Source organism: Nocardia sp. JW2 (genome assembly GCF_051843015.1).
In the GTDB taxonomy this organism is placed as follows: domain Bacteria; phylum Actinomycetota; class Actinomycetes; order Mycobacteriales; family Mycobacteriaceae; genus Nocardia; species Nocardia coubleae.
Window position 1 is genome coordinate 1 of record NZ_JBPXLK010000008.1, and the last position, 57,263, is coordinate 57,263.

The window sequence follows — 57,263 nt, forward strand, 5'->3', positions numbered from 1 at the left end:
CACCGTCATCGGCCCAGATACTCATGAAGGTCTGCTCGTCCTTCTGATCGATACCGTGGCAGTACTTCGCCATCAGCGTCTTGATCTGCTCCAGGTCGACGACCCACTGGAGCTTTTCCGCCGAGCCGTTTTCGAGATTCACCATCGTTGAGCGAACTTTCGATAGTAGGGATTGGAGGTCGAGATATTTCCGACTACTGGTAAGTGATCACGCCACGGATGTTCGTACCGTCGTGCAGATCTTTGTAACCCTGCGCGACATCATCGAGTGTGTAGGTGCGGGTCACCATGTCGTCGAGGTTCAATGAACCGGCCCTGTACAAGTTGAGTAGCCGTTTGATGTCCCAGTTTCCGTTGGTAGCGCCGAAGAGCGAACCCTGCAGCCGTTTCTGCGACAGCGTCAGATCGTGCAAGGAGATCGGGACCCCGACCGCGTCGTGCTGTCCGATCGCGGTCACGACGACAGTGCCCGCCTTGCGGATCGCCGAGAATGCTTGTGCGACATATTCGGACTTCAGGATGCCAACGGTCACGATCGCCGAATCCGCACCCTGACCATTCGTGAATCGGCGGGCGAGTTCGGTTGCCTCCTCCATCGTGGCCACCGCGTGGGTCGCGCCGAACGTCGCCGCCTTCTCCCGCTTGAACGCGACCGGGTCCACCGCGATGATGTTCTCGGCGCCACCGAATCGCGCGCCTTGCACGGCGCTCGCCCCGATGCCACCGACACCCATGACGATGACGGTGTCACCCGGCTGCACGTCGGCGGAGTTGACCGCCGCGCCCCACCCCGTGCTGACCGCACACCCGACCAGGCATGCTTTGTCCAGCGGAATATCCTTGTCCACCTTGATGACCGAGTCCAGCGACGCTGTCGTGGTGTCGACGAACGTCGAGATTCCGCACAGCTGGCCGACCGGTCGGCCGTCGGGCAGGTGCAACCGGTAGGTGCCGTCGGTCCACCGCGGACCGGCGAGGATTCCCGCGGCGAGATCACACAGATTCGACATCCCCGACGCACACCAGCGACAGTGCCCACAGGACGGAATGGCCGAGAAGACGACATGGTCACCTTCTTCGATTCCCTTGCTGTTGGGGCCGACCTTGGTGACGATTCCGGCGCCCTCGTGCCCGAGGGCGAAAGGACAGCCGGTCAGCGGCGAATCACCTGTCACGTGATGGTCGTCGGAGTGGCACATTCCCGAGGCGACCATTTTCACCTGCAGTTCGTCCGGACGTGGGTCGTCCAATTCCATATCGACGACCTCGAGGGGTCCGGGAGATTCCCAAATAACCGCGCCACGTACCTGCATGATCTACTCCTCGCCTATTCCACTGCTCAACGATCCGGCACTGTTGCCGGTGCGGGATCCCAAAAGCGCTGTGCGACAGCGTCTATCGATCGGAAAGTGTCGAATCAGCCGCCAGTCGCGGCCGGGCTCGCATTCATGTCGGCTGCGACTTTCCGTTGTGACGATGCTAAGAGCAGTGGGACCTACATCACAATCCGGCAAGCGAACGCTGTGGTCCCGGATGCGCATCACCACCCCACGGTGGTATCACCTTCCCGGAACGAGAACCGAGGCGGCGGAGAACAACAGCCCGGTGTTCACCGGCGCGCCGGGGTCGACCTGCAGACTGCCGTCATCGCCGACGCTGTAACTGCGTAGCGCCACGAAGGGCGTTGGCGAGGAGCCGATGATGTCGACAGCGTGGAGCTGGCGTCCGTCGGAGGAGATGAGCACCTGACCAGGCACCGTCGCAGGAGGACCGCCGGGAAACGGTGAGCCGGGAAGCTCGCCCAGTGAGCCGTCCGCCCGCACCGCGTAACCGGTGACGTTGTTGGACAAGGCATTCGGCGTGTAGAGGAACCGGCCGTCCGGGCTGATGGTGAGTCCGTGCGGGGTCGTTCCGGCGGCGAATGGCGACCCCGCCACTTCGCGCAGGCCGCCGTTCGCCTCGATCCGGAACGCCGAGATGTTCGCCGTGAATTCGTTCGAGGTGTACAGAAAATTGCCGTCCGGAGAGATCGTGGGACTCACCGGGCCACCGCCGGACCTGATCTTTTCCCTCGCTTCCGACAGTGAACCGTCGGCGTGCAACTCGAACCGGGTGACCGTGCCGCCGAAGTAGTTGGCCAGATACACGTTGCGGCTGTCGGCCGACACCACCGGCATGGGGACCGGGGCCCCGCCGAGATCACCGAGCGGCCCCGCCGGTACCGAGTGCCCGAGCTCGACAGGCACCCCGTCAGGTCGCACAGCGTAGGAGCGCAGGTTCGCGCCGCCGCTGAGACTGGGACCGGTGGTGAGCACCAGATGGCGGCCGTCAGGGGAAAGATTCATACCGAGCGGCGCCTCCGGCACGGCAACGGGTGTACCGGGCACCGGTGTCAACGAGCCACCGGGGCCGATCGAGAAGACGACGATTTCGGCGGACGGACCTGGCGAAACGGTGTAGAGGAATCGCCCGTCGGGCGAGGCCTTGATCGTCAGCGCACCGAAGCCCGTGTGGATCGGAGTTCCGGCTATTTGTCGAGGCGCGGCTCCCGCCGTGACTTCGTAGCCGATGACATTGCCGGTAGCGGCTCCCGACAGGTACAGGTGGTCGACCACCGCGGCCGGTGCGGCTGCGGCCGATCCGACCAGAAGTGGGGCCAGGAGCGCGGCCACCGCGGCGACCGCGCCGACTCCGGCGCCCCGTCGCCGACGCCGCACCTGGGGCCGAGGGGCGGCCATGTTCTTACGCACAGTTCTCATGATCGGTTCCATTCATCAGCCTGGGCGGAGCGATCGCTTGGACGCGCCGCTCGCCGCGGTAGGCAACACCTCCGCCCCACACCTCGAATACGCAGTGTGGGGCAGAGGTATTCGCCTGATTACCCGCTCGGTGTCACGGGGTTTTGACCATGGTCGGCCCGTCACCGAAGAAGACGCCGGTGTCGACGGCGGGCAGGCTGGACTGCGCGAGGCTGCCGTCCGCGCGGACATCGAAGATGTGCATCCGCGAGGTCACGTTGATCGTCAGCGTATCCGCGGCGTAGAGGTGCTTTTCGTCGTCGCTCAGTGCGACGAGTCCCGGGCCCGAGCCGACCGGAAGAGAATAAGGCGAGTTCGGCAGCGGAGTGAGCGCGCCGTCGGCACCGATCGAGTATCCGGCGACCGAGCCCCCCGCGACCTGCGGTACATAGACGCGGGTTCCGTCTGCGGTGACCACCGCGGCATGCGGCATCGCGCCCGCGGCATACGGCGAGCCCGGCGTCGGAGTCAGTTCACCGTTCGCTCCGATGGCGAACCCGGAGACCTTCCCGCCTTGTTCCTGACTGACATAGACGAAACGGCCGTCCGGGGTGTAGCCGGGATTGACCGGGGCAGCGCCTGCCGCGACCGGCTTGCCGACAACGGTCAGACCACCGTTCGCACCGATCCTGAAGGCGGTGACGGTGCCGTCGAGCACGCTCGTCCAATGCAAGAACCTGCCGGTGGGATCCACCGTCACCATGGGGGCGAGTCCGAGACCTTCGACCTGTGTGGAGGTGAGCGGTGACAGCGCCCCGGTATCGGATATCGCGTAGGAGCTGATCTTGCCGGGCAGGCCGCCTTGGCCGACGAACAACAGTCGCCCGTCCGGGGTGACCGTGGAGGTGGCGATCGGGCCGCCGTTCATCGGGACCTCGGTACCGGGGATCGGGACCATCGAGCCGTCATCGGCGATGCGGTATCCGCTGACCCGCTGCGCACCCACCTGCGTGACGTATACGTTCTTGCTGCCCGGCGCGTTCACCACCGAGAAGATGCCCGGCCCCACGGAGAAGGGCGATCCGGCGACCGCACTGAGCCCTCCGTCCGGCGCGATCCGCAAGACGGATACATCGCCGACGAGTGTGCCCGCCAACGTCAGGAACCGGGAGTTCTGGTCCGGGGAGGCCGACGCGCCCGAAGCCGCACCCACACCGCCAACCAAGACCACCGCGAGTACGGCGGCGGCTTTCCTGATCCGGGCCCCGCTCGGGCTTTGCTGTCTACTGCTGAAAGTCGTCACTGACTTGTCCTAACTGGGCCGTCCATTACGGACAGTAGAATTCACTCTTGCCATCTGCGATGACGGGGAATATTTTCGGGCCGAGAAAGTCCTGGAGATTTCTTTCGCAACGGAAGAGTCTGCCTGCGGAACGTATTCTCACGTGACCGAACATGAACACCGTAACGCGCATCACATTTGGACACAACTGGCAATTCGGAAATTCACGATTCGCCGCTATCGAATCGTGACACCTACCCCGTGACGACTGCCGCCGCCGACTGAAATGCAAGCGATTGCGATTACTCCAATATTGGATTGCGTTCTTTGAGACAAGTCATAAACATCCACTGGCGCATTCGATACGGTTTCGCAGGAATCAAGCACGCTTTCGAAATCGCCAATTGGCGGGGGTTGTGATGCGCGTTACAGTGATACCGTTTCTACTGCCCAACTTCAGGAGCGTGTATTCCATGGCAATCCAGGTGAGTATCGATATGACCGCCAAGCCGGGTCGTTTCGACGATTTGCGCGACTGGTTCATCGCACACATTCCCGGGACCCGGAATTTCGCGGGTAATATCACCGTGGAGATCGCACGAAACCAGGACGAGCCGAATCGGATCTTCTTCGTCGAGAAGTGGAATACACGGGCCGACTTCGAGTCCTACCTCGCCTGGCGCGAGGAGTCCGGCGTGATCGCCGAACTCGTCGAGATGCTCGACGGTGACATCACCTTCCGCTACCACGATTTCATCGGCGTCTGACGCGTGAAGGCTGTTCGCTATTACGGTCGGGGTGACGTCCGATTCGACACAGATGTGCCCGAGCCCGAATTGCGTCCTGGCACCGTCATGGTGGCTCCGGCCTGGACCGGGCTGTGCGGGTCGGATCTGCATCTGTATTTCGAGGGCCCGTTGGTCCCGGTGTCGCCGACCGCCGACAACGCGCATCTGCTGACCGGCGAAACCTTGCCGGTCGTGCTCGGCCACGAGTTCTCCGGTGTGGTCGAGCAGGTCGGTGACGGTGTCACCGGGTTCAACTCCGGTGACTCGGTCGTCGTGGAACCAGTCCTGGGCTGCGGGCACTGTCCGGCCTGTGCGTCGGGCCGATATAACGCGTGTGGCGCGATGGCCTGCCTCGGCATCTCCGGTGGCGGTGGCGGCTTGGCCGAGCGGGTGGTCGTCCCGGTCGAGCGGGTGCACCACATCGGCGACATCCCACTGGACGAAGCCGCGCTGATCGAGCCTCTCTGCGTCGGCTATCACGGTGTGAAGCAATCGGGCGCGAAAGCCGGTGACATCGTCATCGTGGCCGGCGCGGGTCCGGTCGGACTCCTGGCCGCCGCCGCGCTCAAAGGCCTCGGCGCGACGACGATCGTCAGCGAGGTGTCACCGATCCGCCGCAGGACCGCGATCGACACGGGCATCGCCGACTACCTCGTCGACCCCCTCACCGAGTCGCTGATCGACAAGGTCGCCGACATCACCGGTGGCCGGGGCGCCGATATCGCCGTCGATTGCGCGGGTGTGCAATCGGTCCTCGACGATCTGCTCACTGCCGTCAAGGTCGGCGGTGTCGTGGAGATCATCGCCATGTACAACGGTAAACCCGAGATTGATATGGCCACTCTGGTCTTCAAGGAGATCACGGTGCAAGGCTCGGTCGGCTACGCCGACGATCACGCCGAAGTCATCGAACTGGTCCGCGCGGGGAAGATCCCCCTCGCCCCGTTCATCACCTCCCGCATCCGAGCGGAGAACTTCGTCGAAGACGGTCTGGAATACCTGCAAGAACAGAAGGATACTCAGGTGAAAATGATCGTCAGTCTGTAGACAATCGGCTCTGGTTCGGCACCTCGGTGCCGAACCAGAGCCGATGACGGCCGTTCGGAGAAACGCCGCGGCTACTTACCCAGATTCTCCCGGAAGAACGGCACCAGCCGGTCCAGTGCCTGCGAAACATACTTGTCGACGTCGTAGAGATCGACGTGCGTGGCGCCGTCGATTTCGTAGAGCTCGGCATTGTCCCCGGCGGCGGCGACCGCGTTGTCACTGAAGGGCTTGGTCACGGCGGCGGTACCGGCAATCATCAGCAGTGGCCGCGGGGCGATCTTGGCGACGTCGGCGTAAGCGTCGAATTGGTCCAGCTGATCGGCGCTGCGCAGCGCGTACTTGCCGATCGACCGCGGATGCTGGCCGCGAGGCGTCCGGTAGTAGTCGAAGAATTCCGCCACCGAATCCGGTGTCGACTCGTCGACCGAATCCGGCAGCACCGGGACCATCGGGACTTCCTCACCCTTGGCTTCCGCGATCCGGGCCGCCCCGGCACGGGCGACCAGTTCCGCGAAACCTTCGGGATCGGGCTGTTTGAAGAACGCGGCGCCATCTGCCGCACTGACGGTGGCGACGGCCTTCATCCGGTGATCCGTCTGCGCCGCGTAGGGCACGTATCCACCGGAAGCGCAGATCCCGAGCACGCCGATCCGCTCCGGATCGACGTCGTCACGAGTACTCAGGTAGGTGACGGCATTGCGGACGTCCTCGGCGCGCTGGAATGGGTTTTCCAGCCCGCGCGGCTCGCCTTCGCTCTCCCCCTGATACGCGGCATCGAACGCGAGCGTGATGAACCCCTGCTCGGCGAGTGCCTTGGCGTAGATGCTCGACGTCTGCTCTTTCACCCCGGTCAGCGGATGACTGACCACAACAGCGGGGGCTTGGCCGTCCACCGAATCCGGGCTGTAGAGGTGACCGGCGAGCTGAAAACCGCTGCTGTTGAAACGAACATCAGACTTGGTAGGCATGTCTCTCCTCGTCCTCGTTGTTCCGATCCGCAGTTCGGACCGCTGCCTTCATGCTGCGCGCGCAGACGCCCTGCCGACAGGGAGGATTTCTTCCCAGGAGTCTCCCCTGTGGAGAATTGCCGGTAACCGCTACAATCCCAGGAAAATCTTGGGGCGGGGTTGCTTCACGAGTTCGCCTGCTGCTGGTAGCCGACCCTCATCACGAGATCAGTCGGCCCGTAGAACATGAAGCTGCGGATACGCTCACTACGCGGCACTTCCCTGCGCACCGACGGGAATCTCGCCAACAGCATCTCGAGCACCACCCGCAGTTCCAGTCGCGTCAGTGCCGCGCCGGGACACAGATGAGGTCCTCCGCCGAACATCACATACTGGCTCGCGGGGTTCGCTCGCTCCATCACCTTGTCGTCCGGTTCGGCGAAGACCGCTGGATCACGATTGGCCGCCGCCAAACTGATCCACACGGTGTCACCGGCTGCCAGTTTCTTCCCACCGAGTTCCACGTCTTTCGTCACGACCCGAAACAGTCCTTGCAGCGGCGATTCGGTGCGCAGCAGTTCCTCGATGAACGGCCCGACGGCCTCCGGATCCGCCCGCAGCCGATTCCATTCCCGCGGCTCGTCGCACAGGAATTCCATCATCCGCGACAGTGCCGTCGACGAGGTGTCGCTTCCGCCGACCATGGCCAACTGCAGAACCATGAGCAGTTCGTCCCGGCCGAGCGGGTCCGCCGAGGTCGCGTTGTACTCGACGATCCGGCTGATCAGGTCGGTGGTTGGCGATTCCTGTCTCGCCTGCATCTGCTCGTCGAAATAGATGTCGAACCCCAGCCGCACCTCGACCAGTTCACGCACCTGCTCGTCGGTGAGCGGATTGCCGATCATCGAGTTGAAGCCGCGCGTCCACGCCATCATCTGCGGAACCATTGTCGACGGCAGTCCGAGGATGTCGGCGATGACGGTCATGGTGTACGGGGCGGCGAACTCGGTGACGAACTCGGCCCTGCCGCGCAGCGCGAGTTCGTCGACGAATCGTTGCGCGGTGGCCCGTATCCGGGGCTCCCACGAGGCGATGGCGGGGGCGCTCAGCGCGCTGGAGATCAGTTTGCGGTGCTTGGTGTGCTCCGGCGGGTCGGCGAACAACAAGGTCTTGCGCGGGCTCGCACCATAATCGGGTCCGAGCAGCTGTTTGCCGTCGTCGGTCGCGGCCGCGAGATCGATCATGCGCTGCCATTCCGCCGCGGTGGCCGGGCCGAGCATCTCTTTCGTGGAAAATGTTCTCGCGTCCCGCAATACGGCGCAGACATGCCGATGGTCGGTCACGATCCACATGCCCAGCCGGTCGTTGAAGCTCACCGGGTCCTCGCGTCTGGCCTCCGCGAAGTGCGTGTACGGGCATTCGAGCGCCTCCGGTCGCAAACCGAACACCTCTTCATAGGCAGCGGTCATCGACTGCTCCTTTCATCGAGCAGAGTTACAACTGATCCGAGAGCAACTCGATGACGCCGAGCTTGGGCCCGGGTTCGCGGGAGACCGAGTACAGGCAGTTCGCGCACTTGACCACCTCGAACCAGCCGTCCTCGGCGAGGACCGGGTACCGCCGCAGCGCGGCGCTCGAGCACTCGGGACAGGTTCCGGCGACGGGCTCGCGTTCGACCACCAGGGTGGCCTGGGTGGGCCGGGGGAAATGGATGGGCATTGCTACTCCTTGTCGGCGTTCGCGGCACGCAGTGTGGTGGTCGCCTCGGGATCCACGCGCAGGCCCTCGGGGTCGTGGTCGGGATCGCCGAGGATCACGACGCCGTACCGGGCGGCGGCGGCCTCGACCGTGACGTAGCCGTCCCGCACATCGGTTTTCACCGCTTCCGGGTCGCGGGCGAACGGGTCGCCCCATCCGCCGCCGCCGTTGGTCAGATAGCGGAAGGTGGCGCCCGGTTGCGTCGACCAGGTGCGCTGACTGGCGTAATAGGCGTACACCCCGGCGGGGTCGAGCTGGTTGGTCTCCGGATCCATCACTCCCGCAACAGGAGTCGCGTCGCGGTAGGCGGCGGCGGTGTCGGAGACGAAGCCGGGCCGCGCACCGTCCTGACCGAAGATCCACACCCCGCCCTGGACCCCGTCGCCCGCGCCGTGCACGCCGATCCCACTGGGTTTACGGAAGCGGAACGGGGCTACTTGGTGACGGGCCGGGCCGGTCCACAGGATGTCCTTCATGATCGCGGCACCGCCGCGGTGCAAACCGGTACCCGAGGTGTCGGCGGCGTATTCCTTGCGCATCACCATCACGGGGAACTGCGCTTCGATGCCCTCGGTCGCCGGGCTGATGATGTTGATGAGGTACGGGCAGACGTGGCCCTCACCGTCGGCGTGCCGGTCGGCTCCCACGGGTCCCGTTTCCGCACCGGCCACCGCCGATGCGGCCCACGGTGTGCCGCCGGCGGTGACCCCGAAGGCGTTGTGCACGTTGTTGGAACCGCAGTCACCTCCGACTGCCCGCTCTCCCAACGCATCTCGTAGCGCATCGATCAGGGCGGTCATCACCGTGTTGGCGACCTCCCAGTAGAAGAAGATCGCGCCGTCCGGCGGCAGCGCGCTGGCGATGGTGCCCGGCGGGATGACGATGTCGATATTGCGGAACGAACCCGAGGTGAAGTGTCCCAGCGGATCCAGCAGCACCTTCAGTCCGACACCGACAGCGGTCTTCGCGTCAAGCGCGCCCGCGTTGATCGCCGTCCTGGCCTGCCGCGAGGAGCCGCTGAAGTCGGCCTCGACGCGGTCGCCGCGCTTCACCACTTTCACCCGCACGAGGTATTCCTCGTCGGCGGCCTCGGCGTCGGCATCGATGCTCGCGGTGCCCTCGTAGTCGCCGTCGGGCAGCGTGGCGATCGCGAGCCGCATCCGTTCCGCCGTTGTGTCACAGAGGTATTCGAGGGTGCCGAGGTAGGCGTCGAGCCCGTAGCGGTCGATGCTCTCGACGATCAGCGACTCACCGAAGCGGCAGCAACTGTGGATCGTCTTGTAATCGGGCAACTGGATCTCGCCGAAGCGGGAATTGTCGAAGATGAGCGTGAACGTCTCGCGCACCGGCTCTTCGGCGTGAAAAAGCAGTCGCGGGCCGATGAGCAGCCCGGTTTCGTAGATATTGCGCTTGTTGGTGTCGAAACCACCCGGGGTGATGCCGCCGATGTCGATGACGTGCGCGCGCAACACCATGAAGCTCACCACGCGCCCGCTGTGAAAGACCGGACGGATGAAGCAGACGTCGTTGGCGTGGTTGCCGACCCGGCTCGGATCGTTGCAGATCAGCAGGTCGCCCGGGGCCAGCCGGTCCACGCCGTACTCCTCGACGGCCGCGCGGACACCGTCCTGGAGGGTACCGAGGAACACGGTGAGACCGTTGGTCGCGGCGACCATCCGGTAGTTCTGCTCCGGTGGGCCGAGCACCGCGCAGACGTAGTCCATCGCCAGCGCGATGATCGGGGAGAACGCCCGGTGCAGCAATCCGGTGGCCACGTGCTGGGCGGCGGCGCGCAGGCGGTTGGACAGCACCGAGGCGGTGAAGGGATCGGTGTCGTAGCGCGCGAGGAACTCCGCGTCGGAAAGGTCTCGCAGCAGCGTCGGTTCGACGGTCGGCGTGGTCATCGGATCACTCCTGATTCTCGGTGCCCGCACGGGTGATGACGATCTCGCCGGCCGCGCCGACGGTCGCCACCTGCCCTCGGTGGACATAAGTGGTACACAGCGGTTCGCGGATCACCGCGGGGCCGGACAGCGAATCGCCCAGCAGGAGATCGGCGCGTTCGTATTCGCCTGCCTCGAGTCCGTCGGCCTCGAGGTAGCGCAACGTGATGGTGCGACGGGGTCGAGGTTCGCCGCCGTCGGTGCGGGCAGGTGGTGCCGGATAGTCGACCTTGTCGGTCGGTACCACCGCGTTGAGCCGGTAGGTCACGCCGAGCACCGGGTTCGCCGGGAACCTGTTGCCCGACTTCTGCTCGTAGTGGTCGTGGAAGTTGGTGATCATCTGCTCGACGGCGGCGGCGGTGATCGGACCGGAGGGCACCGGGACGAACGGGGTGTCCCACACCTGGCCCATCAACTGCCCGTCGAACGTGCGCACGAATTCGGCGCGCTCGGCGTCGGCACCGAGCGTCTCGCGCATCGCGGCTTCCATCCGGGCGTAGATCTCGTCGATCTCCGCCGCCGCGTCCGGGGTGAGCAGCCGGTAGGCGCTGCGTTTGTCCGCGTGCACCTGATCGGTGCTCACCAGCCCGAGCGCGGAGAACAACCCCGGATACGGTGGCACGATCACGCTACGCAGCGGCATCTGATCCAGCAGGGCGGGCAACATCATCGGACCGGCGGCGCCGAAGGCGACCAGCGAGTACTCGCGCGGGTCGACGCCGTTCTTGACGACGACATCGGTGATCCCCTCGGCCACATTGTTCAACGCCATCTGGTAGGCGAAGCGCACCCGGTCCTCGAAAACGAACCGGGAATCCAGGTGTTCGAATGCCTGCCGGGACAACTCCGGATCGAGACGAGACCGCCCGCCCGCGAAACGCTCGCCGTCCAGAATGCCGATGAGCAGGAAGATGTCAGTTGTGGTCGGTTCTGTGCCGCCGCGTCCGTAACAGGCCGGGCCGGGGTCCGCGCCCGCGCTCTCGGGGCCGACTCGCAGTTCACCCAGCGAGGAGACGCGCACCAGGCTGCCCCCACCCGCGCCGACGCTGACTACTTCGTTGGACAGCGTGCTGATCACCAGGTCGTGTTCGAGCTCGAAAGAGGTCTTGACCACGGGCTGGTGACCGGTGACCACACTGATGTCGCACGATGTGCCACCGACATCGGCACACAGCAGGTTGGGCTCGGCGATCGTGCGGCCCAGGTGCGCGCAGGCCATGGTGCCCGCCGCCGGGCCGGAGAACAGGATGCGCGAGGGCTGCGCCATCGCGACATCGACCGGGGCCAGCGTCGCCGCGCAGTCGGCGAAGTTGAGGTCACCACGAAAGCCCAACTCCGCCAGGCCTTTCTGCAAGCGCTCGGAGTAGGTCCCGTAGATGATCTTGCAGAGCACGTCGACTGTGGTGGTCGAGGCACGCGCGTATTCGAGCGCCAGTGGCGATACCTCGCTCGAGATCGAGCACGGGATATCGCCGAGGACCTCGCGCACCAACTCGCGAAGCCGCCGCTCGTGCGCCCCGTCGACATAGGCGTTGAGCAGACAGATCGCCACACCCTCGATGTCGCAGCGGCGCAACACTTCCAGCTCGGTGCGCGCCTGGTCCTCGTTCAGCTCCACGACCACCGCACCGGCCGCGGACAGCCGCTCCTCGATGCCCCGGCGCAGGTAGCGCGGGACGATCGGTCTGCCACTGACGTCACTGAAGCTGCGTCGCCAGCCGGGATCGGTGTTGGCCTCGGCGGGCCGCAGGGCCCGCGCCATGTCGAGCATGTCCCGGTGGCCGAAGGTGGTAAGAAATCCGATCTTCGGGAGTTTTCGGGTGATGATCGCGTTCAGGCCGTGCGTACTGGCGTGATTGAACGCGTCGACATCTGCCACCACCGCTTCCGCCGCACCCTCGAGCACCCCTTTATAGGTGTCGGTCATATTGGTCGGGACTTTGATCGTTTCGATTTTCCCGTCCGTCACCCGAACGATATCGGTGAATGTCCCTCCCACGTCGACGCCGATCATGCTTTTCATCACGAACCTCCTGGAAAATGACATTGTTCGACGCGGGCACGCGAAGGACCTGGAATCGACTGTCGGATGCCTGCGATCGGGCAGATGGCCGGGGGCGAGGGGCGCCTTTCCCGTTGCGACGATCGTAGGAGCAGTGAGACGTGTGACACAATCCAGGAACCGGCCCCCACCATCCCGGAAACGCATGCCACGGTCACGCCGAACGCTCACATGGCTGGATGCGCAGATATATAATGCTGCAACACTCGTTCGCGCTCGAGTCGGACAATGCAGTCCAGCGCGGGCAAGGGAGGTTGACAGTGCCCGATCTTGACACCGAATCGAGGGAAAACCTCGCGGTCAGCTTCAGATCGACCGATCGAGAAGCCGCGCACGACCAGCTGACCAAAACGTTCGCCGAGCACGTCCTGCAGATCGATGGCGAACACGATCTGGATTTCCGGTTGGACGTCGTGCCGTCCCAGCAGTTCCTCATGAGCCGCATCCAGTTCGGCGCCGCGGTCGGTTTCGAGGCGCCACCGATGCAGTCCTGCTATCAGATCAACATCCCGATCGACGGTTCGGCCAACCTCACCCAGGGCAACGAGCGACGAGCCGTCGAGGCCGGGTCGGGTGGGCTGGCCATGCGCCCGGGCGAACCCCTCCTGCTGCGCTGGGACGCGCGGACATCGCAATACGCGATCAAACTCCCACGAGCGTCGATCGAAGCGCACGCGGCGAAGCTCGCGGGCCTGCCCGCCGGTGAGAACATCGAATTCGACCTGTCGTTCGACCTCACCACCGGCGCGGGTCGAGCACTGGTCGCGACCGCCGACTTCACCTACGCCGAACTCGCCAGGCCGGGCGGCGTGGTCGCGCTGCCGTGGGCGAGACGCGAACTCGAATCGGTCTTCATGAGCCAATTGCTGTGGGTGATCCCCAATCAGCTCACCGCCCTGCTCAATCGCACCGACGGCGATTCCCGGCACGCCAGAATTCGCGAGGTGATCGACCACATCGATCGCCACCCCGATCTGCAACTGACCGTCGCCGACCTCACCGAGCTCGCCGGAGTCGGACCCCGTGCGCTGCAAACCGGCTTTCGCCAGGTCGTCGGCGTCTCCCCCACCGCGTATGTGCGTGGTGTCCGACTGGACCGCGTGCACCAGGACCTCGTCAACGGCCGCGGCTCGGTCACCGACATCGCCGCGCGGTGGGGCTTCTACCATCCCGGCCATTTCGCCCGGCACTACCGCACTCGGTTCGGCATGACGCCGTCGGAAACGCTGCGGCGAAGCATGTGACACCGGCCGGACTGGTTCCGAAGAGCCACCGTATGGGCCGAACGCCGCATCCATCTCGCCAGTGCCCGCGGGCGCGAATTCAGCCCGGCCGCAAAGGTTCCCATGGAGCAGTTGCTGACCCGCCCGATCGATGAGGACGAGCTGAGGTCGGGTCGGTGAGTAGGGCAGAAAGGGCTCGCCGGCCCTACTCGCCGTGCAGACGGTTCCGTCAGAGATGTTTGGTGAAGAAGGGCACGAGGCGGTCCAGCGCCTGCGATACCGCTTCGGGCTGGTCGTAGAGGTCGTAGTGCGTCACGCCCTCCAAAACGACAAGTTCCTTGTCCTTGGACGCGGCGCGCTGGTAGAGCTCGAACGCGTCGCGGTAGGCGCCGAACGCGCCGGGCTTGTCGCCGACGACGAGGCACAACGGCTGGGTGAGCAGGACCTCCGCGCGGGTGTAGGCATCCCAACCGACGAGGCGCGCCTGCCGGGAGAACAGAAAGCTGGTGCGGCCATTGGGTTTACGCCCGCGGTCGGTCTTGTAGTACTCGGTCGCCTCTACCAGGTCGACATCGGTCAGACCTGCCTGCGCGGCCGCTTCCGGGGACGGTGGCAGCAGATCGTTGACCTGCTCGTCCTTGCCGCGAGCCTCGGCGGTGCGCTGCGCGGCCATCGCCTCGAGCGCACCCAGTGGGTCGTATTCGGTGAAGCCCTCTAGCATTCGCCGCCCGACATTCGCACCGGTCACCGTGCCGAGGGCTTTGATGCGTCGTTCGGTCATGGTGGCGTTGACGGCGTAGCCACCGCCACCACAGATGGCCAGTACCCCGATCCGGTTCTCATCCACCCAGGGCTGGGTGACCAGATAGTCGATGACGTAGCTGAAATCCTCCGCACGAAACCCGGGGTCCTCGATCAGGCGCGGTTCACCGCCGCTGTCACCTTGAAAGCTCGCGTCGAAGGCGATCGCCACGAACCCCCCGCTCGGCCAGCGCGGTGGCGTAGATATTGCCCGAGGTCTGTTCCTTACAACTGCCGGTCGGGTGGGCACTGATGATCGTGGTGTATTTCCGGCCGGCATCGAATCCCTGCGGATAGTAGATATCTGCCGCGAGGTCCCAAGCCAGGGCCTTGATACGAACGTGTTCGATGTTGTCGGTTGCCATGAGCTTCCTCTCTCGTCAGGTGAATTTCGTGGATCGTCCGCGACGGGCGTCGGTTGTTACGCGACGGACCGCGCGCGGGCGGCCCATCGTGTTCCCAGCCCACCTACCGCGCCCGCCAAGAGCAGGCGGCGCGCAGTGGGATGGGTCGCCAGCCAGGTGTAGGGGCTGAACGGCAGCGCTTGTTTTCCGAAATCCCCTTGGACGCGTGCGTCCCCGCTCGGCACGTAGAGATTGCCGTCGGTGTCGGTCGCCGCGTCCTTGGTTTGCTCCATCGGAATACCGAACTTGGCCAGCACGACGTCGGCCAGTCGGGGGGTGAGGTGCTGCGTCACCTTCATCAGCTTGGCCGCGCCACCGGCGTAAAGATCGCGGACCGGGTGGGTGGCGGCGAACAGGACGCACTCGGCGACCACCGCCGGGTCGTAGAACGGCGGGGCACCCTTCGGCTTCACGTCCATCTTGTTGCGGCCGTTGTCGAAAAACGGCGTATTGATAGCGGCTGGTTTGATACTGGTGACCGAAATCGGTGTACCCGCGGCTTGCAGCTCCCGCCGCAGAGCGTCGAGCATTCCTTCGACGGCGTGCTTGGACGCGGCGTAGGCGCTGTTGAGCGGCATGGAGATCACCGTCTCCCCCGAGCCCACCGACACCAGCGCACCGCCGCCTGCCCGGCGCAGATGCGGCAGCGCCACCTGGAAGCCGTGCACCTGTCCCATGAAGTTGACTTCCATCAACCGACGGAACTCCTCGGGTGTGGTGTGTTCGAAGTCCGCGTAGACCACCACGGCCGCGACGGCGACCCATGTATCGATACGACCGAACTTCGCCACGGCCGCCTCGGCGACGGACTCGACCTGAGCCCGGTCGCTCACATCGCAGACGACATACACCGCCTCCCCACCGGCGTCCTCGATCTCACGTACAAGCGTCGACAGCCCCGCTTCGTTGCGCGCCGCCACCACCACCTTCGTCCCCGCGCCGGCAAGCCGAAGCGCGGTCTCTCGACCGATACCGCTCGACCCGCCGGCAACGACGGCGACCTGCTGCTCGAGTGGTCGGAGCTTGATCCTTGGCATCCGTGATCCCTTCAGTTCGGCTTCCAGCGAGAATTACGCATTATGCTTAGCTGAGGCCACGGTGCGCCTACCCGATTCGGCGACTCCGAATCAGCGGGCCGAGAATTCCCGAAGCGCTCCCGAACGGTGCACGGGAGGCCGCAGCGATCACCTGACGGGCGCGGGGTTGAATCCGGTGAGCAGCCCATGTCCGGCATCGACCGCGATCACGGCGCCGGTCACTACCGAGGCCAGCTCGGAGTTGAGATACAGCGCGGTATCCGCGATGACCTGAGGGTCGAGCAACGACGTCGCCTTGAGAGCGTTGATAATGGTAGGCGCCCTCGTCGAGATCAGCGCGGGTGGCACCGGAGCCACCGGCGAACAGGTCGTAGGCCGACTGGTTGTCGATCATCGGGGTGTCGATGGCACCGGGACAGATTGCATTGCACCGGATGCCGTGCGGTGCCAGCGCTTTGGCCGACCGCCACACTCCGCTGAGGTTGACGCCGATCATCTGCTCCCAGTCGTCGTCGGTGAGCTCTCAGAACGGTTTACGGGTCCAGATGCCCGCGTTGGCGATGAGAATGTCGATCCGGCCGAACTCGGCGATACCTCGCGAGACCGCCCGGTCGAGCGCCGCCTGGTCACGAACATCGGCTTCGACCGCGAGGGCGCGACGGCCCTGCTTCTCGACCAGTTCGACGGTTTCGGCGAGTTCGTCGGCGGTGCCCATCGGGTACGGCACCGTGGATAGTTGACCGGCCAGATCGATGACGATGACGTCGGCGCCTTCGCGGGCGCAGGTCACGGCATGCGCCCGGCCCTGATCTCGGGCCGCGGCGGTGACAAGCGCGATCTTGCCGTCGAGAAGTCCCATCGTGAATTTCCTTCGTGGTGGGGTGGAGGGCTATTCGCCGTGCAGGATCACGCCGCGGATGATCTTCCCGGCCTTCATGTCGGCGTAGCCGTCGTTGATCTGATCCAGCCGGTAGGTGCGGGTCGCCAGTTCGTCGAGTTTCAGATGACCGCTGTCGTAGAGGCGCAGGAGCTTGATGATGTCGTGGTGCGGATTGAGGGTGCCGAACATGGAACCCTTGATCGTCTTCTCCCATTTGGTCATCACCGCGCCGGAGACGTGAATCGTGCGGTCCTCGGGTGCGCCGAGTCCCGTCACGACGACGGTGCCGCCCTTACCGACGATGTCGAAGGCGTCGCTGACAACCTTTTCCTCGACGACTCCCACCGTGACGAGAGCTTGATCGGCGCCCTGCCCCCACGTCAGTTCGTGGACGCGCGCCGCGGCTTCCTCCGCGCTGGCGAAGGCGTGCGTAGCACCGAGTTTCAGCGCTGTCTCTCGTTTGAACTCCACGGGGTCGACCGCGACGACGAACTTGGCCCCGGCGAAGGCGGCACCTTGGATGGCGTTGATGCCGATGCCGCCGATCCCGTAGTCGACGACCGTGTCACCGACATGCACTCCACCCGCCTCGGTCGCCGTCCCCCAGCCGGTCGGCACTCCGCAGCCCACCAGGACGGCCACTTCGAGCGGAATCCACGGATCGATCTTGATCATCGAACGCTCCATCACGGTGGCCCGTTCGGAGAACGTGCCGAGCATGCAGAGGCTGCCGTAATCGCGGCCCTGTGCGTCGTGATATCGGAAGCGGCCGTCGGGAAAAGTGCCGTTCATCGTGTCGGCGGCCATGTCGCACAGACTCGACCGCCCGGTCGCGCAGTATCGGCAGGAACCACAGGTCGGCACGAAGCTGCCGACGACGTGGTCGCCGGGTTGCAGCCGGGTCACGCCCGGTCCGACGGATTCGACGATCCCGGCTCCTTCGTGTCCGAGAACGATCGGGGTGCGACCCGCGAGAATCCCGTCGATGAAGTGGTAGTCGGAATGACAGAGCCCCGAGGCGACGAATTTGACGTGGACCTCGCCGAAACCCGGTTCGTCGACGTCCAGCTCGCGCAACTCGAGTTCGGTGCTGCCTTCATCGATGACAGCTGCCAATGTCTTCATGCGGGTACCGAGTCCGTCGTGCGAGCCCGCAGCGTCGCGGCGCTGGTGATCTCCGAGCCTCCTGCTCGCAGCTCGGCCCAGTCCGTGGGATCGTGGCTGATCCACACGGTGGTTCCGGGTTGAGTGGAGAGCAGTTTGATCTTCTGCAGCGAGTTGTTCTTGCTCGGCCGGTCGACGTCGAACGGCATGCCGATGGTCAGGTCGACGTTGTCCCATTTGTGCGCGGCGTCGCTGGTGAGGACAAGTGTGCTCTCGTCGGGCATGCGCAACTTCAGGCCGAGCGTGCCGGGGGTGTGCCCGTGCAAGGAGAGGAGGGTGACGCTGCCGTCGCCGAACAGGTCGTGATCGTATCCGGCGGGCACCTCGTTCCACGCGATCTTCTGAGCGGCCACGATGTCCTCCTCCCGGAAGAAGGCGGCGTCGAGGTTCGACGGAGTCTTGGCGTACCGCAGTTCGCCCGCGCCGATGAATCCCTGTGCGTGCGGAAAGAGGTCGAGTCCACCGGTGTGGTCGAAGTGCATGTGCGACAACACGATCCGACGGACGTCGCGGGTGGTGTAGCCGATGGCCTCGATCTGCCGGTCGAGTCGGTAGTGTGCGGGGAAATCGATCTGGAACGCTGCGGCCATTTCGCCGTATGCGGCAGCGGGATCGCCGGCGCCGTTGGTCGCCAGGCCCGCGTCGAACACCATCAGCCCTTCGTCGTGCTCGATGAGGAATGTGGGCGCGGGGATCGTCTCCTGCACGCCGCCCGAGCCGAGCATCAAGATGCCGCAGTCGACGGTGAGCTGAGGGGCGTCGAGCGCCCATACACGTCGGATCGTCTTTATTGCTGCCATGGGGACTCCAATGTCTTGCCAGGTGCGGTGCCGAGAATTCAGGAGCTTCCCAGCATTAAATATCATGTGCGGTCAGATGTCGTGGACCAGTGGATCGAAGGAGAGTCGAGTTGCCCTGACCGCCCATTTGTGCCGTGGATCACACGGGTGGCGTGAATACTATCGTCAGTTGCGTTGAGATTCAACAGGTGACTAGATTTACGTCTCCACCTGGATCGACAACCCACAAGGCAGTCCCCTATGCGGGTTTCCCCGAGCGCGGCAGCACGGCGGGGCTAGCAAGTGGCCCTGCGCGCATCCGAAAAGATCCACGCAGGACCGGTTCGACGAAAATGCATTATGTTTCATGCATCTTCTCGTATCCTGCTGCTGGGAAAAGCTCCTGCGGTCCCTCCCCGACGGCCCCCGGTGCCCCCATTCCGCACCGCCACTCCCCCACACCCGTCGCCGGCCCCGACAGCCCGCGACGGCGCCCCGAGGAGCAGCGTTCCTTCGCGCAGAACAAGAGAGATCCGATGAATTCACAGAAGTCCTTGGTAGCCACGATCGGCATGCGCCCCAATCAAATAGCTGTCGTCCTGTTCTGCGCGTTCCTGAACATGCTCGACGGATACGACGTCCTGGTGATGGGCTTCGCGATGCCGTACCTCCCGGAGGGATTCGCGTCGAACGCTCAGAAGGGATACCTGGTCAGCGCCGCCCTGGCAGGCATGGCCGTCGGCGCGATCGGGCTCGCCCGCTTCGCCGACGTCTACGGGCGTCGCAAAGTTCTGTTGATCGGTTTGGCGGTCAACACGATCGGACTGGCGACCTCGGCCCTGTCGACCAACTTCGAGACGTTGTTGCTCACCCGGTTCGTCACCGGTATCGCGATCGGCACGATCAGCGTGGTGATCATCGTGCTCGGCCAGGAGAGCGCGCCGGCGAATCGGCGCAGCATCGCGCTGGGCGTGGTCATGATCGGTTATCCACTCGGCACGATGCTGGCCGGGTTCGCCGGAGCCGGGCTGCTCACCTGGGTCGGTGGCGCATGGCAGGGCATGTTCTGGATCGGCGCGGCATTCGGTGCCGTCTCCCTGGTCGTCACCGCGGTCTTCCTCCGCGAATCCGACGAGTTCCTCCAGCGCAAGGCCACCGGCGAGCCGACACGACACGTGGCAGCCATCGCCGAAACCCGACTGTTGGGTCAGACGCTGCGGACGCGCACGATCCTGCTGGCCGGTGGCTATTCGATGCTGACGGCCGCTTACTACTTCGTCGGCACCTGGACTCCGCAGCTGATCAAGAACGCCAGCGGGGATGCAGGCAGCGGTGCGATGGCAGGCATCATGATCGGCTTGGGCGCGGTCATCGGCGGCACCCTTTTCGGTGCTGTCGGCCTGAAATTCGCCGGCGCGCGGATCGCCGCCGTCACCTCGCTGGTGGCAGCGGTCGCGATCGCCGTATTCGCGGTGACACTGCGCGGCCCCATCGCATTGACCATGGCAGCCGTGCTCGGCGCGGCGATCTTCGCGGCACTCACCGGATACACCGCGACGTCCACCGCCGTCTATCCCGTGCTCGCTCGGGCCAAGGGTTACGGGGTGATGATGGGAGTCGGCCGGGCCGGTGCGATTCTGTCGCCGATCGTCGCAGGCTACGCGTTGAGTGTGCTGACGCCGCGCTCGATGTACCTCGCGGTCATCATTCCACTGACGATCGCCGCGATCGTCGCGCTGGTCCTGATGCGGGTACGTCCGCCGAGTGAACCCGAGCCCGCGACGCAGACATCGCGAGCGGCGGTCGCGGACTAGCGCCAGGCAGGCCGATGGAACCCGCTAGCCGGGATCGGCCACAAACATCCTGATCAGAGTCTGCGACACCTGGTCGGCGAATTCTTCGACCCCGAGATCACTGCCGGGCTTGAACCATTCGCCGATCAGGGCCAGCCCGCCGAGGGCGAGATTCAACGTCACGTGCAGGAGATCGGCCGGGATAGCCTGTGGTGCGGTGACGAGTTCGTCGACCACTTCGCGGAAGATCGCGGTCTGCTCGCGCCGCAGCTCGTCGCGCCGCTGTTCGAGCGCGTCGATCGGCACCTGCACCTTGAGGAAGAGCGGGATGAACTCCGGGTATTCCCGCAGCGTGATGACCGCTTCCTCGCGGAACATCGCGCGGAGCCGGTCCAGCGGCGCCCCTTCCGACTCGGCGATCACCCGCAGCCGGGGAAACACCTCGGCGGCCGCGTGCTCCATACAGCGCAGGAAGAGTTCTTCCTTCGAGGGGAAGTAGTAGTAGAGGCTGGAGCCGCGCATGTCAAGCGCCGCCCCGATGGCCTCGAAATTCGTTGCCTCGTAACCGCATTCGGCGAACAAGCGTGCCGCGGTGTGTTCGATCAGCCGAACGCGATCGGCACGCTTTCGCATCGCCCGCGTCGTGGGTTCGGCACTGTGGACCGAATCGCTATCTGCGCTTGGCGCACCCATCGTCATCCTCCCTGTCGAACTCCGTGCGCCCGAGGCCATGGCCGTCCCGACACCGCGGCGATTCTAACGAACCCGATGCCCCTTCCCGGGAAGCCGCTCATGCAGACGGAACAGCAGTGGCCCCGCCGTGCCCGCGCCGGCCGATCTCGGGTCACCCGGGAGCCCCGGCAACTCATTGCACTTCGACAACATTATATATATTCTATAGTCGAATAGAATTTCTGCCTGGCGCAGGAATAGCCCGGCCGCAGCCTGGACAGAACACAGATCGTCGACTGAAGGTGGAATAGTGAAAATCTCCGGAGTGGAGGTCGCCCATGCCGATGATGTGCTGGTGGGCGGCGCGCTCGGTCCCGCCATGGGCGACAGTTCGACCATCATCGCGCCGGCCACCGGTGAGCCCGTCGCCGTTGTCCGACAGCCCTCCGTAGCCGACGCGATCGCGGCCGTCGACGCCGCCGACGCCGCGCGCGAGACCTGGGCCCGCACTCCCCTGCCCGAACGGATGGCCGCGACGGCTCGCTGGTTCGACCTCGTCGACGCGCGATCGAACGAACTGGACGTGGTGTGGGCCGTCGAGGCGGGGATGCCGCTGCGTCATGGGCGCGCACTGCACCGGTTCGGCACCACTGCGGCATGGCGGTCCGCGCTCGACAAGGCCGAGGAGATGTTGAGCGAACAGCATCGGTCGTCCGAGCTGGGGCAGGTGCTGTTGTGCCGGGAACCGGTGGGCGTGGTGGTGGCGATCCTGCCCTACAACGGGCCCGTCGTCACGATCGCGTCCAAAGTGGTACCGGCGCTGCTGGCCGGCTGTCCCGTCGTCATCAAGGGCGCGCCCGAATCACATCTGACGATGGCTCTGGTCGCCGAGTGCGCGGTGAACGCGGGCTTCCCGGCAGGCGTGGTCAACATCGTCTGTGGTCCGGTGGAGATGGGTAAGGCATTGACTCGTGATCCCCGGGTCGACCTGGTGTCGCTGACCGGCGGGCATGTCGCCGCCCAGGACGTGCTGGCCGCGACCCACGGCCGCTATGCCCGGACCCAGCTCGAACTCGGCGGCAAGTCTCCCGCGCTGATCCTCGACGACGCGCCGCTGGACCGGGCGCTGCGGGCACTGGTTCCCGGCGCGACGAACGGCGCGGGCCAGGTGTGCGCGCTGCTGTCGCGGATCCTGGTGTCCGAGCGCAAACACGACGAACTGACCGACAAACTCCGCGCAGGCTGGGAGCGCTTGACCATCGGCGACCCGCTCGATCCGAAAACCCATCTCGGTCCGTTGATCAACGAGGCCGCGCGGCACCGCACCGAGGACTTCGTCGCCGAAGCCACGGCCGGCGGTGCGCAGCTGGTCACCGGCGGCAAACGGCCACCGCACCGTGATGCCGGATGGTTCTACGAGCCGACCCTGTTCACCCACGTCTCCGAGGACTCCGAACTGGTCCAGCGCGAAGTGTTCGGCCCGGTGACGGCGGTACAGGTGTACCGCGATCTCGACGACGCCGTGCGTCTGGCCAATGCGACCGTCTTCGGATTGTCGGGTGCGGTGTTCACCGCCGACACCGACCTCGGCCTCGAGGTGGCGCGTCGGATCCGGGCCGGCGCGGTCGCCGTCAACACCTTCGGTCCCGCGATGAGCGCGCCGTTCGGCGGTGTCGGCGCGTCCGGGTGGGGCCGGGAATCGGGCCCCGAGGGAATCCTCGGGTTCACCGAGCTCAAACAGATTCTCGTCGGGTCGTGAAGTCATGGACCGACCGACCTCGACCGAAAGGCAGCCCATGGGACCGTTGACCGGACTCAAGATCATCGAACTGGCCGGGCTCGGGCCGGGACCGTGGTGCGGGATGCTGCTCAGCGACCTCGGCGCCGAGGTCCTGCGCATCGACCGGCCAAATGCCGTAGGTGCCCTGCGCACCGATCTGGGCGCGAGCAACGGGCGTCAGCCGGCCTTCGTCAACGATCGCGGACGACGATCGGTGGCCATCGATCTCAAACACCCCGACGGCGTGAAAACCGTTCTGCGCCTGGTCGAACAGGCCGACGCGCTCATCGAGGGCAACAGGCCGGGTGTCACCGAGCGACTGGGCGTGGGGCCGGAGGCATGCTGGGCACGCAATCCCCGCCTGGTCTACGGCTGGGCGACGGGGTGGGGTCAGGACGGGCCGCTCAGTCAGACGGCCGGACACGATCTCAACTATCTCTCCCTGACCGGCCTGCTCGCCGCGATGGGCCCGCGCGGTGGTGCCCCCACGATCCCGCTCAACCTGCTCGGTGACTACGCCGGCGGTGGCCTGATGCTGACCATGGGGTTGCTGTCGGCGCTGTGGGAGGCTCGCGGCAGCGGACGCGGACAGGTGGTCGACGCCGCAATGGTCGATGGCATAGCACTGCTCGGCGGCGTCTTCTACGGCCAACGGCAGGCGGGGATGCTCGAGCTCGAGCGCGGCACGAACATGCTCGACGGCGGCGCACCGTTCTACTGCGTGTACGAAACCGCCGACGGTGGATGGATGGCGGTCGGCGCCATCGAGTCCAAATTCTTCACCGAACTCCTCGACGTCCTCGGACTGGAGCCCGAACTCGCCGATACCCAATGGGATCGCGCGGGCTGGCCGTCGATGCGTGACCGGTTCGCGGAAGTGTTCTTCTCCCGCACCCGCGCGCAATGGGAAACCGCCTTCGCCGGGCGGGAAGCCTGCACCACACCGGTTCTCGACCTCGACGAAGCGCTGAAGCACGAGCATGCCCTGGCACGACACAGTTTCGTCCCGGTCGACGGCGTGCTGCAGCCCGCGCCCGCGCCGCGGTTCAGCCGTACCCCCGGCCGGGTCCAAGGTCCGTCGGTACCGGCGGGGACGAATACCGCTGGCGCACTTCTCGATTGGGGTTTCGATCCATCCGAGCTCGACGCCCTCCGTGCCGCGGGTGCGGTCCACTGAGAGACAAGGAACAACGAATGAGTCACTGCCGCCTCACTCGCCGGAGCATCCGATGGGGATGAGCCTGAACTACATCACCGACGCCATCGCCGCGCAGATGCCCGCCGTCGATCCGAACCGGCCCGCGGTGGCCCTCGGTGACGAGCCCGCGTTGAGCTGGCTCGAACTGCGCGCCGCCGAGCTGCGCTACGCGCGGGCGCTGCAACAGGCAGGGGTGCGCAAAGGTGACCGGGTGGGTCTGCTGCTGCGCAACTGCACCGATTACATCGCCCTCTACCTGGCCATCGGTCGGGTCGGCGCGATCGCAGTACGCCTCAACTGGCGGCTCACCGCACCAGAATTGCTTTTCGCGCTCGATGATTCCGATCCCGGCGTGCTCGTGTTCGATCCCGAATTCGGCGCCACATTGGCCGGTATCCGCGACGACATCGCGGTGACAACCTATGTCGCGCGCGGCGATTCCGGTTCCCTCGATGGAGCTGTTGCCCTTGCCGAATTCGCCGCCGAGGACTCCGATGCCACTGGTTTCCCGGTCGTGAGCGCCGAAGACCCGGTGTCGCTGATGTATTCATCGGGCACCACCGGACGACCCAAGGGTGCGTTGTTCTCCCACGGCAACGCCCTGTGGATCGGATCGATCCAGGCGCAACGCTGGCGCATCGGCAGCGACACCGTGAGCCAGACCAGTGGGCCGCTGTTCCACGCGGGCGGCTTCGAGGTCCTGTTGCTGCCGGCGCTGACCTCCCACGGCACCGCGATCACCTTCCCGTCGGGCAACTTCACGCTCGAGAACTTCCTGGACGTCGCCAACCGGCACGGTGCCACCGATGTGTTGCTCTACCCCTTCATGCTGTTCGATCTGCTGCGTGGCGACGAGAAAATCGTCGAACGCGTACCGCAGTCGCTGCGGCGCATCGTCACCGGCGGTGACATCGTGATGCCGTGGGTCTACGACGAACTCGAAAACCGCCTTCCCGGTGTCGAACTGGTGCAGTCCTACAGTCTCACCGAAACCTCGGCAGCGTCGATGCCGAGGGCTTTCTGACCATCGCCGGACGGGCCAAGGACATGTACCGCAGCGGCGGTGAGAACGTCTACCCCGCCGAGATCGAGATGGTGCTCACCGGACACCGCGATGTCGCCGACGCCGCCGTGATCGGCGTGCCGGATCAGCGTTACGTCGAAGTGGGTGCCGCACTCGTCGTCGCGACCGAAGGCAGCTGCATCGATATCGAGGAGCTGCGCGGCTGGCTCGGTGAACGTCTCGCCAAACACAAAGTGCCCAAACACTTCTACGTCGTCGGCGAATTGCCTCGCAACGCCAACGGCAAGGTCCTCAAGAACGTGCTGCGCGACACCTACGCACAGCCAACGACAACGGAGACGAACCCATGACACGAGCAGCACTGTTCGAACAGGCCGGTGCGCCACTGCGGCTGGCCGAGATCGAGATCGCGTCACCCGGTCCCGGCGAGGTCGTCGTCGATGTCGCCGCCACCGGTGTCTGCCATTCCGACGTGGGGGTGTTCTCCGGGAAGCTCCCCGCACCGGTGCCTTTGGTGCTCGGCCACGAGGGTGCCGGTGTCGTCGCCGAGGTCGGGGCGGGCGTGGACGATCTGGCCGTCGGCGATCATGTCGTGTTGTCGTGGCTCGCCAATTGCGGCACCTGCTACTACTGTCAGCGCGCCGAACAGCACCTGTGCGGCCGTCCGCGAACCATGCTCGGCGCCCACACGCTGCCCGACGGCAGCACCCGGATGAGTCTCGACGGCACACCGGTGCGCCAGTTCTGCGGGCTCGGCACATTCTCCCAACGCACCGTCGTGCCTGCGGGCGCGGCCATCCGGATCTCCGACCGGGTGCCGATCGCCTCCGCTGCCCTGCTCGGATGTGGCGTGCTCACCGGATTCGGCGCCGCGGTCAAGACGGGCGGCGTCCGGGTAGGCGACGCCGTCGCGGTGATCGGTTGCGGCGGGGTGGGCCTGAACGCAGTTCAGGGTGCCCGGATCGCAGGCGCCACCACCATCATCGCCATCGATGTCCACACCGACCGGCTCGCACTCGCCACCCGCCTCGGTGCGACCCATACCCTCACCGCGGGCCCGGAGGTCGTCAAACAGGTGCAGCGGCTCACCGGGCGCCGCGGTGCCGATGTCGTCATCGAAGTCGCGGGACGTCAGGAGACCGTCAATCAGGCGGTGGCGATGGCCCGGCGCGGCGGGACCGCGGTTCTGGTCGGCGCGGGGCCTGGTGTGGGCGTGGACGAAGTGTTCAACAATGTGGTCATGTCCGGCAAGACGGTCAAGGGCTGCCTCTACGGCTCCGCCTATGTCAAGCGCGACATCCCGCAGTTGGTCGAGCTCTACGAACGCGGTGCGTTGCTGCTGGACGAATTGGTCACCGAGACATTCGGTTTCGACGCCATCGCCAAGGCTGTGGACTATTGCGCCGGGGAGAACGGGGCCCGCGCGGTCGTCCTCTCCTGAGTGCCCGCGGTCGGAGACCACTCGGCTCCGCGATGCGGGCGCTCACCGGCGTGGCGACAAGCGGATCCGGACCGCACCGATCGGTATGCTGAAACTTCGCTGGGCACCGCTGGAGAACAGCTACGGAGGAAGCCATGAGCGCACCGCGTCTTCCGCTCGCACGCGCGGTATCGCCGCTCGAACTGTTCTTCGACCTGGTCTTCGTCCTGGCGTTGGGCCAGCTCACTCATCACCTGGTGTCGCATCTGAGCTGGCGGGGCGCGGCCGAGACGCTGGTCGCGTTGATCGCGGTGGTCGGTATCTGGACGTTCACCACATTCGAAATCACCATGCTCGACGTCGAACGCAAGACCACCCAGATCATCACCGTGGTGGTGATGGCGTTCGGTCTGTTCGCCAACGCCGGAATCGCGCACGCGTTCGACGACAGTCCGTGGCTGTTCGTGGTGCCGATGCTGGCCGCGCTGATCGGCCCCTGCGTCTATGCCGCGGTGACCGCGCCCGGCGAAGCTCTCCGTGAGCACTTCCTGCGGGTGTTGCTGTGGTTCGCGGTCTCCACGCCCCTGTGGCTGATCGGCGCGGCGGTGGAACCCGAGAGCCGCCTGTGGTTCTGGGCAGCCGCGGCCGCGATCGACCTGATCGGCACCTGGGCGGCGCACCCGATCCCCGGGCGGCGGATCCATTCGCGCGAACTGGCCTTCGACGCCGAACACATCGTCGAGCGAATGCGGCTGTTCCTCATCATCATGCTCGGCGAGACCGTGCTGACGCTGGGCCGGGTGATCACCGAACACCATGACGACGCCCTGGTGCTGACCATGGCCTTCGGCTGTTTTGTGGCGCTGGTGTGTCTGTGGCAGATGTACTTCGCGCGGGCCGAGCGTCAGGTGGTCCGGCACATCACGCGCACCGCCGACCCGATCGCCGCCGTGCATCTCGGACTCAGCGCGATCTACGGGGTGGTGGCGGGGCTGGTGATGTTCGCCGCGGGCGCGGAAATGCTGCTCGGCCACGCACACACGGCCCCCGCAGGTGTCGCGGGCGTGCTCGTCTTGACCGGCCCTGCTGTCTACCTGCTCTCGCAGGCATTCTATTTCTACCGGGAGACGCGACGCGATTGGGCGCCGCGCGTGGTCGGCGCGGCCGTGCTGGTCGCCGCCTCGATCGTGGCCTACCACCTGCCGCCGTGGTCGGTGGTGGTGCTGCTCGTGCTAGGCCTCGGCGGCCTGGCCGTTCGCCTGTCACGCTCGTCTGCGAAAACCACCACCCTGTGAATCACACCGCACGCACCTGACCTGTAGCTCAAGCGGAGAACTATCGAGGGTGTCGCAGCTTCCATCGGGGTCGAGGAAAGTGGCAACTGTAGCCCTCGGGATGGCGCTGCAAATAGTTCTGGTGCTCGGCATCAGCCTCCCAGAACTCGTCGAACGCAGTGACTTCGGTGACGACCTTGCCACGCCACAGCCCCGAGCTCTCGACATCGAAAATCGTGCCGAGTGCGGTGCGCATCTGCTCGTCGTCGCGATAGAAGATGGCGGATCGGTAGGCGGTTCCGACATCTCTACCCTGGCGGTTCTCAGTCGTCGGATCGTGGATCTGGAAGAAGAACTCCAGAATCGTCCGATAGTCGGTCGACGTCGGATCGAAAGTGATCTCGACTGCTTCGGCATGTCCACGACCATCGCGCGGAGTGGGACTGCCTGTGCCACCGGCATATCCGACACGTGTGGAAACCACACCGACCTGCTTACTGATCAGATCCTGCATGCCCCAGAAACACCCACCGGCCAGTACAGCTATCTGCGGATTGTTCATCGTCGCCTCCCCCGAACCAAACTACGCGATCGGCCCAGTCGGCCACACGACACGAACGAAGCCAGGGCCACCGGTGTCAGGTGGCCCTGGCTTCGTGTCGAGCTGGATCAGCCCAGGTTCTTGTGGAAGAACGGCACCAGGCTCTCCAGCGCTTCGCCGGTGGGGCCGGGCTGGTCGTACAGGTCGTAGTGCGAGGCACCCTCGACCACGACGAGCTGCTTGTCCTTCGACGCGGCACGACCGTAGAGCTCCATGCTCAACCGCTGCGACGCGAAGGCGCCGGGCTTGTCGCCGATGACGACACACAGCGGCTGGGTCAGGAAGACCTCTACGCGGTCATAAGCATCCCAGTCGGCGAGGGCGGCCTGGCGACCGAAGTTGAAGCTGGTCTTGCCACCGGGGGCCTGACCACGATCGGTCTTGTAGTAGTCGGTGGCTTCGAGCACATCGATATCGTTGACGCCCGCCTGCTTGGCCGCGTCGACCGACGGCGGCAGCAGATCGTTGATCACCTGGGCCGCGCCGCGTGCCTCCGCGGTGCGCTGCGCGGCGATGGCCTCGAGCATGCCCATCGGGTTGTACTCCGAGAAGCCCTCACGCATCAGCCGGCCGACGTTGCTGCCGACCACGGTGCCCAGCGCCTTGATCCGGCGGTCGATCTTGGTGGCGGCCACTGCGTAACCCGCGCCACCGCAGATCGCGAGCACGCCGATGTTCTCGGCGTCGACGTACGGCAGGCTCACCAGATGGTCGATCACGAAGCTGAAGTCGCTGGTCCGGAAGCCCGGATCCTCGACCGAGCGCGGATCGCCACCGCTGTCACCCTGGAAGCTGGCGTCGAACGCGGCGACGACGAAGCCGGCCTCGGCCAGCGCCTTGCCGTAGATGTTGCCTGAGGTCTGCGCCTTGCAGCTGCCGGTCGGGTGAGCGGAGACGATGGTGGGATACACCTTCGACTCGTCGAACCCCGGCGGGAAGTAGATATCGGTCGCGATGTCCCAGGCCCAGCCCTTGACCGCCACTGTCTTGATGTTGTCTGCCATGACCTTTCCTTCTCCCATTCGCTAGCTACTCACTGGCTATAACTAGAAGCTACGGCCGCTTCAGCAGCGTTAGAAGGGCAGAACAGTGCCTAGGAAGAATCCATCCCACTCTGACCCGATGTCGACGACCGGAGCATCGAGGCACAGCTACCCTCCCGCTTCGGATTCGATCGAACCGGGCCAGCAGGCGGCAGAGACTGCGCATCAGGTCATCGATTCCCGATTACACTCATCGCATGTCTGTTCGACGGCGGATCACGCTCCTCGCGTTCGCCCTGCTGCTCCCCCTCTCCGCCACCGCCTGCACCGTCACCGGGCCGGGAACCACCTCCGAATGCACCGTCAGCGGTTGCACCGTGACCTTCGACCGAGGCGTGAACGCCAAGGCTTCGGTACTCGGCATCGACGCCGAACTCGTCGCCGTGAACGGCAACATCGTCACCCTGCGCATCGGCGGTCAGGAAGTGACCGTGCCCGCCGGGGAATCCCAGCCCGCGCAAGGGATGGACGTGCGCGTCAGCGAGGTCACCGACGAGAAGGTCGTCGTCGTGCTTTCCACCGGCCTGAACCAGAACTGACGCACCGGAAATGGTTGTGCGCCACGCTCATCCGAGCACGTTGGGTTGATCGAGGATCCAGCGCCACGTCCCGTCGGGCTGCCTGCGCGCCACTTCGACGGTCGCCCCCGTACCGCTGGGCAGTCGGGAGGACGTGAGCGCGAGGTCGCCCGCGCGTAATGCCGGTGCCTGCGGGCCCGGCTGGAACACCGGACGGTCGGCGACGAGCCGGGCGTAGGCGGCCCTGATCTCCTCGATCCCGGTGGCGACAACACCGTCGGGCAACGCGAGCACCGCGTCGCTCTCGTACAGCTCGACCAGGCCGTCCACATCGCCGGCGTTCAACCGTTCGACCACCAGTCTGCTCAGATCCTCCGGGCGCCTCGCCCGTTCCCTGGCACCCTCGATACTGTCGGTCATCGTCACCCTCCTCGACTCGGGTTGTGCGCCAACGGTAGCGCCGGGGTACGACACAAACCCGCTCCGGAAACCACGAAACCCCCGAAAACCCAAGGGCCTTCGGAGGTTTCGTAGACAAATATGGTGTATCAGCCGATCACAGCGGCGGGAACCCCGACGATCCGGTCGCCATCCAGTTCCAGAACTCCGCAGCGCGGTTCGTCACCAAAGCGATGACGTCGAGGACAGTGCTTCCCATTGTCTTCCTTCATCCGAACGAACACTCTTGCGTCCTCACCATAGCAACCGGCTTCGAGTGCACAACGTTGTGATAACGGACAGATGACAACGCACTTCGCTGAACAACGTCGAGGCGAACCGCATCCGGCCACGCAGACGTCGCGGCCGGGTGCCTTGCGGCACAGTCCGACTCAGCGCGGGGCCATGCGGATGGCGCCGTCGAGGCGGATGGTTTCGCCGTTGAGCATCGGGTTCTCCACGATGTGGCGGGCCAGTGCGGCGAACTCGGCCGGCTGACCGAGGCGGGAGGGGTGCGGGACCTGGGCGCCGAGGGACTGCAGGGCCTCCTCGGGCAGCGTTTCGAACAGCGGCGTGCGGAACAGGCCGGGCGCGATGGTGACGACGCGGATCTTGAAGCTCGCCAGGTCGCGTGCGACCGGCAGGGTCAGGCCGACGATGCCGCCCTTGGACGCCGAGTAGGCGGCCTGGCCGATCTGGCCGTCGTAGGCGGCGACCGAGGCGGTGTTGATGATGACGCCGCGCTCCTCACCGACGGGTTCGGTGGCCGACATGCGTTCGGCGGCCAGCCGGATCACATTGAAGGTGCCGACGAGGTTCACGTTGATCACCTTGGTGAAGTCGGCGAGCGGGAAGGCACCCTTCTTGCCGACCGTCTTGATCGCGTTGCCGATTCCGGCGCAGTTCACGGCGATGCGCAGCGGGGCCAGCGATTCGGCGATGTCGAGCGCCGCGACAACCGCCGATTCATCGGTCACATCCGCGGCCGCGAAGGCCGCACCCTCGCCGAGTTCCTTGGCGATGGCCGCGCCGTTGGACGAGGGCAGGTCGACGATGACGACCTTGGCGCCCTTGGCGTGCAGTTCCTGCACGGTCGCCAAGCCGAGGCCCGACGCGCCGCCCGTGACGATCGCGGACGAGTTGACGAAATCCATACTTTTCTCCTGTTTCGGTGACGGCCCACCGATATTGACACACTTCGCCAAAACTGTTTGGCTTTCGCCGTGACCCAGCCAGCCGCTCGCCGTCCCGGCCGCCCCTCCGTGCTGGACACCGCGGCCGTGTCCGCCGGTGCGCTGCGGTTGTGGACCGAGCGCGGGTTCGCCACCACCGGCTGGAACGAGCTCGCCGAGGCCACGGGCGTGAGCACACGAACCCTGTTGCGGCACTTCTCGTCCCGATCCGATATCGCCTGGATCGGTGTCGCTCCGGCGACGGAGCGGCTGCGTGCGACCCTCGCCGGGGCCGCCGCCGAGGAGGCGCCCGCGGTGGTGGTCAGGACCGCGATCGTCGAATCGGTGTCGCGCGATCCACGGATCCAGGAGCTGGCGCCGGATTGGCTGCGGCTGATCTCGTCGGAGCCGGAACTGGCCGCGACCGCTCCGCGGATCTATCGACCGTGGATCGATACGCTCTCGGCCTACCTCGCCGATCGGCTGCCCAACTCCCCCGCCGCCATCTGCCGGGCCATGGCGACCGCCTACCAGTCCGCTACCTTCGCCGCGCTGATCGAATGGGCGGAGTCGGGGGCGCACGGTGACTGCGCGGATTCGGTGGATCGGATGCTGCGCTGGATGGACCCGCACTTGCCGCGGGGCTGACCTGCTCGCGGGAGAATCGTGCGGGACCGGCGCCGAGGTGCCGGTCGATCAGGATTCGCGGGCGGCGATCGCGGCCTGGATGCGGCGCAGTGTGCGCAGGCCCTTCTTCGCGGCCACACTCACCATGCCGTCGAACACTGTCGAGCCGCGGTCGGTGGCCATCAGCCGTTCCAGTGTCGGCACCGCGCGGTCGTCACCGGTCGAGCCGAGGGCGACGGCCGCCCAGTAGCGCTGGTCGGGGTCCACGCTCGCCGCCGCTTCGATCAGTCGCGGAATGATGTCCGGGGCGAACTCGGACAGTGCGCTGGCGATGTAGCCGATGCGGTAGTAGCGGCGGTTCTCCAATTCGTCCCAGAGGGCGGCCAGCGCCGCGTCGCCACCGATCATGCCGAGGGCTTCGGCGGCACGCTCGCGCATTCCGCTGTTCGAGTCCCTCAGCAGGGGCACGAGGGCCGGAACCACCGACTCGTCGCCGAGCACACCCAGCGCGATGATCGCCTGGTCGCGGGCGATGTCCTGCGAGTGATCCAGCATGGCGACCAAGCCCGGGACCGCGTCGTGGAAGCCGAGGGCAGCACAGCCCATCGCCGCCCACGCCTGGCAGTTGTAGCGGGTGTCGGCCAGGGAGGCGAGCAGTGGCTCGCGCAGAGTGTCGTCGCCGAAGAGTTCAGCCCGGTTCAGCGCCCGGCTGTACAGCGACCGGTGATAGTCGGGATAGTCACGCACGAGCGCACGCAGAGTTTCCGCCGCCGATGCGTCACCCTCCTCGGTTCGCAGCAGCAGCTGCCGCAGGTTCTCCTCGCGAGTATCGAGGTCACCGTCTTTGAGGAGTCGCGCGTCGGCTGGGTTCACCGCCCAACGGTACCCGGTGGCAAGCCCCACCTGACCACCACGCGTATCTCGCGAACCCCTTGCTCGTCAGTCCGTCTGTCACGGTTGCTCGAGAGGACCCCAATCCAGGGCGTCGACCGTTTCGCGATCTCCTTCGAGCCAGGCCCACAGGATCTCGACGAGTTGTGCCTCGTCCCGGATGACAGTGCGCCTGACCTCGGGGGGTGCGTCCGACAATTCGAGGTCGTAGTCGTCGGCGCCGTTGCGGTAGGTCTGGATGAACCCTGGCTGATCCTTGCGCGACACGACCATGAAGGTGTTGCCGAACTGCAGAGGGATACAGCCCACCCAGTACTGGAGGTGCTCACGAGTGAGCGTCGTCAAGTCCCAGCCGCCGACGCGCACCTCGAGGTCTCGATGCACCACCGGCACCGGGTCGGGGAGCTGGTCGGCCCATGGGCCGTCGATGCGTGGATCAGAAATCATCTTCGTGCTCCCACCCGAAACGCACCCGCGCATGCGGCACCAGCTGCGTCGCCCGCGCTGCGAGCCGCCGCTCGAAATCGGCCTGCCACCGGAAGAACCCGGCGAAGATCACCTTGTGGTCGCCGGAATCGGCGCACACGGCAAGGTCGTCCCCCTCGCCCCGCATACTGACGAACACTTCGTCGTCCAACCGCTCCGCCCGCACGACCTCGGTCAACAACGTGGTCATCCCCACCTGCTCCCGATCGTCGCGCAACCCGGAGATTTCCACGAAGACACCGACATTCACAGACACGCCACGGACTCTAACCACATCCGGTGACAGCCGCCGCGCGGATGGCCGTGCCCCTTTGCCCGTGACCTGGGTCGATATCGACTTGTGCTGCGGCCCAGCACTATCCGTTCAGTCGATGTATCCAGGCGCGAACTCGTACCGGAACCAGTTGCCGTCGAACGGCTGGTAATAGGTGTGGGCCTTGCGCTGCTGTGTGTCATCGGGTGGGTTCGTTCCCGGCGCGAAGTACGCGAGGCCGTCGGTGTCGCTTCGTTGTCCGATGGCGAAGGCGCACGCTCCGTCGCTGTCGCGACGCACCGCATCGACTCGGAACGTGCCGATCCACCGCGGATCTCCAGCAGGCTCGCAGACCTGGGCCGTGGCAGTCATCGCGTCTGCCGAGACGCGCCACGCGATCCGCTCGGGAAGGTTGTTGACCTCACCCACGAACCCGCAGAAGACCAGCAGTGGCTGGACCGCGACCAGCATCAAACCGCCAGTTGTTGTCGGCGCGTACCCGATGACCAGATACACCCACCAGATCGAAAGCCCTACCAGAACAACCCATCCGGCCGACCACACCATCGGATCGGGCGACGTGGCTTCCACGACAGAGACGACGCCGACGACGAGGCCTGCGACGCATGCGGTGATCGTCAATCGCCTCGACCACGGCCTCGAACCTCGCCAGTCGTGCCGTTGAAGCTCTCGTATCGTCGCCACGCCCGGACCCTACCGAGCACCCGAGATCCTCGGAGGCTCAGCAGAATTCCCGTGGACAGGCAGCGGAGGAAGTCAGTCGTGCACGATCGGTGTGCTGAAGCGGTACCAGTTCGGGGCGAAGCGCTCGTACACGTGTTCATAGGGGCGCGGCGGTCCGCTCGGCGGTGTCGATCCGGGAGCGAAGTAGGCGACACCGCCGTCGGTGGGGTAGATCGCGAAAATGCACCCGCCGTCGTACGGATAGACGTTGTCGACGTGCATCACACCGAACCAGGTCGCCCCACCCTTGGCGCACGCCTGCGCGGCACGCGTGAACGAATCTTCGGACAACCACCAGGCGAGCCGGTCCGGTACTCCCGAAAATACCAGTGCTACACCGATTCCCACCACGAGCGGAGCGGTCACGACAGCCCGATACTCGCGGTACTTCGCGCAACCGATCGGGGCGAGAACCATCCACGCCACCCCAGCCGCGAGCAGCACAGCACCCGCCAGCAGCAGAGCCATCAAGGTGAAGTCGGTGACCACCTCGAACAGCAACACCGCGATCCCGAAGCACGACGCCACAGTTGTCGCGCACATGACGTACCGCCATGTTCGCGATATCTCGACCGCCTCCGACGCCACCCCCGACTTCGTCATGCTCGACAGCCTAGACATCGGCCACGTCGAGGTCTTCGTGAACCAGCGGTGCGACGAGCTCGTTTAGGCTGATCGGGTGCAGGACTCGCCGACCGACACCCACCCGCACGAACCGCATGCCGAGGGCCTCGCCTCCCGGCTGAACTGGCTGCGCGCCGGGGTACTCGGCGCCAACGACGGCATCGTCTCCACCGCCGGACTGGTGGTCGGTGTCGCGGCGACGACGAACGACAGCACGACCATCCTCGCCGCGGGCGTGGCCGGACTCGTCGCGGGCGCGATCTCCATGGCGGCCGGTGAGTACGTATCGGTGAGCACTCAACGCGATTCGGAGAAGGCGCTGCTGGCCAAGGAACGGCGGGAACTGGCCGACTTCCCCGACTACGAACTGGCCGAGCTCACCGAGATCTACCAGGCCAAGGGCCTGAGCCCGGCGACCGCGCGCAAGGTAGCCGAGGAACTGACCGCCCACGACGCCTTCACCGCCCACGCCGAAGCCGAACTCAAACTCGACCCGAGCGAACTCACCAATCCATGGGCCGCCGCAGGCTCCTCGGCGATCGCGTTCACCTGCGGAGCGCTGCTCCCGCTACTGGCGATCGTGCTGCCACCGGCACAGTGGCGAGTGCCGGTGACCTTCGTGGCAGTACTCGTAGCGCTCGCGCTCACCGGGTCGCTGAGCGCGCGACTCGGCGGAAGCGCGCGAGGCAGAGCAGTGCTACGAGTCGTTGTCGGCGGCGCACTGGCCATGGCAGTGACCTACGCGATCGGCACGCTCACCGACACCCTCGGCGGCTGAGCGGTCAGGGGTCGGGCGGAGGTCGAGTGTCACGGGTGACCGTCGCGTCAGCACAGGTCCGTACTCGAGGTTCATCGGCGGATATCCGGCACCGGGCCACACCGGGACTCCAAGAGCGCGGATGTTCACCGGCAGGTTCTCGTCCACCACGATGTGCTGACAATCGCGATCATCAGTGCGTGTTTCGGCATAGTCCTCACGCGCCGCCGTACTCGCGCTCGGCGGTGGCGCGGTGTAGAAGAACGTCTGGGACAAACGAACGCGGCTGGCGGACCAGCTACCGGTCACCGTTGACCAGCCGCCGTGGCGCGGTAGCTGCGGGCGACGAGGGCAGAACGCATGTACCACAGGCCGACGGGTTGGGTGGGGTCGAAGCCGGTGAGTTGGCCGATGCGCTTGAGCCGGTAGTCGACGGTGTTGGTGTGCACGTGCAGGATGCGCGCGGTGCGTTGGCGGTTGAGGTTGTTGCCTATATGGCGTTGCAGGGTTTCGAGGAGTTCGGGGAACGGCTCCAAGGGGTTCAGCAGTGAGCCGAGGAATTCGCGGCCGGGTCCGGGGCGGGTCAGCTGGTATTCGAGGGCGAGTTCGTCGAAGCGGTAGAGCCCGGGGGTGACGTCGAGGCGTTGGACCATATCGAGGAGTTCGTGGGCTTGGTCGGCGGCATCGGGGATGCCGATGGTGCTGGTTTCGACAAGGGCTGCGGTGATTCCGACCTGCGCGGCTCCGGAGAGTTCGGCGACGAGGGCTGCCCACCCGTCGCGGTCGAAGGTGCCGGCCGGGATGAGTACTGTGCCGCCGTCGACGCTGAGCAATGACAGCGCCGAATCGCCGCAGCGTTTCGCCAATTCGGCTTGCACACGACGCAATTTGCGCCGGGCCACGACCTTCTGATCGAGAGCGGGAATGGTCTCCTGGGCATGCGGCGGGAATGACAAGGCGAGCACGGCGTATTGCTCGGCGATGGCGATGCCGCATTCCCGGGCCATTGTGGAGGTGCTGTGCCCGCCGAGCAGCGCCGAGGTGAGTGTGTGCACCGCGGTGTGATGTTCGCTGATGACGCTACGCAATTCACGCACATAGGCGAGGGACACCTGGGCGGTGATCGTGTCGAGCATCTCGATCACCATTTTCGCCCCGTCGATGAGGCTGTCGTAATCCTTCACCGAGGCGCTCGACACCACAAGATCCAGGCCCATCTTGAAGCCCTCGGCGATCGAGTGGTGGATCGTGTCGATCGGAATTCCTTCGCGGGCCCAACCACCTGCCGCGTCCTGCAAACGCTGCAGTTGGCCCGGAATATCACGGCCGTCCAGCATTCCGACGGCGAATTCCAGGCAGATGCGGGTGATGGTGGTGACATCGCCTCTGATGGCCTCGCCGGGCAGGGTGCCGCACGGGATGACGTTGGCGACGAAATGACCGACCATCTGCCGGGAAAGATTGCGGACATCCTTGAGTGGAGACGATGCCGGTTTGCCGGAGATGGTCAGCGATTCCCTGGAGAGATTGTCGACGGACATCTGTTTTTCCCTTCGCCCGGACTCGGCTCCACAGTGCGGCCTCGAAGCCTGAGCAAAGCCCGCTGGTCCTCTGCGGTTGCACGGCGACGAACTCGTTCGGCCAAGCGGTGGAGATCAGATCTGTAGGTATAGCCAAAGCCGCACGGTCACGATGTGCCTACGCGACGTCGGCTGGAGAACGTCACAGGAGGACACCGGATGTATTTGTTGCTCTTCCCTAGGGCTCCCGCTGGTTGCTGCCGATCATGCTCGACAGCGGGTCGGCGCGGGTTCGCCGCGAAATCGGGCCTCGATGAAGTTCCAGGCTTCGGGCAGACCCGCCACCGCGGTCGTCATGTGCTCGGCGATCTGGTACCGGGAGAACGTGAGCGCTACCCCTGCCGCGCAGTAGCGCCCGGCGACGTCGGCGACGGCGTCGAAGGGGGTGAGTGCGTCGAATTCACCTTGCCAGAGCATCGTAGGGGTCTGGGGAAGGCCCGGGTAGTGCCGCAAACTGTTCTCCCGCAGCACCGCGCGCGCTTCGGGATCGTCCATCAGGGACTTCGTCGCCGCGAGTTGTTCGGCGCTGCGGAGCACGCCGTGGAACAGCAGGAAACGGCGGCATTCGTCGGCGGTGAAGTCGCGGAACCACCGGCCCTCGGCGTTGAGCTGGTCGGAAATGGGCAGCCGCTGCGGGTATTCGCGTTCCAAGCCCATCGCCGCTGCCCAGGCGAGGCCGAAGCCGGGGTGGTTCCCGAAACCGATGCCGAGGGCCATCTGTTCGAGGTCGGCGGGAATACCGCCCGCGGCGACGCCGGCAAGGGTGAGCTCGGGTGCGTAGGTCGGCTGCATGGCGGCGGCCCAAGCCGTCGCCAGTCCTCCGCCCGAGTAGCCGGCCAGGGCGATCGGGGACTGGCCCAGGCCGAGTTCAGGGGCGCGCTGGAGTGCGCGCACGCTGTCGAGGGTCACCATGCCGCTGAGTTTGGCGGCCCCATAGGCGACATTCGGGCCGAGGTAGTCCGGCAGGGCGACGGCCCAGCCGCGTGCCAGCGGCAGCGCCGCGCCGAACGCGTCCGGAGTTTCGTCGTTGACGAGCGAGTGAGAAGGATTGCATTTGGTGCCGAGCGAATTGATCAGCGCCTGATACGAGACCAGCGGCGGATTCGGCACGCCCGTCGGGATCAGTACCGTGGTGACGCCCATGATCGGGTCGCCCGAGGAGTTGGTCGAGCGGAAGGCGACGTGCCAGATGTCGGTGCCCTGGTACGGGCCCAGGTCGAATTTCCGTTGCCGCACCACATCACCGGGAGCGAAATCGCCGATATCGGGCGGTGCTGTGAAGAACGGGTCGGCTTCCGGGGTGGGATATCGCGGCTCGGAGGTCGTTACCGGGGCGAAGACACTCGCGGTGACGGCATAGAACAGCACAGCCAGTACGGCCGGCCAGATGCGGCGCATGGTCGATCCTCGATCTTTGGGAGAGTTGGGTCAGCAGTTGCTCGGCGCGGGCTCACCGCGGAACCGAGCGTCGAGCCAGTCGACCGCGGACGGGAAGCCGAGCACCGCGGTGGCCAGGTGGTCGGGGCTCGGATAGAGCTCCGAGCGCACCGGTGTGCCGGCTGCGCAGTAGCGCCGGGTGGTGCGATCGATGGCGTCGACGGGGATCAGCGGATCGATCGGGGTGTGCCATTCGAAAACGGGCATCGTCGGCACGCCGTCGAACAATTCGAGGCTGTTCGCGTCGCTCACTTCCCAGACGCGCGGGTCGTCGATCAGCGAGACGGTGGACGCGAGGTCGGCGGCGCTGTGCATGGCACCGGCGGCGATCACTTCGACGGTGCAGCCGTTGGCCATCGCGTCGCGGACAGCCAATCCGGTGTCGTTGAGTTGCGCGCTGATCGGGAGGCGGTCGGGATATTCGCGTTCGAGCCCGAGCGCAGCGGCCATCGCCAGTCCGAACATGGGGTGCGGTGCGAGGCCGAGCGTGCGGGCCATGGTGGTGATGTTCATCGGCACACCGCCCTGCGCGGCGCCGACCAGGCGGAGTTCGGGTGCGTACCGCGGGGCGAGCGCGGCTGCCCAGCCGGTGGCCATCCCACCGCCGGAGTAGCCGAGCAGGGCGGCCGGGCTGTCCGCGAGTCCGAGTTCGGGGACCCTGGTCGCGGCGCGGATGCCGTCGAGGGTGAGCTGTCCGCCGAGCCTGGCCGCACCGTAGGCGGCATTCGGACCGAGATGATCGGGTAGAGCGATGCTCCAGCCACGCAACAGCATCGTGTTCAGCAGCGGCACAGCACGATAGAGCAGATTGGGATCGTAGGCGTAGAGCGCGCGCGAGACCGCGCACTGGGTGCCGAGGCCGTTGATGATGTGCTGATAGGACAGCAGTGGCGCGCCGGGGCGATGGTCGCGGGGTGTGAGGATCGTGGTGGTCGCCGCGATCGGGCGGCCGTGTGAGTCGGCAGAACGGAACTTCACCAAGGTGACGGTGGCCGTGGGAAAATACGGCAGCGGTTCCTGCACGCGGACCGCGAGCACCGCACCAGGGTCGGCGGCGGCGATGTCGGCGGGTGCGGCGTAGAACGGGTCGGGGTCCGGGATCGGATACACCGGCGGCGATCCGGACGCGGAATGTGTTCCCGACGCCGCGCACACACCGATCACCGCCGCAAAGGCAAGGGCGCGAACGCTAATCCCCATGCGTCACCGCCGCTGTGGGGTAGCGAACTCCGGTCGCTTGTTCGGACGCCGTCCACAACTGCTGCCACAGGGTGCGATCTCGCGACAGCGCGCTCGACGGGCACGCACCGACCGGTCCGCGGGTGTTGAACAACCTGGTCGGACCCCAGTAGATGTCGGGGTCGGCCGCCGGTGCGGTGGCAGCGTAGAGCGTGGATTGCGCGGCGGCGGTGCGGGATTGGCCGACCAGCCGGATGAAGGGCTCGGCGACGTAGTCGAGCGGAGTCTGTGTCCTGGCGACGAGCCCGGTCGGGGCCACGCCGGGGTGCACGGCGTAGGAGCGCAGCGTCGACCCGGTTTCGCGAAGTCTGCGCTGCAATTCACGGCCGAATATCAGCGTCGACAGTTTCGATTCGGCATAGGCAGTCGAACGATGGTATCGGCGCCGTTCGAAACGCAGATCGTCGAGTGGGAGTGATTTCGTCCAGCCGTGCGAAATACTCGACAAGGACACGATCCGGTCCCGCACCTTGTCCAGCAGAAGGCCGGTGAGTGCGAAATGTCCGAGGTGGTTGACTCCGAACTGCATTTCGAATCCATCGACGGTGCGGGCGAACGGTACGTTCATCAACCCGGCATTGTTGACGAGGACGTCGAATTCGCCGCATTCCTGTGCGAACCGCCGCACATCGGCCAGATCGGCCAGGTCGAGGGCGGCCACGGTGACATCGCCCGCTATCCGGTCGGCGACCGCACGCCCCCTTTCCAGGTCGCGACACGCCATGACCACCGTTGCACCACGGTCGGCGAGGGTGCGCGTCACGATCGCACCGAGGCCACCGTTGGCGCCGGTGACAACGAATCGCCTGCCGTGTTGATCCGGTACCGGTTCGGGAGTTCTGACCATGGCGCATGACCTTACGAATCCCGACAAAGCCGTGGCAATACGTTTGGAAAATGTCAGGGACCACGGCCGGACCGTTGGTCGTTTCCCAAAGCCGTTCGCGGCGCGGCTGATTCGGGCCCGGTTGTCGTAGCGTGAGGCCGTGAGTGTTGCCGAGTAGATCGCCGGCAGAATGCCCGATCCCGCTGCACTACTCGTTTCTGTCACATTCCGCCCACCGAGGAGTCCTGCTCAATGGCCCGCGAAGACGAACTGCGCACATACATGAAGAAGGCGATCCGGGAATTGCAGACCACCCGGACGCGCCTCGACGAGATCGAAGCGCAGGCGTGTGAACCGATTGCCATTGTCGGAATGGCGTGCCGGTATCCGGGTGGGATCAGTTCGCCCGAGCAGCTGTGGCAGGCGGTGCTGGATGGGCGTGACCTGGTGACCGAATGGCCGACCGATCGGGGCTGGGATGTGGCGGGGCTGTTCGATCCCGAATCAGGGGTCGCGGGCAAATCGTATGTGCGCACGGGTGGCTTCGTCGCGGGCGCCACCGCGTTCGACGCGAACTTCTTCGGTATCAGCCCGCGCGAAGCACTGGCGATGGACCCGCAGCAGCGCTTGATACTCGAGACCGCGTGGGAGACCTTCGAACGGGCGGGCATCGACCCGACCACGGTGCGCGGAAGCGACACCGGTGTGTATGTCGGCCTCATGCCGGATGTGCAGGGCCCGTCTTCGCGCGATCTCGACGACCGGGTGCGCGAGCGCATCGAGAACTTCCTGATGACCGGGCAGGCCTCGAGCATCGCCTCGGGGCGGGTGGCCTATGTCCTCGGCTTGGAGGGTCCCGCTGTCACGGTCGATACAGCCTGCTCGTCGTCGCTGGTCGCGATCCATCAGGCCGTGCGGTCGCTGCGCGCCGGTGAGACGACGCTGGCGCTGGCCGGCGGTGTCACCGTGATGACCACCCCCGCGGCGTTCGTCGCGTTCTCCGCCCAGCGGGCGCTGGCGGCCGACGGTCGATGCAAATCCTTCGCGGCGGGTGCGGACGGCACCGCGTGGGGCGAGGGTGTCGGGATGCTATTGCTCGAGCGGGCATCCGAGGCCCGCAGGAACGGGCACCGGATCCTGGGGCTGGTCCGCGGTACGGCGGTGAACTCCGACGGTGCGTCCAACGGTCTCACCGCACCGAACGGACGATCGCAGCAGCGGGTGATCCGCGCGGCGCTGGCGGACGCGGGTCTGCGCACCGACGAGGTGGATGTGGTCGAGGCGCACGGAACCGGCACGCGCCTCGGTGATCCGATCGAGGCGGAGGCGTTGCTCGCGACCTACGGCGCGGAACGCGACGACGAGCACGCGCTGCTGCTCGGGTCGCTCAAGTCGAATATGGGGCACACGCAGGCCGCCGCGGGAGTAGGCGGGTTGATCAAGATGGTGATGGCGATGCGGCACGGCACGGTGCCGCCGACGTTGAATGTCGACGAACCGACCCCACATGCGGACTGGTCGTCGGGGGCAGTCCGGTTGGTGACCGAGGTCCGGCCGTGGCCTGCGACGGGTCGTCCGCCGCGCGCCGCGGTGTCGTCGTTCGGCATCAGCGGCACCAACGCCCATGTGGTGATCGAACAGGGTGAGTACCCGGTCCAGCCGGCACGGGATGTCGTCCCGCCGCCGGTGGTTCCGTGGGTGGTCACCGCTCGGTCCGCGGATGCCGTTGCCGCCCAAGCCGCTGCCTTGCTCGACCAGCTCGCGACGGACCCTGCGGTCGAGCCCGTCGATATCGGGTTGTCGCTGCTCGACACGCGAGCCCGGTTCGAGCACCGAGCGGTCATCGCCGGGCGGAACCACGAGGAATTGATCGAGGGGCTGCGGGCGGTCGCGCGGGGCGCCGACACGCGGAATGTGGTGCGCGGCAGCGCCCATGCGGCAGTGTCCGCGGTGATGTTCCCCGGCCAGGGCACCCAGCGGACGGGGATGGGACGGGAACTGTACGACGGCTACGCGGCCTACCGCGCGGCGTTCGACGCCGTTTGCGCCGAATTCGGCAACTACTGCGCGATTCCGGTGCGCGAACTGGTACTCACCGAAGACTCCGGTGCGGCGCTCGACAACACCGAGGTCGCGCAGATGGCACTGTTCGCCACCGAGGTAGCGATGTACCGGCTGGCCGAATCATGGGGGCTACGACCGGCTTTCGTCATGGGGCACTCCATCGGCGAGATCACTGCGGCCTATGTCGCCGAGGTCTGGTCTCTGGCCGATGCCTGCGCCTTGGTGGCCACGCGGGGCAGGCTCATGCAGTCCGCTCCGGTAGGCGGTGCGATGGTGGCGGTCGCCGCGGATCCGGAGACCGTCGCCGACCTGGTCCGCCGCTACGACGATGTCGGTGTTGCGGCGGTGAACGGGCCTGCGTCGGTGGTGGTTTCGGGTGCGGAGGCTGCGGTGTCCGCTATCGCGGCTCAGTTGGCCGCCGACGGTATCCGCACCACCCGGCTGCGGGTGAGCCACGCGTTCCACTCGCCACACATGGACGCCGTCCTCCCCGAATTCGCCGCGGTCTGTCGAGGGTTGACCTACCACCCACCGACTGTCCCGGTGATCTCGGCGCTCACCGGCAAGGTGGCCGAGGCGGCACAGTTGTGCTCCCCCGAGCACTGGGTGAGCCATCTACGCGAACCGGTCCGCTATCTGGACGCGGTGCGGTGGGCCCGGGAACAGGGTGGCGTGAGTTGTTTCGCCGAGATGGGACCGGGCGCCGCACTGACGGCGATGGTGCACGAGATCGCCGACGACGACACGGCGCTCACGGCGGTCGCGTTGCAGCGCCCAGGTATCGCCGGTGATCTCGCGTTCGTGGCGGGGTTGGCCGCGCTGCACTGCCAGGGCGCAGCACTGGACCTGACCACACTGTTCGACGGCGCAGGCGCCCGCCCGGTGGATCTGCCCACCTACGCCTTCCAACGCGACCGGTTCTGGCTCGAGGTGGGCGAGCGCGGGAATGTCCGCGGCGCCGGGCTCGACGACGCCGAGCATCCGCTGCTCGGGGCGCAAGTCGGTCTCGCCGCCGACGGCGGGCTGCTGCTCACCGGGCAGCTGTCCGTGCGCACCCACCCGTGGTTGTCCGGGCACCGGATCGCCGGATCGGTGCTCCTTCCAGGTACCGCATTCATCGAACTCGCCTGGTACGCGGGCCGATCGGTGCAATGCCCGGTGGTCGGTGAACTCGTCCTGGAATCCCCGCTCGTGATTCCCGATAACGGGGCGGTGGACGTGCAAGTGCAGGTCGGACCGGCAGAGCAGTCCGGGCATCGGACGCTCACCGTATCCTCTCGTCCTCGCACGACATCGGCGCAAGAACTGCCGTGGACCGGGCACGCCACCGGCACGCTGCAACCGGCGGAAGCCCTGGCTTCGGAGACGAAGGGGCCGTGGCCGCCCGTCGGCGCGGTCCTGGTCACCACGCACGACCCGTACGACGCGATGGCGACCGCAGGCTACGAATATGGGTCGGCTTTCCGCGGTCTCGGCCGGATCTGGCGGCACGGCGAGGAGGTGCTCGCCGAAGTGGCCCTGCCCGAATCAGCCGCTGCCGACGCCACCGACTTCGGCCTGCACCCGGCGCTGCTCGATGCCGCACTGCACGCGCTGATCGCGACGGGCACAGTCGGGCCCACCGAGTCCGGTGCGGTGAAGCTGCCGTTCGCGTGGGAAGGCGTCGCACTGCACGCGGTGGGCGCGTCATCGCTGCGTGTTCGTCTCACACCGGTCGGTACCGACCGGATCCGTCTCGAGGTCAGCGACACGGCGGGCAAGCCGGTGGCCACCGCCCAATCGCTGGCCTTGCGCGCGATCCCCTCGGCAGCACTGGGCCGACGCCCGGCCTCGGACGGCGGACTCCACGAAGTGAACTGGGTCGGCGTTGCGGCACCCGAACCCGTTGCAGCCCAAGGCAACTGGGCCCCCGTGGACACGGCGCGCGGTATTGTGGTCGAGCACTGTGCGGGTAGCGAGCTGGTCGTCGTCCGGCTCGATCCGGCCGACCGATCCCAGCCGGTCGCCGAGCAGGTGAGCAATGTGCAGACCGCGGTGCGCGCCCTGCTCCTCGACGACGAATTCTCCGGGGCACTGATCGTCTTCGTCACCAGCGGCGCGGTCGCGGTCCACGGCGCCGAGGACGTCGACGACCTGGTCGGTGCCGCGGTGTGGGGCCTGCTGCGCACCGCGCAGAACGAACACCCGGGCCGGATCGCGCTGCTGGATCTCGACGACCCCGACGGCTACCGGGATGCCGCACGCCTGGCCGCCGGATCGACTACCGAGCCGCAGCTGGCCATCCGGCACGGCGAACTACAGGCACCACGTCTGGTTCGCGCCGGGGCAGACACGGTCGGGTCCGCCGAGGCGCTTCATGAGGGTCGATGGCAGCTCGTCGACCGTGGGCGCGGCACGCTGCATGGCGACAACATGGTGCTGGCCGCCCGGCCCGAGAGCGTGCCGCTCGAGCCCGGCCAGCTGCGGATCGCGGTACGGGCGGCGGGCGTCAACTTCCGTGATGTGCTGATCGTGCTCGGGATGTATCCGATCCCCGATACCGCGATCGGTGGCGAGGGGGCGGGTGTGGTTGTCGAGATCGGTCCCGATGTCACCGATTTCGCAGTCGGCGACGCGGTGATGGGCATCTTCACCGGCATCGGCGCGACGGCGGTGGCCGATCGGCGCACCGTGGTTCCGATGCCGACCGGCTGGTCCTTCCAGCAGGCGGCGGCCGCACCCATCGTGTTCGCCACCGCGTACTATTCGCTGGTCGATCTGGCCGAAGCGCGAGCGGGAGAGTCGCTGCTCATCCACGCCGCCACCGGTGGTGTCGGTATGGCCGCGGTGCAGCTCGCCCGGCATCTCGGACTTGACCTGTATGTCACCGCCAGCCCAGGCAAGTGGAATGCGTTGCGCGCGAACGGTTTCACCGACGACCGAATCGCCAGCACCCGTACCACCGAGTTCAAGGACAAATTCCTCGAAGCGACCGGCGGGCGCGGCGTCGACGTCGTCCTCGATTCGCTGGCGGGCGACAAGGTGGACGCCTCGCTCGACCTGCTGCCGCGCGGTGGCCGGTTCATCGAGATGGGCCTGACCGACCTGCGGGACGCCGACGAGATCACCCTCACCCACCCCGGCGTCCGGTACCGCAACTTCCTGCTGATGGATGCTGGACCCGACCGCCTGCGCGAGATCCTGACCGAACTACACACCCTGTTCGAATCCGGTGTCCTGCGGCCGCTTCCGGTGACCCCCTGGGATGTGCGGCGAGCGCCCGAAGCATTCCGTCAGCTCAGCCAGGCCCGCCACATCGGCAAGTACGTGCTGACGGTGCCCATCCCACTCGACCGTGACGGCACAGTCCTCGTGACGGGCGGCACCGGCGGACTCGGCGCACTGGCCGCCCGTCACCTGGTGTCCGGGTACGGCGCGCGGCGCCTGCTGTTGACCAGCCGTCGTGGCCCCGACGCCGACGGCGCCGCCGAACTCGCCGCCGAACTGTCCGCGCTCGGCGCCCACGTCGACATCACCGCGTGCGATGTGAGCGACCGCGACGCGCTCACCGCCCTGATCGCCGCGATCCCCCCAGCGCATCCGCTGACCGCGGTGGTGCACACCGCCGGCGTCGTCGACGACGCGTTGTTCGCCGCTCAGACCCCCGAGCACCTCGCGAAGGTGTTCGGCCCGAAGGCCGATGCGGCCTGGCTATTGCACGAGGTGACCGAGGGCCGACCTCTGTCGATGTTCGTCATGTACTCCTCGATCGCGGGGCTGCTCGGCAATCCCGGTCAAGCGAACTATGCCGCGGCCAACGGCTTCCTCGACGCGCTGGCCCAGCACCGCAGACACCATGGCCTGCCCGCCACCGCCCTCGCGTGGGGGTTGTGGGAGCGCGGCACCGGAATCACCGGCCACCTCACCGAACGGGATCTGCGCCGGATGCGCCGGGACGGCCTCGTGCCGCTCACCGACGACGACGGGCTGGCGCTGTTCGACAGCGCGCTGGCGACCGGCAGAGCGCTGGCGGTGCCCGCGCGGCTCGACCTCACCGCGCTCGGCTCGGTCGGTGACGACGAGTTGCCCGCGATGCTTAGGTCACTGCCACGCGGTCCGCGCCGCGCGGCCGGCGGGGGGTCCGACGAATCGGCGGCCCTGGTCACGAGCCTGTCCGGTCTGGACGCCGCCGAACAGGAGCGGGTGGTGCTCGGCGTGATCCGTGCACACGCCGCGGCGGTGCTCGGGCACGTCTCGGCGGAGGCGGTGCCGGCCGACACCGCCTTCACCGATCTGGGTTTCGACTCGCTGGGCGCCGTGGAATTCCGCAACCGCCTCGAAGCGGCCACCGGCGTGCGGCTGCGCACGACCATCGTCTTCGACTACCCCAATGCCGCGGCACTGGCCGAGTACCTGCGCACCGAGATCGCGCCGCTGGACGACCCGGTCGAACGGATCGCCGCGCAGCTCGACGCGCTCGCCGCAGGGTGGGCGGGCGTGGACCTGCCGCAGGACCGGGTCGGTGAACTGCTCGACCGGATCGAGGTGCTCGCGCGCACCCTACGCGGCGGCGCGCACAGCGTGGTCGACAACATCGACGGCGCCGACGACGACGCCCTGTTCGACCTGATCGATCAGGTTCGCTCGGTCTGAGCCGAGGAGAAAGCGAGGATCCGATGGCCAACGAAGCGGAACTGCGCGCGTATCTCAAGCGCGCCACCCGGCAATTGCAGCAGACTCGTCAGGAGCTCGCCGACGAGCGGGCACGAACAACGGAACCGGTCGCGATCGTCGGCATGTCGTGCCGGTTCCCCGGCGGAATCGACTCACCGGACGACCTGTGGCATGCACTGCTCGACGGGCGCGACCTGATCTCGGACTTCCCGGCCGACCGGGGCTGGGACATCGACGCGTTCTACGATCCCGACCCCGACAAGTTCGCCAAATCCTCTGTGCGCGAAGGTGGTTTCCTGACCGAGGCGGGCGAATTCGACGCCGGGTTCTTCGGGATCAGTCCGCGCGAGGCCGAAGCGATGGACCCGCAGCAACGCCTGCTGCTCGAGCTGGCCTGGGAATCGGTAGAGCATGCTCGCGTGGACCCGATGTCGTTGCGCGGCAGCGATACCGGCGTCTTCGTCGGCTTCAGCGACCAGGGATACGGATTCGGTGCCAGTCAGGCCTGGGACGGCGCCGAGACCTACTACTTCACCGGCAACCACGCCTCGATGGCGGCGGGCCGGGTGGCCTATCTACTGGGGCTGGAAGGGCCTGCGGTGACCGTCGACACGGCCTGTTCGTCCTCGGCGGTCGCGATCCACCAGGCGATGCAATCGTTGCGGCTGCGGGAATGCGCGATGGCCCTGGCCGGGGGTGTCACGGTGATGTCGACACCGATGCCGTTCGCGCTGTTCTCACGTCAACGTGCGCTGGCACCGAACGGCAGGTGCAAATCCTTCGCCGCAGGCGCGGACGGCACCGCGTGGGGCGAGGGTGTCGGCTTCGTTGTGCTGGAACGCCTTTCAGACGCCCAGCTGGAGGGCCACCGGATCCTGGCTGTGCTGCGCGGGTCCGCGGTGAACAGCGACGGCGCGTCCAACGGCCTCACCGCGCCGCGCGGAACCGCGCAACAGCGCGTGATCCGGGCGGCGTTGTCGAACGCCGGGGTCGGCGCCGCCGAGGTCGACGTGGTCGAAGGGCACGGAACCGGCACCGTCCTGGGTGACCCGGTGGAGGCCCAAGCCCTCCTCGCCACCTACGGCGAGCGTGACGGTGCGCCACCACTGCTGCTCGGTTCGGTGAAATCCAATATGGGACACACCCAGTCGGCGGCCGGGGTGGCCGGGCTGATCAAGATGGTGCAGGCGATCCGGCACGGCGTCGTCCCACCCACCCTGCATGTCGACGCACCGACCCCACACGCCGACTGGAACGGGGACCGGATCCGGCTCGCGCTGCGGCCACACCCCTGGCCGAGCACCGGACACGCGCGCCGAGCCGGGGTCTCCTCCTTCGGCATCAGCGGCACCAACGTCCATCTGATCGTCGAACAGGCACCAGAACCCGTAGCAGTACAGACCGTTTCGGCACGGGTGGAACCGGCGGTCGTGCCGTGGCTGCTGTCAGCTCGCACCGCGGGTGCCCTGCGGGAGCAGGCGGCTCGGTTACGCGCGGCCGTGACCGACTCCGGCCACGACATCACCGACATCGCGTACTCGCTGGCGACCACCCGGGCGAGATTCGACCACCGCGCCGTCGTCGTGGCAGACAGCCGAGAAGGCCTGCTGGACGGTCTTGCCGTGGTCGCGGGTGAGCGCACCGGCGGTCCGGCGGTCATCGCCCGCCGCTCCCCCAGCGGGAAACTGGCGATGATGTTCTCCGGCCAGGGCGGACAGCTCGCGGGTAGTGGCCGTGAACTCTACGACACCTTCCCGGTGTTCGCGGCGGCGTTCGACACGGTGTGCGCCGGTTTCGACACTCACCTGGAGTGCTCGCTGCGCGCGGTGCTGTTCGACGGCGAGGACCTGCTCCCCCGCACCGACTACACCCAACCTGCGGTGTTCGCACTCCAGGTCGCGCTGTTCCGTCTGCTCGAATCCTGGGGGACGACACCGGATTACGTCGTCGGGCACTCCATCGGAGAGCTTTCGGCGGCGCACGTAGCCGGGGTGTTGTCGCTGGCAGACGCGGTCACCGTGGTCGCGGCACGCGGCAGACTGATGCAACGGATGGCGCCGGGAGCGATGGTGTCCGTGCGAGCGTCCTACGCCGAGGTGCTGGCCTCGATCGCCGGACGGGAGCACGAGGTGTCGATCGCGGCGGCCAACGGACCCAACGCCACCGTGCTGGCAGGCGATATCGCCGCGGTCGGGGACCTCGGCCGACAGTGGCGCACCCGCGGGCGTCGCGTCACCCCGCTCGCCGTGGACCGCGGGTTCCATTCACCCCACGTCGCCGCGATCGTCGACGAGTTCCGCGCGGTCCTCGCGACGGTCCAGCTCCACGAGCCGCGCATCCCGTTGATCTCCACGTCGACAGGGACCGCGGCCGAACCAGGGCAGCTCACTTCGATTGACCACTGGGTCCGTCAGGCCCGTGAGCCGGTGCGCTTCCACGACAGTGTGTTGCACCTGAACGACGCCGGTGTCGTCACCTATCTCGAGCTCGGCGCTGGTGACACGCTCGCCGGACTCGTCTACGAGGTGCTCGCAGACACCGGCTGCACCGCCGTGCCGATGCTGCGACCCGGCACCAGTGAAGCTTCCTCGGTGGTGAAAGCCCTCGGCACGGCATGGGTTTCCGGCGCCGAGGTCGGATGGGAGGCACTGTGCGGGGATGGTGACGCGTCCACAGTCGACCTGCCGACCTACCCGTTCCAGCATCGCCGCTACTGGGTCGACACCGACAGCTCCGAGCTCGAACGCATGATCGGCGCGGCCGGCGCCGACATCGCGGGACAAAGCGCCCTCGGCCGTCACGACGCGCTCACGAGAACTCCCGGACCCGGGCGCCCGGACTTGCCGACCGTCCCCGAGAATCAGCGCACAGACTTCGCGACGCGCCTGGTGGTCGAGCAGATCCGCGAAATCCTCGTCGACCGCGCCGAAGACGAGCTCGACCTGGACGCGACCGTACTCACGCTCGGGCTGACGTCGTTGTCGATCCTGGAGTTGCGCAGCCGTATCAACACCGCCGCCGCAGTGCATCTTTCGCTCGAAGATCTCTTCACCCATCCGACACCGAGGATGCTCGGCGTGCTGCTCGCCGAACGCATCTGGAGTACGGTCCCTGCTCACGAGGCGGTACTCGCGTGACAAGTCCCCTGTGGCCGGTGCGCGGCACGCTCGGCTTCGAACAACTCGTCCCCGCCGCACTGGCGCATCGACGAGGTCTCGCCGAGGTCTATGTCGCCGATACGGCCGTTGTCGGCGGCTCCGAATTCCTTGCCGCGGTACAGATTCCGCGCGCACATTCGCTGTGGTTCGATCGACTGGTCGCCTACCACGACCCTCTCTGCGCCGTCGAGGCCGTGCGCCAAGCACTTCTCGTCGTCGGGCAACGTCACCTCGGTGTGCCCGCCGACGCCCCGGCGAGCTTGCAGCGCATGGCATTCATGGTGGAAGACCTCAGCGCGTTCCGCGACAGCGAACGCTACCCGCTGGAGGGGCTCGTGCGGGTACGTCCGGGCGCCCTGGCCACCGGGCGCGATTACTACCAGGACGTGCCCTTCGATGCTATCTTCACCGTCGACGGTGCGCTGGCGATGACGTTGTCGGGCAGCGGGATCACCTTCCCCCGTGAGGACTACGACGAGTTCCGCGAACTGCAACGCCGCAACCGCGCACAAGCTGCCGAGCCTGCACCGGATCCGGTGCGGCCGCTCCCACCTGAGCTCGTCGGGCGCCGCGACCCACGCAACGTCGTCCTCGGCCGGACCCCAACGCCCGAGCTGGTCGTCGTAGTCGACCGGAGTCATCCCAGCTTCTTCGACCACCAGTACGACCACGTCCCGGGTCCGCTGTTGCTCGAGGTCTTCCGGCAGGCGGCCGTCTTGGCCGCGAGCGAGGCCGGACTGCTCGATTCGCCGGCGGCCGCAGTGCTCGGCGTCGAGGCCCATTTCACCGATTTCGCCGAACTGGACGCGCCCATCACCTGCACCACCACCACTGCCGACACCGGACTCGACGGCATCGGCGTCGAGGTCACCCTGCACCAGCGCGGCGCCCGGATCGCTGTCGCGCTCGTCGAACTGGCGCCCTACCCCGTGCCGCCGGAACAGGAGCACAACCGATCATGAGCACGCCACAGAAGTTCGCGGTCGTCGGAGGCGGCCTGTCCGGCATCGGCGCCGCGTTCGCCCTGCACCGCGCCGGTCACACCGTGGAACTGCTCGAGCAGGACTCGACGCTCGGTGGACGCTGCGGTTTCGGCACGCTCGGTGGGACTCCGATCATGCTGGGCGGCAAAAATATCGGCCGTCGCTACCACGAGCTGCGCGCGTTCATCACCGCATCCGGCGAACGTGCGTACGAGCCGTTCGGGATCAACAGCTCCCAGGTCGTCGACGGTCGGCTGGTGACGCTCGACAACCCGGGCATCGCCGGCTTCCTCCGCCATCTCCTGCGCACCGGATCGCCCATCGACGCGGCCCGCATGCTCTACTACGGTGCGCGCGTACGATTCGACGAACGCAACCGTTACCTCGACTCCGACTACTTCGGTCGCCTGGGCACTGCCGAAGACAGCGCCGCCTTCAGCACTCGATTCGGTCAACAGTTCAGCCGTACCGTCCTGCGCCCGTTGACCGTACGGCTCAATGCCGCAGAGCCGGACGAGGTGTATCTCGGCGCTTTCGGGGTGAGCCTGGGCATGGTGCAGGATCGCTACGACCAACTCGTCGACGGAATGCAACCGGTGCTGGACTGGTTCGCCGGCCAGGTACCGGTTCGCCTCCACACGCGAGTCGAACGCGTGGTGCTGCGTGAAGGCCGGGTGGTCGGGCTGGAAACCATGGAAAACGACGGTAGGACCACGTTTTCCGGCTATGACGGTGTGGTCCTCGCGACCCCTGCGCACGCGTCCGCACGGCTGCTGGGCGAGCTTGCTCCCGCACTCGGCAAGATGTTGGGCGAGGTCACCTATTATCCTTCGACGGTCGCGGTGGTGCAGTACGCGCGACCATTGTTCAGCAGTACCGTGCGATCGATCGCGTTCGATTCCGGGCCATGCAGTGCGGCAGGGGTCTACGGCGTCAACGATCTCGATATCGTCCGCTACACCTTCAGCGGACGCGAGGCGCGGCCGCTGCCCGACCCAGCACAACTGGCGCGGTGGGTCGACGACGCCGAGGCCAAGGTGTGCGGCCTGCTCGGCGGCCCGACCATCGAGCGACTACGCACCGAAACCCGCAGCTGGTCAGCAGCCCACTGCGCTTACCTACCCGACCACGCCGGATTCCGCGGCGGGCTGCGCGAACAGCTGCGCGCCGTCCCAGGACTGCAACTGGCCGGTGACTATCTGCTCGGCGCCCAACTCGAAGCCTGTTACCGATCCGGGGTCGACGCGGCCAGTGCCCTGACGACGCGGTAGGCGGGCTTCACGCAGCGCCCCGGGTGTGCACGAGATCATCGGCCAGCAGCGCGATGCGGGCCCGCAGAATTCCCTCCGCTGTCGTCAGATCGAGGTCGGTCAGGCTGCTCACCCGCCGCAGCCGGTAGTCGATGGTGTTGGGGTGCACATTGATCCGGCGGGCCGCGGCCTTGCGGTTGAGGCCCGTCGCCATATAGACCTTCAACGTTTCCAGCAATTCCGGGTAGTCGGTGAGCGGGGCGATCACAGCGGCGAGATGGTTGCGCGCGGGTCCGGGCCGGGTGAGCTGGTACTCGATAGCCAGATCCGAAAGCTCGTACAGCCCAGCCGGTTTGGCGATGCCACGCACCAAGTCGAGCAGCTCGTGCGCTTCCTCGGTCGCGGTGGGGATCCGCTCGGTCGTGGTATGCACCAGGGTCGCGGTGAGTTCCATGCCGGCCAGGGCGCCGATCTCGGCCAGCACGGCGGCGGTCATCCGCGGCGAGTCCGGTTCGTCGGCCGGGATCAGCAACGTCCCGCCCTTGGTACTCAGCAAGGCCAGCGCCCGCGAGGCGAACACATCAGCCAGCGCCGCCTGCACCCGGCGCAATTTGCGGCGCGCGACTACCTGGGCGTCGACGTTCGGGTCGAACTCCTCGGCCAGATCGGGAATCATCAGTGCGACAACCTGATACGAGCCGGCCACCCTGATCCCGGTCTGCCGGGTGAGCGCGCCGATGCCGTGCCCGCTCAGCAGTGCCGAGACCACCGTCTGCGCACTGGTCTGATGCTCCTTGGCGACCTGACGTTGCTCGTCGAGGTAGGCACTGGTCACCGTCGCGTTGATCACCTCGAGCGTCCGCAACAGCAGCCGGGTGCCCTCGACGAGCTCGGCCAGGTCCGCCGGGGTGACGTGCTCGGTGACGAGTTCGAAGCCGATCCTGAATCCCTCGGCATAGGCACGGAGCAGGGTCCCCACCGGCACACCCTCCCGGGCGTACTGCGCTGCGGATGCCCGCAGCGCGGCCAACTGCTGTTCGGACGGAGACGCCCGCTTGTCCAGCATTTCCATCGCCAGGGCCAGGCAGTGCCGGGTGAATTCGGTGACGTCACCGCGGATGGCCTCGCTCGGCAGCGTCATACACGGCATGAAATGCTCGGTGAAATAGGTGACCAGCCGCGGCACCAACTCGTCCGCGCTCCCCAGGAAACTCGATACCGGCCGACCGTCTGCAGTGAAAGGGTTGTGGGCCTGATCGATAGTTGAAGGGGTCATCGAGCACTCCGTTGTAACAGTCGGCAATGGACGATCGCGGGATCTGTGTGAATCGCAACATAGCCACGCCTCAGCTGTGGTTACCGTACCCAGCAAATGCTCTGGTGGGCTCACGATGCCCCGGTATACCGTTTGTGTGGATTCACAGAGTGCCTTGTACCGCAGCACAATGCACCGGTTCGAGCACGGCCTCGACGGGTATGTAGGCTGCCGCGGCGCGTTTTGCCGAGCACTTGCTCGATTCGCGCTCGCGTCGGCGGTTCAGGAGACGACCAGCCGTTGTTGACGGCGCTGGTAGGACGGCGGATCCGTCGTGATCAGATCGCACCGGGTTCGCACCCATGCCGGGTTGTTCTGAATATGTCGATACGTGGGAGTGATGGCCACGGCGATCTGGTGGGTCTCGATGTAGTCGAGCAACGACTCGAGGTCCACATCGGGTTCGACGATGGTATGCACGATCCGGAGACCGTGCGCGGTGGCGATGTCGAGCGCTCTGGCACGGGCGGCGCTCAGGATGCCGACGAGTTGCAGCCGGTCGACGACGAAGACGGCACTGTCGTTCATTCGATCCTCCTCGCGGTTCCCGCCGTACGGGCCTGGCAACATCGGAGTTTCCGGATGGCGGGTCAATCCAGTAGACGCCGCTTCGATCGCTCGGAAAACTATGTCTGGAAACTCCACAGCTTCGAGGAAAAATTCTTGAGAATCTCCCAGCGCCTACTGGGTAATTACACCTTCGCCCATGCCATATCGGCAGATCATGTTCGCGATCTGATTCGATTCAGAGACAAATCACGGGCTGATCCGATGTGAACTCTCGCAATATACGGACCAGCTCACTTGCAACAACCCGCACGATTCGTATCGTCACAGACGCAGCCTTCGGGCGGCCGGTACCAACACCGCGAACAGACTCGCCCGCAGCACGAATCGCCCTTCCACCCTGCGGGCGAGTTTGTCCGACCCCGCACAGAGGTCGCGGTCACGCTGTCTGCTGCTCAGCGAGTGAACGGTTTCGCGAGTTGGGCGAGATAGCCGCTGGGGTAGTCGGGTTCGGCCGCCATACCGAGATCGGCGCTGGAAAACCGTCGGCCCGGGTCGTAGCTGTAGGTGCGCAGCAGGTGATCCCAGACGAGGGTGAACAGCCCGAAGTTGACATCACCGATTCCTGCCCATTTGAGGTGGTGGAAGCGGTGACCTTCGTTGAGCGCCAGAACGTATTTGAAGGGGCCGACGCGATAGTCGGCATTGGAGTGCTGCAGCAGCAGTTGCACCGCCACCGCCAGTGACAATGCCGCCGCGACCGGGACGGGGATCCCCGCCAGCAGCAGCGGGGTGACTCCGGCGGTCATCTCGATGGTCTGATGCAGCGGGTGTTTCATTAGGCCGTTGAGCCCGTAGAACCGTTGCACACTGTGGTGTACCGCGTGGAAGCGCCACAGGATCGCGATCTTGTGACTCGCATAGTGCGCCAGGGTGATCCCGAAGTCGGCGACGAGGATCGCGACCAGCACCTGAGCGACGAATGGCCAACTGCCAGGCCAGATCCCGACGCCAGGGATCAGCGCGGCGAGCACCGGGATAGCGGCGACGCTGCCCAGGACCAGGGTTTCGTTGACGACACCGTGCGCGGTGTCCCGGCCGAAATCACCGTGGGAGGTATTCCAATCCGCCCGGTAGGGCAGGACCGCCTCGGCGGTGAACGACACAGCGACAGCGACTCCGAGCAGGGCGAGCAGCCAGAGTTTGTGGGCGCCGGTGGCGGCCGCGGCGATACCCGCCCCGTTGATGCCGATCAGCATCAACGGGGCGTAGCCGTAGCGGATGAGTGAAGCAACGAGTGCGGACATGGATTCAGCGTCGCGCCCTGGTACCTGTCTCGGCTTGAAGAAATCAGCTGACCTGTGCCGGTGGCGAACGCCATCCGGTGGCGATGAGTGCTTCGGTCGGGGTGATACCGATCAACTCCCGACACGTACGGGTCAGGTGTGCGCTGTCGGCGAACCCGGCCGCATGGGCCGCCTCGGTCAGCGAACCGCCCTCGCGCACAACCGTGAAACCGCGCTGCAGCCGAGTCCAGCGCCGCCACGCCGCATATCCCGAGCCGACCTCGGCGGTGAACACATGCGCGAGCCGACTCGCCGACATCCCCACCCGCGCAGCGAGTTCGACCAACGACGGTGGTCCCCCTGGCCAACCGGCCGCGACACGCAGCGCGTCGGCGACCGCCGGATGCGAGCGCCGCCGCGCAGCGCCGAGCGAATCGAGCGAGCTCTCGGGTGAACGCGGGGATGCCGCGGTGACCCAACTGGTGGCGGCTTCAAAGGGCAAGCCGGCCAAGCGGGCCAGCGCGGCGCGCGCGGTGGCGGAGTCGGGATCGAGGAAGGCCGCGAACCCGGATGTTCCGGGTTCCGCAGTGACCTGGTGGACAACACCGGGCGGGATGATCGCCGCCACGGCGTGCGTTGCCTGCCCCTGCGCATCGGTGAGAACGAGGCCACCACGGGCGACGAACAACACCTGAACCGCGGCATGAGCGTGCCGGTCGGCGTCGCCGATCCGGCCGGTGAACGCCATGAACCCGGGCGTGAACACCGCATCACCGCGCCACCGCGCAGCCGAATCC

Annotated in this window: 50 protein-coding genes and 1 pseudogene (1 of these 51 running past the window's edge); 17 read left to right on the top strand and 34 right to left on the bottom strand. The window is 66.4% G+C overall.

Annotated elements, in window-relative coordinates:
- Nucleotides 1-194: 194 nt before the first annotated feature.
- The 3 genes from ACSVDM_RS13490 to ACSVDM_RS13500 all read right to left on the bottom strand — a co-directional run bounded on the left by ACSVDM_RS13490 (nt 195) and on the right by ACSVDM_RS13500 (nt 4,041).
- Complete coding sequence (locus ACSVDM_RS13490; RefSeq protein WP_439265125.1) at nt 195-1,313, bottom strand: NDMA-dependent alcohol dehydrogenase; 1,119 nt, start codon at nt 1,311-1,313, stop codon at nt 195-197.
- A 246-nt stretch (nt 1,314-1,559) separates the two neighbouring features.
- Nucleotides 1,560-2,759, bottom strand: coding sequence for a lactonase family protein (locus ACSVDM_RS13495; RefSeq protein WP_439265127.1), 1,200 nt, complete (start codon nt 2,757-2,759; stop codon nt 1,560-1,562).
- Between the two features lie 133 nt (nt 2,760-2,892).
- Nucleotides 2,893-4,041: a beta-propeller fold lactonase family protein gene (locus ACSVDM_RS13500; protein WP_439265129.1), complete on the bottom strand. Its 1,149-nt coding sequence runs from the start codon at nt 4,039-4,041 to the stop codon at nt 2,893-2,895.
- 452 nt (nt 4,042-4,493) lie between these two features.
- On the opposite strand from ACSVDM_RS13500, the gene ACSVDM_RS13505 reads away from it, so the two are divergent.
- Both ACSVDM_RS13505 and ACSVDM_RS13510 read left to right on the top strand, forming a co-directional pair.
- On the top strand, nt 4,494-4,787 hold the full coding sequence (locus tag ACSVDM_RS13505; RefSeq protein WP_439265131.1) for a putative quinol monooxygenase: 294 nt from the start codon (nt 4,494-4,496) through the stop codon (nt 4,785-4,787).
- Between the two features lie 54 nt (nt 4,788-4,841).
- Complete coding sequence (locus ACSVDM_RS13510) at nt 4,842-5,855, top strand: alcohol dehydrogenase catalytic domain-containing protein (RefSeq protein ID WP_439265133.1); 1,014 nt, start codon at nt 4,842-4,844, stop codon at nt 5,853-5,855.
- Nucleotides 5,856-5,926: 71 nt separating this feature from the next.
- Here ACSVDM_RS13510 and ACSVDM_RS13515 read toward each other — a convergent pair whose 3' ends face one another.
- The 5 genes from ACSVDM_RS13515 to ACSVDM_RS13535 form a co-directional block, all read right to left on the bottom strand.
- On the bottom strand, nt 5,927-6,823 hold the full coding sequence (locus ACSVDM_RS13515) for an alpha/beta hydrolase (RefSeq protein WP_439265135.1): 897 nt from the start codon (nt 6,821-6,823) through the stop codon (nt 5,927-5,929).
- Nucleotides 6,824-6,987: 164 nt separating this feature from the next.
- Complete coding sequence (locus ACSVDM_RS13520) at nt 6,988-8,271, bottom strand: cytochrome P450 (protein WP_439265137.1); 1,284 nt, start codon at nt 8,269-8,271, stop codon at nt 6,988-6,990.
- Nucleotides 8,272-8,296: 25 nt separating this feature from the next.
- A complete protein-coding gene (locus tag ACSVDM_RS13525) occupies nt 8,297-8,521 on the bottom strand; it encodes a hypothetical protein (RefSeq protein ID WP_439265139.1) in 225 nt (74 codons plus the stop codon).
- A 2-nt stretch (nt 8,522-8,523) separates the two neighbouring features.
- Nucleotides 8,524-10,464 carry a hydantoinase B/oxoprolinase family protein gene (locus ACSVDM_RS13530; RefSeq protein WP_439265141.1) on the bottom strand — a complete coding sequence of 647 codons (1,941 nt, stop codon included), beginning with the start codon at nt 10,462-10,464 and terminating at the stop codon, nt 8,524-8,526.
- Between the two features lie 4 nt (nt 10,465-10,468).
- Entirely contained in the window at nt 10,469-12,526 is a 2,058-nt protein-coding gene (locus ACSVDM_RS13535) for a hydantoinase/oxoprolinase family protein (protein WP_439265143.1), read from the bottom strand.
- Between the two features lie 299 nt (nt 12,527-12,825).
- Here ACSVDM_RS13535 and ACSVDM_RS13540 point away from each other — a divergent pair, with 299 nt between their 5' ends.
- Nucleotides 12,826-13,809 (top strand): AraC family transcriptional regulator, encoded by a 984-nt coding sequence (locus ACSVDM_RS13540; RefSeq protein WP_439265145.1) that lies wholly within the window; start codon nt 12,826-12,828, stop codon nt 13,807-13,809.
- Nucleotides 13,810-14,017: 208 nt separating this feature from the next.
- Here ACSVDM_RS13540 and ACSVDM_RS13545 read toward each other — a convergent pair whose 3' ends face one another.
- The 8 genes and pseudogenes from ACSVDM_RS13545 to ACSVDM_RS13580 all read right to left on the bottom strand — a co-directional run bounded on the left by ACSVDM_RS13545 (nt 14,018) and on the right by ACSVDM_RS13580 (nt 18,874).
- Nucleotides 14,018-14,761, bottom strand: a complete 744-nt coding sequence (locus ACSVDM_RS13545; protein ID WP_439265147.1) for an alpha/beta hydrolase — start codon at nt 14,759-14,761, stop codon at nt 14,018-14,020.
- The gene (locus tag ACSVDM_RS13550) at nt 14,727-14,954 is read right to left on the bottom strand and encodes a hypothetical protein (protein WP_439265149.1); all 228 of its coding nucleotides are present in this window, start codon (nt 14,952-14,954) and stop codon (nt 14,727-14,729) included. Before ACSVDM_RS13550 ends, ACSVDM_RS13545 begins: the two co-directional genes overlap by 35 nt.
- 56 nt (nt 14,955-15,010) lie before the next feature.
- Nucleotides 15,011-16,030 carry an SDR family oxidoreductase gene (locus tag ACSVDM_RS13555; RefSeq protein ID WP_439265151.1) on the bottom strand — a complete coding sequence of 340 codons (1,020 nt, stop codon included), beginning with the start codon at nt 16,028-16,030 and terminating at the stop codon, nt 15,011-15,013.
- 147 nt (nt 16,031-16,177) lie between these two features.
- Entirely contained in the window at nt 16,178-16,315 is a 138-nt protein-coding gene (locus ACSVDM_RS13560) for a hypothetical protein (protein WP_439265521.1), read from the bottom strand.
- 127 nt (nt 16,316-16,442) lie between these two features.
- Nucleotides 16,443-16,526: pseudogene (locus ACSVDM_RS13565) on the bottom strand (hypothetical protein); the annotation flags it as partial.
- Nucleotides 16,527-16,553: 27 nt separating this feature from the next.
- Entirely contained in the window at nt 16,554-16,889 is a 336-nt protein-coding gene (locus tag ACSVDM_RS13570) for an SDR family NAD(P)-dependent oxidoreductase (protein ID WP_439265153.1), read from the bottom strand.
- A 30-nt stretch (nt 16,890-16,919) separates the two neighbouring features.
- On the bottom strand, nt 16,920-18,035 hold the full coding sequence (locus ACSVDM_RS13575; protein WP_439265155.1) for an NDMA-dependent alcohol dehydrogenase: 1,116 nt from the start codon (nt 18,033-18,035) through the stop codon (nt 16,920-16,922).
- The gene (locus tag ACSVDM_RS13580; RefSeq protein WP_439265157.1) at nt 18,032-18,874 is read right to left on the bottom strand and encodes an N-acyl homoserine lactonase family protein; all 843 of its coding nucleotides are present in this window, start codon (nt 18,872-18,874) and stop codon (nt 18,032-18,034) included. Before ACSVDM_RS13580 ends, ACSVDM_RS13575 begins: the two co-directional genes overlap by 4 nt.
- 515 nt (nt 18,875-19,389) lie before the next feature.
- Here ACSVDM_RS13580 and ACSVDM_RS13585 point away from each other — a divergent pair.
- Entirely contained in the window at nt 19,390-20,667 is a 1,278-nt protein-coding gene (locus tag ACSVDM_RS13585; protein WP_439265159.1) for an MFS transporter, read from the top strand.
- Between the two features lie 24 nt (nt 20,668-20,691).
- On the opposite strand, the gene ACSVDM_RS13590 is transcribed toward ACSVDM_RS13585, so the two are convergent.
- Nucleotides 20,692-21,378: a TetR/AcrR family transcriptional regulator gene (locus tag ACSVDM_RS13590; protein WP_439265161.1), complete on the bottom strand. Its 687-nt coding sequence runs from the start codon at nt 21,376-21,378 to the stop codon at nt 20,692-20,694.
- A 250-nt stretch (nt 21,379-21,628) separates the two neighbouring features.
- On the opposite strand from ACSVDM_RS13590, the gene ACSVDM_RS13595 reads away from it, so the two are divergent.
- From ACSVDM_RS13595 to ACSVDM_RS13620, 6 genes are all read left to right on the top strand, one after another.
- The gene (locus tag ACSVDM_RS13595) at nt 21,629-23,077 is read left to right on the top strand and encodes an aldehyde dehydrogenase family protein (RefSeq protein WP_439265163.1); all 1,449 of its coding nucleotides are present in this window, start codon (nt 21,629-21,631) and stop codon (nt 23,075-23,077) included.
- 37 nt (nt 23,078-23,114) lie between these two features.
- On the top strand, nt 23,115-24,275 hold the full coding sequence (locus ACSVDM_RS13600) for a CaiB/BaiF CoA transferase family protein (RefSeq protein ID WP_439265165.1): 1,161 nt from the start codon (nt 23,115-23,117) through the stop codon (nt 24,273-24,275).
- 52 nt (nt 24,276-24,327) lie between these two features.
- On the top strand, nt 24,328-25,320 hold the full coding sequence (locus tag ACSVDM_RS13605; RefSeq protein WP_439265167.1) for an AMP-binding protein: 993 nt from the start codon (nt 24,328-24,330) through the stop codon (nt 25,318-25,320).
- Nucleotides 25,321-25,343: 23 nt separating this feature from the next.
- Nucleotides 25,344-25,670 (top strand): AMP-binding enzyme, encoded by a 327-nt coding sequence (locus ACSVDM_RS13610; RefSeq protein ID WP_439265169.1) that lies wholly within the window; start codon nt 25,344-25,346, stop codon nt 25,668-25,670.
- Entirely contained in the window at nt 25,667-26,761 is a 1,095-nt protein-coding gene (locus tag ACSVDM_RS13615; RefSeq protein WP_439265170.1) for a Zn-dependent alcohol dehydrogenase, read from the top strand. The genes ACSVDM_RS13610 and ACSVDM_RS13615 overlap by 4 nt, the downstream gene beginning before the upstream one ends.
- 134 nt (nt 26,762-26,895) lie before the next feature.
- On the top strand, nt 26,896-28,035 hold the full coding sequence (locus ACSVDM_RS13620) for a low temperature requirement protein A (RefSeq protein ID WP_439265172.1): 1,140 nt from the start codon (nt 26,896-26,898) through the stop codon (nt 28,033-28,035).
- A 40-nt stretch (nt 28,036-28,075) separates the two neighbouring features.
- On the opposite strand, the gene msrA is transcribed toward ACSVDM_RS13620, so the two are convergent.
- Together msrA and ACSVDM_RS13630 are read right to left on the bottom strand one after the other, a co-directional pair.
- Nucleotides 28,076-28,576, bottom strand: a complete 501-nt coding sequence (gene msrA / locus ACSVDM_RS13625) for a peptide-methionine (S)-S-oxide reductase MsrA (protein WP_439265173.1) — start codon at nt 28,574-28,576, stop codon at nt 28,076-28,078.
- Between the two features lie 107 nt (nt 28,577-28,683).
- Entirely contained in the window at nt 28,684-29,619 is a 936-nt protein-coding gene (locus ACSVDM_RS13630) for an alpha/beta hydrolase (protein ID WP_067488653.1), read from the bottom strand.
- Between the two features lie 236 nt (nt 29,620-29,855).
- Here ACSVDM_RS13630 and ACSVDM_RS13635 point away from each other — a divergent pair, with 236 nt between their 5' ends.
- Nucleotides 29,856-30,197 (top strand): hypothetical protein, encoded by a 342-nt coding sequence (locus ACSVDM_RS13635; protein ID WP_067489284.1) that lies wholly within the window; start codon nt 29,856-29,858, stop codon nt 30,195-30,197.
- Nucleotides 30,198-30,224: 27 nt separating this feature from the next.
- Here ACSVDM_RS13635 and ACSVDM_RS13640 read toward each other — a convergent pair whose 3' ends face one another.
- Entirely contained in the window at nt 30,225-30,596 is a 372-nt protein-coding gene (locus ACSVDM_RS13640) for a YybH family protein (protein ID WP_439265176.1), read from the bottom strand.
- Nucleotides 30,597-31,006: 410 nt separating this feature from the next.
- Entirely contained in the window at nt 31,007-31,768 is a 762-nt protein-coding gene (locus ACSVDM_RS13645) for a 3-hydroxyacyl-CoA dehydrogenase (protein WP_357143695.1), read from the bottom strand.
- A 69-nt stretch (nt 31,769-31,837) separates the two neighbouring features.
- On the opposite strand from ACSVDM_RS13645, the gene ACSVDM_RS13650 reads away from it, so the two are divergent.
- On the top strand, nt 31,838-32,434 hold the full coding sequence (locus tag ACSVDM_RS13650; protein ID WP_439265178.1) for a TetR/AcrR family transcriptional regulator: 597 nt from the start codon (nt 31,838-31,840) through the stop codon (nt 32,432-32,434).
- Between the two features lie 48 nt (nt 32,435-32,482).
- Here the strand turns inward: ACSVDM_RS13650 and ACSVDM_RS13655 are convergent, their stop codons facing one another.
- From ACSVDM_RS13655 to ACSVDM_RS13675, 5 genes are all read right to left on the bottom strand, one after another.
- A complete protein-coding gene (locus ACSVDM_RS13655; RefSeq protein WP_439265180.1) occupies nt 32,483-33,286 on the bottom strand; it encodes a HEAT repeat domain-containing protein in 804 nt (267 codons plus the stop codon).
- A gap of 78 nt (nt 33,287-33,364) precedes the next feature.
- Nucleotides 33,365-33,751 (bottom strand): hypothetical protein, encoded by a 387-nt coding sequence (locus tag ACSVDM_RS13660; RefSeq protein WP_439265182.1) that lies wholly within the window; start codon nt 33,749-33,751, stop codon nt 33,365-33,367.
- Nucleotides 33,741-34,046, bottom strand: a complete 306-nt coding sequence (locus tag ACSVDM_RS13665; RefSeq protein ID WP_439265184.1) for a hypothetical protein — start codon at nt 34,044-34,046, stop codon at nt 33,741-33,743. Before ACSVDM_RS13665 ends, ACSVDM_RS13660 begins: the two co-directional genes overlap by 11 nt.
- 108 nt (nt 34,047-34,154) lie before the next feature.
- Nucleotides 34,155-34,685, bottom strand: a complete 531-nt coding sequence (locus ACSVDM_RS13670; protein ID WP_439265186.1) for a hypothetical protein — start codon at nt 34,683-34,685, stop codon at nt 34,155-34,157.
- A gap of 135 nt (nt 34,686-34,820) precedes the next feature.
- Nucleotides 34,821-35,390, bottom strand: coding sequence for a hypothetical protein (locus tag ACSVDM_RS13675; RefSeq protein ID WP_439265188.1), 570 nt, complete (start codon nt 35,388-35,390; stop codon nt 34,821-34,823).
- Nucleotides 35,391-35,466: 76 nt separating this feature from the next.
- Here ACSVDM_RS13675 and ACSVDM_RS13680 point away from each other — a divergent pair, with 76 nt between their 5' ends.
- Nucleotides 35,467-36,189 (top strand): VIT1/CCC1 transporter family protein, encoded by a 723-nt coding sequence (locus ACSVDM_RS13680; protein WP_357143682.1) that lies wholly within the window; start codon nt 35,467-35,469, stop codon nt 36,187-36,189.
- Between the two features lie 284 nt (nt 36,190-36,473).
- Here ACSVDM_RS13680 and ACSVDM_RS13685 read toward each other — a convergent pair whose 3' ends face one another.
- From ACSVDM_RS13685 to ACSVDM_RS13700, 4 genes are all read right to left on the bottom strand, one after another.
- The gene (locus ACSVDM_RS13685; protein ID WP_378668903.1) at nt 36,474-37,709 is read right to left on the bottom strand and encodes a PucR family transcriptional regulator; all 1,236 of its coding nucleotides are present in this window, start codon (nt 37,707-37,709) and stop codon (nt 36,474-36,476) included.
- A 243-nt stretch (nt 37,710-37,952) separates the two neighbouring features.
- Nucleotides 37,953-39,146: a lipase family protein gene (locus ACSVDM_RS13690; protein ID WP_378668904.1), complete on the bottom strand. Its 1,194-nt coding sequence runs from the start codon at nt 39,144-39,146 to the stop codon at nt 37,953-37,955.
- A 30-nt stretch (nt 39,147-39,176) separates the two neighbouring features.
- Complete coding sequence (locus ACSVDM_RS13695) at nt 39,177-40,385, bottom strand: lipase family protein (protein ID WP_439265191.1); 1,209 nt, start codon at nt 40,383-40,385, stop codon at nt 39,177-39,179.
- On the bottom strand, nt 40,375-41,271 hold the full coding sequence (locus tag ACSVDM_RS13700) for an oxidoreductase (RefSeq protein WP_439265193.1): 897 nt from the start codon (nt 41,269-41,271) through the stop codon (nt 40,375-40,377). Before ACSVDM_RS13700 ends, ACSVDM_RS13695 begins: the two co-directional genes overlap by 11 nt.
- 231 nt (nt 41,272-41,502) lie before the next feature.
- On the opposite strand from ACSVDM_RS13700, the gene ACSVDM_RS13705 reads away from it, so the two are divergent.
- Genes ACSVDM_RS13705 through ACSVDM_RS13720 form a run of 4 tightly spaced genes read left to right on the top strand, consistent with a single transcriptional unit; the run spans nt 41,503 to nt 53,379 of the window.
- Nucleotides 41,503-47,946, top strand: a complete 6,444-nt coding sequence (locus ACSVDM_RS13705; protein ID WP_439265195.1) for a type I polyketide synthase — start codon at nt 41,503-41,505, stop codon at nt 47,944-47,946.
- Between the two features lie 23 nt (nt 47,947-47,969).
- Complete coding sequence (locus tag ACSVDM_RS13710; protein WP_439265197.1) at nt 47,970-51,104, top strand: type I polyketide synthase; 3,135 nt, start codon at nt 47,970-47,972, stop codon at nt 51,102-51,104.
- Entirely contained in the window at nt 51,101-52,087 is a 987-nt protein-coding gene (locus ACSVDM_RS13715; RefSeq protein ID WP_181699726.1) for an AfsA-related hotdog domain-containing protein, read from the top strand. Before ACSVDM_RS13710 ends, ACSVDM_RS13715 begins: the two co-directional genes overlap by 4 nt.
- The gene (locus ACSVDM_RS13720) at nt 52,084-53,379 is read left to right on the top strand and encodes a protoporphyrinogen/coproporphyrinogen oxidase (RefSeq protein ID WP_439265199.1); all 1,296 of its coding nucleotides are present in this window, start codon (nt 52,084-52,086) and stop codon (nt 53,377-53,379) included. The genes ACSVDM_RS13715 and ACSVDM_RS13720 overlap by 4 nt, the downstream gene beginning before the upstream one ends.
- Before the next feature lie 7 nt (nt 53,380-53,386).
- Here ACSVDM_RS13720 and ACSVDM_RS13725 read toward each other — a convergent pair whose 3' ends face one another.
- The 4 genes from ACSVDM_RS13725 to ACSVDM_RS13740 all read right to left on the bottom strand — a co-directional run.
- Nucleotides 53,387-54,634, bottom strand: coding sequence for a PucR family transcriptional regulator (locus tag ACSVDM_RS13725; protein ID WP_439265201.1), 1,248 nt, complete (start codon nt 54,632-54,634; stop codon nt 53,387-53,389).
- Nucleotides 54,635-54,895: 261 nt separating this feature from the next.
- Nucleotides 54,896-55,201 (bottom strand): hypothetical protein, encoded by a 306-nt coding sequence (locus ACSVDM_RS13730; protein ID WP_378668914.1) that lies wholly within the window; start codon nt 55,199-55,201, stop codon nt 54,896-54,898.
- Nucleotides 55,202-55,635: 434 nt separating this feature from the next.
- Nucleotides 55,636-56,487, bottom strand: a complete 852-nt coding sequence (locus ACSVDM_RS13735) for a sterol desaturase family protein (protein ID WP_439265203.1) — start codon at nt 56,485-56,487, stop codon at nt 55,636-55,638.
- A gap of 43 nt (nt 56,488-56,530) precedes the next feature.
- Nucleotides 56,531-57,263, bottom strand: partial view of an AraC family transcriptional regulator gene (locus ACSVDM_RS13740; protein WP_439265205.1) — the 3' portion only. It continues 32 nt past the right edge of the window; the window shows 733 of its 765 coding nt (coding positions 33-765); its start codon lies beyond the right edge, outside the window — the gene reads right to left on this strand; its stop codon occupies nt 56,531-56,533.

What these genes read in the sequence shown, in the direction of transcription:
- ACSVDM_RS13490 (WP_439265125.1), bottom strand. Translation starts at nt 1,313, where the DNA reads ATGCAGGTACGTGGCGCGGTTATTTGGGAATCTCCCGGACCCCTCGAG.
- ACSVDM_RS13495 (WP_439265127.1), bottom strand. Translation starts at nt 2,759, where the DNA reads ATGAGAACTGTGCGTAAGAACATGGCCGCCCCTCGGCCCCAGGTGCGG.
- ACSVDM_RS13505 (WP_439265131.1), top strand. Translation starts at nt 4,494, where the DNA reads ATGGCAATCCAGGTGAGTATCGATATGACCGCCAAGCCGGGTCGTTTC.
- ACSVDM_RS13515 (WP_439265135.1), bottom strand. Translation starts at nt 6,823, where the DNA reads ATGCCTACCAAGTCTGATGTTCGTTTCAACAGCAGCGGTTTTCAGCTC.
- ACSVDM_RS13520 (WP_439265137.1), bottom strand. Translation starts at nt 8,271, where the DNA reads ATGACCGCTGCCTATGAAGAGGTGTTCGGTTTGCGACCGGAGGCGCTC.
- ACSVDM_RS13525 (WP_439265139.1), bottom strand. Translation starts at nt 8,521, where the DNA reads ATGCCCATCCATTTCCCCCGGCCCACCCAGGCCACCCTGGTGGTCGAA.
- ACSVDM_RS13530 (WP_439265141.1), bottom strand. Translation starts at nt 10,464, where the DNA reads ATGACCACGCCGACCGTCGAACCGACGCTGCTGCGAGACCTTTCCGAC.
- ACSVDM_RS13535 (WP_439265143.1), bottom strand. Translation starts at nt 12,526, where the DNA reads ATGAAAAGCATGATCGGCGTCGACGTGGGAGGGACATTCACCGATATC.
- ACSVDM_RS13550 (WP_439265149.1), bottom strand. Translation starts at nt 14,954, where the DNA reads ATGGCAACCGACAACATCGAACACGTTCGTATCAAGGCCCTGGCTTGG.
- ACSVDM_RS13555 (WP_439265151.1), bottom strand. Translation starts at nt 16,030, where the DNA reads ATGCCAAGGATCAAGCTCCGACCACTCGAGCAGCAGGTCGCCGTCGTT.
- ACSVDM_RS13570 (WP_439265153.1), bottom strand. Translation starts at nt 16,889, where the DNA reads ATGGGACTTCTCGACGGCAAGATCGCGCTTGTCACCGCCGCGGCCCGA.
- ACSVDM_RS13575 (WP_439265155.1), bottom strand. Translation starts at nt 18,035, where the DNA reads ATGAAGACATTGGCAGCTGTCATCGATGAAGGCAGCACCGAACTCGAG.
- ACSVDM_RS13580 (WP_439265157.1), bottom strand. Translation starts at nt 18,874, where the DNA reads ATGGCAGCAATAAAGACGATCCGACGTGTATGGGCGCTCGACGCCCCT.
- ACSVDM_RS13585 (WP_439265159.1), top strand. Translation starts at nt 19,390, where the DNA reads ATGAATTCACAGAAGTCCTTGGTAGCCACGATCGGCATGCGCCCCAAT.
- ACSVDM_RS13590 (WP_439265161.1), bottom strand. Translation starts at nt 21,378, where the DNA reads ATGGCCTCGGGCGCACGGAGTTCGACAGGGAGGATGACGATGGGTGCG.
- ACSVDM_RS13600 (WP_439265165.1), top strand. Translation starts at nt 23,115, where the DNA reads ATGGGACCGTTGACCGGACTCAAGATCATCGAACTGGCCGGGCTCGGG.
- ACSVDM_RS13605 (WP_439265167.1), top strand. Translation starts at nt 24,328, where the DNA reads ATGGGGATGAGCCTGAACTACATCACCGACGCCATCGCCGCGCAGATG.
- ACSVDM_RS13610 (WP_439265169.1), top strand. Translation starts at nt 25,344, where the DNA reads ATGTACCGCAGCGGCGGTGAGAACGTCTACCCCGCCGAGATCGAGATG.
- ACSVDM_RS13615 (WP_439265170.1), top strand. Translation starts at nt 25,667, where the DNA reads ATGACACGAGCAGCACTGTTCGAACAGGCCGGTGCGCCACTGCGGCTG.
- ACSVDM_RS13620 (WP_439265172.1), top strand. Translation starts at nt 26,896, where the DNA reads ATGAGCGCACCGCGTCTTCCGCTCGCACGCGCGGTATCGCCGCTCGAA.
- msrA (WP_439265173.1), bottom strand. Translation starts at nt 28,576, where the DNA reads ATGAACAATCCGCAGATAGCTGTACTGGCCGGTGGGTGTTTCTGGGGC.
- ACSVDM_RS13630 (WP_067488653.1), bottom strand. Translation starts at nt 29,619, where the DNA reads ATGGCAGACAACATCAAGACAGTGGCGGTCAAGGGCTGGGCCTGGGAC.
- ACSVDM_RS13635 (WP_067489284.1), top strand. Translation starts at nt 29,856, where the DNA reads ATGTCTGTTCGACGGCGGATCACGCTCCTCGCGTTCGCCCTGCTGCTC.
- ACSVDM_RS13640 (WP_439265176.1), bottom strand. Translation starts at nt 30,596, where the DNA reads ATGACCGACAGTATCGAGGGTGCCAGGGAACGGGCGAGGCGCCCGGAG.
- ACSVDM_RS13645 (WP_357143695.1), bottom strand. Translation starts at nt 31,768, where the DNA reads ATGGATTTCGTCAACTCGTCCGCGATCGTCACGGGCGGCGCGTCGGGC.
- ACSVDM_RS13660 (WP_439265182.1), bottom strand. Translation starts at nt 33,751, where the DNA reads ATGATTTCTGATCCACGCATCGACGGCCCATGGGCCGACCAGCTCCCC.
- ACSVDM_RS13675 (WP_439265188.1), bottom strand. Translation starts at nt 35,390, where the DNA reads ATGACGAAGTCGGGGGTGGCGTCGGAGGCGGTCGAGATATCGCGAACA.
- ACSVDM_RS13685 (WP_378668903.1), bottom strand. Translation starts at nt 37,709, where the DNA reads ATGTCCGTCGACAATCTCTCCAGGGAATCGCTGACCATCTCCGGCAAA.
- ACSVDM_RS13690 (WP_378668904.1), bottom strand. Translation starts at nt 39,146, where the DNA reads ATGCGCCGCATCTGGCCGGCCGTACTGGCTGTGCTGTTCTATGCCGTC.
- ACSVDM_RS13695 (WP_439265191.1), bottom strand. Translation starts at nt 40,385, where the DNA reads ATGGGGATTAGCGTTCGCGCCCTTGCCTTTGCGGCGGTGATCGGTGTG.
- ACSVDM_RS13700 (WP_439265193.1), bottom strand. Translation starts at nt 41,271, where the DNA reads ATGGTCAGAACTCCCGAACCGGTACCGGATCAACACGGCAGGCGATTC.
- ACSVDM_RS13705 (WP_439265195.1), top strand. Translation starts at nt 41,503, where the DNA reads ATGGCCCGCGAAGACGAACTGCGCACATACATGAAGAAGGCGATCCGG.
- ACSVDM_RS13710 (WP_439265197.1), top strand. Translation starts at nt 47,970, where the DNA reads ATGGCCAACGAAGCGGAACTGCGCGCGTATCTCAAGCGCGCCACCCGG.
- ACSVDM_RS13720 (WP_439265199.1), top strand. Translation starts at nt 52,084, where the DNA reads ATGAGCACGCCACAGAAGTTCGCGGTCGTCGGAGGCGGCCTGTCCGGC.
- ACSVDM_RS13725 (WP_439265201.1), bottom strand. Translation starts at nt 54,634, where the DNA reads ATGACCCCTTCAACTATCGATCAGGCCCACAACCCTTTCACTGCAGAC.
- ACSVDM_RS13730 (WP_378668914.1), bottom strand. Translation starts at nt 55,201, where the DNA reads ATGAACGACAGTGCCGTCTTCGTCGTCGACCGGCTGCAACTCGTCGGC.
- ACSVDM_RS13735 (WP_439265203.1), bottom strand. Translation starts at nt 56,487, where the DNA reads ATGTCCGCACTCGTTGCTTCACTCATCCGCTACGGCTACGCCCCGTTG.